Origin of the sequence: Candidatus Enterococcus testudinis (assembly GCF_002140915.1) — a bacterium.
GTDB lineage: Bacteria > Bacillota > Bacilli > Lactobacillales > Enterococcaceae > Enterococcus_D > Enterococcus_D testudinis.
In genome coordinates this window covers 1,628,814-1,681,261 of the sequence record NZ_NGKU01000001.1, presented here as the reverse complement: position 1 = coordinate 1,681,261, position 52,448 = coordinate 1,628,814, and the positions used below count along the sequence as shown (strand labels likewise).

The following is a 52,448-nucleotide window of genomic DNA, read 5'->3' as shown; positions in this document are numbered from 1 at the left end:
ACCAATAGCTATAAACTCTATGAATACATTTCTGAATATCTCAGAAATTCGACAAGTGTATGTGCAACAAAGTAATTTTGTTACTCTATCAAATATTTCATATAATGAATATGAAATAGGAGATTTGTCTATTGAACAGAAACTAATTCATTTATTTCATGAATTAGAAAAAACTGTGGATGCGCAATACATTGTTTCTGAGCGGTTTTATCCAAATCGAATGAGTGAAGAATTTGGTTATGCAAACAATGAATATGTAAATATTGTTCAAGTGAATAAAAATTTCTTGAATGAGAATCATTTGCCAATCGACTATGTGTACTCTTTTTCTGAAGATAAATTAACTGTTCATCTCCCTGACAATATTAATCAAGAAAAAGCAAAAAAATTCGTCCTTTTTTTGATTGCAGATTATCTGCATGAACTCATTTCGGATGAAATAAATTTAAATCATTTAGTGGAATTTAAACAATATCCCGAAAATAACGTTACTTTTTTTTCGGAGAATATAGATATGATGGACATTGAACAAGGTTTTATAAAAAATCCAATTATCATATGTCTGAGTAATCCGTTTTTCACTTTATCAAATAGTAGACTTCAAAATGCTGCTATTTATAATCCGTTGAGAATCGAAAATAATGATGAGAATCACTTAAAAATAAATAATGCCATTCGGAATAATGAATTAGATGGAAATAATCTGATATTTCAAAATGTATTAGATACTGGATATTCCGAAATTTTTCAAATGACTCTATCTGAGGTAAGTATTTTGTTGGTTGCCATACTCTTTTCGATTTTGGTGAGTGTATTGGCTTCATACTATATCGTACTCACTATCTTACTATCAAGACAAAAACAAGTGAGTGTGCTGAAATTGTTAGGCTACTCTTTTCATCAAATATATAAAGATGAGCTTTTTTATTTTGGATTAATTTATCTATTTGGAATGATTGAACTGCTTGTGTTAGAGAGAAGTCTTTCCTCGTTGGTCATGTATGCAGTTCTTACTTTCATCGATTTTGCCATTATCTTTTATCTAGTTATCAAGTATGAGAAAAAAAATATAGTTCATATATTAAAAGGAGCTGACTAATTTGCATTTGGAACTTAAGGATTTGAGAAAAGATTATGGATTGAAAGGAATTTTTAGAAATGTAAATATGCAAATACATGAAGGAGAAATGATTGCAATTACGGGACCTAGCGGCTGTGGAAAATCTACACTTTTAAATATTATTGGTTTGATAGAAGCTTATGATGAAGGACAATTATATTTATTTGGGGAAAAAGCACCACGTCCGAATAGCAGAGCTGCAAATCAATTTATCAGAAAACATATTTCTTATCTCTACCAGAACTATGCCCTAGTAGAATATTTAACTGTTGAAGAAAATTTAAGAATGGCCTTAAAGTATGTTGAAAAATCTAACTATGCGAAAATTGATATGATGAAGTTGACACTGGAAAGCGTGGGTTTATATGATTGTCTTAAAATGAAAATTTGTGAGTTATCGGGTGGAGAGCAACAGAGAGTTGCCATAGCAAGAGCAATTTTAAAACCTTGCGATATAATCCTAGCTGATGAGCCTACAGGTTCTTTAGATGATAAAAATCGAGATAGCATTCTTGCTATTTTGAAATGGATAAACAAGCAAGGAAAGACAATTTTAGTAGTTACGCATGATGCTGAGGTTGCTCGTAATTGTTCTAGATCAATACGCATGGGACCTATGGACCAAAAAAAGTTTGAGGAGTAGACTGATAATGTTTAGCAGAAGACTTAAGTTTCATTTGATATTCGGCATGATTTTAATCCTTATCATTGGTATTTCATATCTTACTTATAGCATTGATACTCTGAATAGATTTTATCCTTTTTTACCTGTGCAAACAGGCTATGCAATTCTCCCCCAAGATGTTACCTACAATAATGGACAAATATACAAAGTTGATACACATGAACGGCAATTTCCTGATCCGTATGTCAATATGAGAGTTGTTAATAAAGATTCAGAGGATGTACGTGTCTTGACTTTTAGTGGTGGTCAATCTCCGGAGGGAAAAAATTTTGCTGAAGTTCAATATAAACTAAATTATGTGTATGAAATTCATTTTATATACTGGGAGCAAATTCCTGAACATATTCAAAAAAAGTTGGAAAATATAAATATTGAGCAATAATAATAGATATTATTAATATTACGAAAAGACAAATCTCTACTTTGAAACTATTTAAATCACAGAACTAATTATTTAGTATAATTTTTTTAAAGTTCCTTTAGTTATTTTTATCAAAACCGAGAAAGTGCTTACTTTTTATTCGCAATCCCATGATTTTTTCGGTAGAATAGACATAAGAATTGGAGGGATTTTCAATGACAAAAATCTATCAATCAGTCAATGAACTGGTGGGACATACACCTATCGTCAAGTTGAACCATATCGTGGCAGAGGGTTCTGCCGATGTCTATGTAAAATTAGAATTTTTTAATCCAGGGGGAAGTGTCAAGGATCGAATCGCATTAGCGATGATCGAAAAAGCTGAAAAAGATGGCGCTCTTAAACCCGGAGATACGATCATTGAACCGACATCAGGAAATACGGGTATTGGCTTAGCGATGATTGGAACAGCGAAAGGCTATCGTGTTGTATTGGTGATGCCAGAAACAATGAGTATCGAACGGCGCAAAATCGTTCAAGCATATGGGGCTGAATTGGTATTGACACCAGGATCAGAAGGAATCACAGGTTCAATCAATAAAGCCAAAGAAATTGCGGCCCAAGATGGCTACTTTATGCCACTGCAATTCGACAATCCATCAAACCCGGAAATCCATGAAAAAACAACGGGGAAAGAAATTGAAGATGCCTTTGAATCGAAAGGCTTAGATGCCTTTGTAGCAGGTATTGGTACTGGCGGAACCATTACTGGTGCTGGTAGAGAATTGAAACGTGTATATCCAGAATTGAAAATATACGGTGTTGAACCAGCCGAATCAGCAATCTTGGAAGGTGGCCAACCGGGTCCCCATAAGATCCAAGGGATCGGTACAGGCTTTGTGCCAAAGGTATTGGATACCGATATTTATGAAAAAGCCATTGCTGTCTCCAGTGATGATGCAATGGAAACGGCACGTGCCGTGGGACGTCAAGAAGGTATTTTAGTCGGCATTTCTTCGGGTGCTGCGATCCATGCGGCTTTGCAAGTAGCCAAAGACTTAGGTCCAGGCAAGAAAGTCTTAGCAATCGTACCGGACAATGGTGAGCGCTATCTATCTACAGCATTGTATCAATTTGAGGACTAGATAGCAGACAAAAAGCAGGCAAATGATTGCCTGCTTTTGTTTTCCATAAGAAAAGGCCGCATGGAATGATAAATTTACGAAAAGACCTGAAAAATAAAGGAAAGCTGTTTGAATTTTTGTTATTTACATAGTATGATAGGAAAGATAAGAGAAATGGAGGAACTCCTGTGAGTACGATTTATGATGAAGCTATCAAAACGCTCAAACACGAGAATATTCGTATTACACCGCAGCGAGTCGCTATTTTAGAGTTTCTAGCCAGCCACGATGCCCATCCGACCGCTGAGGAGATTTATCGCGCGATCGAAGTACATTTCCCTGGTATTAGCGTCGCGACGGTCTATAATAATTTAAGGTTATTTACGGAAATCGGTTTCGTCAAAGAGATGAATTATGGTGATTCATCTAGTCGCTTTGATTTTACGACAGAACAGCATTATCATGCGATTTGTCAGAATTGCGGCAAAATCGCTGATTTCTATTACCCGGGATTAGAGGATGTTGAAATGGCTGCCTCTAAGTTAACGGGCTACCAAGTCAATACCCATCGTTTAGAAGTTTATGGACTATGTCCAGATTGTAAAGGAGAGAATCAATCATGAAAATTATCTCAACAGATCAAGCTCCACAAGCGATCGGCCCTTATGTACAAGGCAAAATCGCAAATGGCTTTTTATTTGCTTCGGGACAGATACCATTGGATCCTGTGACAGGAGAAGTGGTCGGCACCACAATCGAAGTCCAAACACAGCAAGTTTTGAAAAATATCCGCGGGATTTTAGAAGCCGCTGATTTGACGCCGGATGCAATCGTTAAAACCACTTGTTTCCTTAAAAATATGAATGATTTTGTGCCATTTAATAATACGTATGCAACATTGTTTGATCAAACGCTGCCGGCTCGGTCTGCGGTAGAAGTTGCCCGCTTACCGAAAGATGTTTTGGTAGAAGTTGAAATCATTGCTGCTGTCGAAGCGTAAATAAAAAAAGTGTATGGGACGGACGCTTTGGCGCAGTCCCTTTTTTGATGAACCAATCGTTGATTGATCACCAAAAGCCTATGAATAGAAAAGAGGAATTTCAGTGATTTCGTTAGAAGATTACTTAGCAAAAGGACAAACGACGATTTCTAATATGCTGCTGGATCATTATCGTCAGCTTGGTCTGTCCAATGACGAATTTCTATTATGGCTGCAATTGTTCCGTTATCATGAACAAGGGAATGATTTTCCTGACTTGCGTGATATCGCCGAAATCATGGGCAGTGACCAGAAAGAAATCTATCATTGGCTCAATCAGTTGTTGAAAAAAGATATTATCAAACTTGATGCCAAAAAAGATCCTTTCGGCAAAATGACCGATTATTATGATTTTTCCGGCATTTATGGCCGGCTTGACGCCTTGTTGAAACAACAAGCTCACAAACAAGAAGCGCAATCCAATGAAGAAAAAATACGCAATCTTTACCAACTATTCGAAGGGGAATTTGGCCGTCCGCTGTCAGCCATCGAATATCAACGGATTAGTCAGTGGTTGGAAGATGATCATTATCAACCAGAGTTGGTCCAATTGGCATTGAGAGAAGCTGTCTTGAATCAGGCCTATAGTTTGAATTATATCGATCGTATCCTGCTTTCTTGGGAACGCAAAAATATCACATCAAAGGCTCAGGTCGAAGAAGAACAAAAGCGCCGTAAAAAGCAATTCCTGCAAAAAGATTCCCTGCAGCAAGAAGAGGGACCAACACCGAAAATACCGATGCATAATTGGTTAGAAGGCGAGTAACGAGAATTAAGAAGAGGAGTGGCCAAAGGGAAAATGATCAGTAAAGAAAAAACATTACAAGCTGTAGAAACCATGTTCGAGATGTTCCCAGAAGCTCATGGCGAGTTGGTGTCAAAAAACCCTTTTGAAATGCTGATTGCTGTAATTCTCAGTGCGCAAGCCACGGATGTATCGGTCAATAAGGTAACACCGGCATTGTTTGCGGCCTATCCAACGCCTCAAGCATTAAGTGTGGCCCCAGTCGAAGAGATTATGGAGAAAATCAAGTCGATTGGCTTGTATCGCAACAAAGCCAAAAATATCAAGGCCTGTGCTGGTGAACTCTTGCTGCGTTTTGATGGGCAAGTCCCGCAAACCAGAGAAGCACTCATTTCTTTGCCTGGCGTGGGTCGCAAAACAGCGAATGTGGTGATGGGGGATGCCTTTGGTGTACCAGCGATTGCCGTTGACACCCATGTTGAAAGAGTCTCAAAAAGGTTGCGTATCTGCCGCTTAGACGCCAATGTGGTCGAAGTAGAGCAGACATTGATGAGAAAGATTCCCGATACTTTATGGGTCAAAACACATCATTCGATGATTTTCTTTGGTCGGTATCACTGCACGGCGCGGGCGCCTAAATGCGAGGTCTGTCCCTTATTATCCATGTGTCAAGATGGCAAGATACGTATGAAAGCAAAAACCAGCAAATCGTGATCGATTTGCTGGTTTTTTGTTATTCGTTGGTATTCTCGCTGCCTTCAGGCGGCGTTGGCGGTGCAGCTGATTCACTATCATCCGAAGAAACGGGTGTTTCTTCACTACTGCTTGGTGTCGTCTCAGGTGTTGAGGAAGCGGGTGCTTCTTCACTGCTTGAAGACGAAATCGATTCTTCAGAAGAGCTAGATTCAGTTGATTCAGAAGTCTCAGAAGAAGGTTCTGATATTTCTGAAGATGGGCTGCTGTAACTGCTGGTTGATGAATAGCTAGGCTGAGTATAGGTGCCAGCAAGATACAATTCATTGCCGATTCGGGTCAAACCATCCGGCATTGTCCAGTCAGTATTCTCGACTGAAGATGAGACATAACGCATCAATTCACGATAGACATCAGACGCAACATGGGTACTGCTATCTGTGATGGGTGTCATTTTATCATTGTACCCTGTCCAGACAGCCAGTGAATATGATGGCGTATATCCAGCAAATGTGATATCTGGATAGGCACCATTTGACGTATCTAACTGCGCTAACTGATCATCTGTGTAATTAGAGGTGCCCGTTTTACCAGCTTGATATAAGCCGTCGATTTGAGCGTTAGTCCCAGTTCCTTGAGAGATAACATCTTTCAGGATGTCAGTTACCATGTAGGCCGTTGTATCATCCATTGCTTTTTCGCCAGAGACTGTAAATGAGTCTTCATCTTCCGTACCATCTTGATAAACGATTTTATTGACGTATTGTGGTTCATAATAAGTCCCGCCATTGGCAAATGCCGCATAAGCAGCGGATAATTTCAAACTGGAGATCCCGTATTTGGTTCCGTCGATTTTGTCCGTGTTGCTGGAAATGGCATTCGATTGCGTGATTGCGTTGTATTCAATCCCTAACCCTTGCAGGAATTCGCTGATATTGTCCGCGCCGACTTCTTCAAATAGTTTTGCGGCTGGTACATTACGTGATTGGGTCAACGCAGTACGTAAGGAGATGTTGCCCATGTATTGGCGATCCCAGTTATAGATAGGGATGTCTGTGCCGATATAGTTGTAAGGCTCATCAAGAATCGTTCGCCCTGTAGAATTTTCTAAATATTGGAAAGCAGGACCGTAATCTGTGATTGGTTTGACAGTGGAACCAAAATCTCGCGTCACATTGACAGCCAAATTGTTTCCTAGTACGGCATCATTGTTCCGGGCGCCGATTTGAGCAGTGACTTTTCCTGTGTTGACATCGATCAATGTAGCAGCAACTTGCATCTCATCATCTGGATAATCAATGTAATCTCCAGAGTTGACGATATCATACAGTCGTTTTTGGGCATCAACATCGATATTGGTATAAATATCTAATCCATCGGTATATACATCTTTACCGGTTTTTTCTTTGACTTCGGCAATCACTTCATTGAAATAATTGTCAAAATACTTCCATTCTTGATTGTCATCGTTGATATCCTGTAATCCTTCTTGGATATCTTCTGCAACGGCGCTTTCATACTCATCTTGGGTGATTTTTTCATTATCTAACATTGCTTTTAGGACAACATCCCGACGGCTCTTGGCGTTCTCTGGATTGACATATGGATCAAATGCAGAAGGAGCATTTGGTAATCCGGCGATCAATGCGGTTTGCGCCAGATCAAGTTCATCTAAGGATTTGCCATAGAATTTTGTAGCTGCAGTCTGCATCCCATATAATCCATTGGACATGTAAACCTTATTGATGTAGTAAGTCAAAATTTCTTGTTTGGATTTCGTTTGTTCCAAACGTACCGCCATCCAAGCTTCTTGCGCTTTGCGTCGTAGTGTTTGGTCTTCAGCATTGGTAGAGAAGAAAGACAACTTGATCAATTGCTGCGTCAAGGTACTTCCTCCTTGCATTCCACCAGTCTTCGCATTGGAAAGGGCAGAGCCGACGATCCGAATCGGATCGACCCCGATATGTTGATAAAATCGTCGATCTTCAACAGAGATGATCGCATCTTCCAGCAATTGCGGGATTTCATTGGCGGTGATTTTCTCCCGTGTTTCACTGCCAAATTCAGTGATCAGCTCACCATTGGCTGCATAAAAGCGAGAAGAGACAGTTGAATCTAGTTTTGTCTGATCTAATTCCGGGGCATCTTTGGCGTACCACCAAAACAAGCCCATTCCAGATAAAATCGCTACACAACCTAAGAAAAATAAGCCCATGAAGATTTTCAGCAATATACTGCCAATGCTGGATTTTCGTTTACCTTTGTTCTTGGGCGTCTTATTTTTGCCTAACCCTTTTGAATCGTGTCGATCGGTTCTCGAACGGGATTCATTTGCCATATCAATCATTCTCCTTTATTGTTAAAAATGAATCAACTGCTTCAAGATAGGGGATCCGTGGGGCGATTTTTGGCTTGATCTCAATTCCTATATCTTCGATATAAGCGAGTGATAAAGACTTTTTACCCGTACTATCTTGTAAATACCATTTTTCGATCAGTGACCGACTGTCTAAAAAAAAGCAGCGTTGTAAACTGGAAAACCACAATAAAACGAAACAGAGTCCGTTTTGTTCAAGACAGTTTTCCATATGTTTGATTTGGTGCAGGTGGAAATTTTTAAAGGGAAATGACGTTTTGTTTTGTGTCTCTTTCGCTTCAAAATCAATATAGTGTCCACGATACACACCATTGTAGTCAGTAGTGGAGGCTTCACGGAAATACGCTTCTTTGATGACAGCTGCACTTCGTCGTGGGTAATCCACTTTAACGATTTGAATGGGTGTTGGTTTTTTATGGATGACCGCAATCTGTCGATTGAGGTAATAGAGGTTGCTTTCATTGATGGCCTCTTCAAAACGCATGCCGCGATTGGCATATGTTTTGGGCGGCAATTGTTTTTCTTGCATATTTTGTTTTTTCCCACCATCATAAACACCAGATTGACCATTTGGGTAACGAATGACCATGTTATTCACACTCCTAGGCAACATTATACCAAAAAAAAAGTTGGAAAGAAAAGAGGGGGCAACCTAAACAATGAAAACCTTATACTTTACTGGGTATCGAAGCTATGAGATCGGTGTGTTTCAAGCAAAAGACCCGAAAGTCAAAGTCATTAAGAAAGTCATAAAAGAAGCAATCGTCAGATACATTGAAGAAGGATTGACATGGATTTTGATCAGCGGCAATCTTGGCGCGGAGTTATGGTGCGGGGAATTGATGGCGGGTTTGAAGGTCGACTATCCTGAGATCAAATTTGGCATCATCTTTCCTTTTGAAGGGTTTGGCGAAAATTGGAATGAAGCCAACCAAGAAGCACTGCAGACGGCGAAGGCGTTTGCTGATTATGTAGATGCGACTAGTCATCAACCTTACAAAGATCCTAGTCAGTTGCGCAATCATACTGCTTTCTTGCTACAGCACACAGATGGCGCATTATTATTATATGATGAAGAGTTTCCTGGAAAAACCAGCTATTTTTTGAAAGATGCACAGGCATTTAGCCAACAACAACCCTACATAATCGAGCAAATAACAATGGATGATCTGCAAAATGCAACATTTGATGGGAATTGATAGTAATTTACTTTGATTTTCTGGTTTTTTTTGATAGAATGGTTTAGAAAGTGAAAACCATTTGGAATAAACAATGAGGTGTAAATAATGGCAAATTTGATTTATAGTCCGAAAGATATTCTGCAACAAGAATTTAAAACAAAAATGCGCGGATATGATCCAGTTGAAGTCGATGAATTTTTAGATAACATTATTAAGGATTACGAAAACTACAATAAAGAGATTTTGGCGTTGCAAGAAGAAAATGATCGCTTGAATGCAAAAGTGGATCAATTGTCTAAGAACCAAGCAATCGCTTCTCGTGTGCAGCAAGAGGCACCGAAGAGCCAAACTGTTACAAACTTTGATATCCTTAAACGTTTGTCAAATCTTGAAAAAGAAGTCTTTGGCAAAAAATTGGATCGTGAACCAGAAACAGCAACACGGTCAAACACGTCTTACAACAGCAATTATACAAATGCTGATCTTGAAGATGACAATGAGAAGACCCGTCAATTTTAGACAATAATGATGGTTGTGGTTTTCGGGTAATTGCGGCATAACTCGATTATGCTGAGGAAAGTCCATGCTCGCACAAGCTGAGATGCTTGTAGTGTTCGTGCCTAGCGAAACCATAAGCTAGGGTACTTGAGAAAGTAACGGCAGGAAAAATGGCTAAGGTGCAAGCTATGCCAAAGTATCCTTGAAAGTGCCACAGTGACGAAGCAAGCCGGGAAACCGTCTTGGTGGAACGCGGTAAACCCCTCGAGCGAGCAACCCAAACAACGGTAGGGGCGCTTTTTGCACGGAAATGAACGGAAGCAAGAAGGCAAGTAATTGCAGATAGATAATTACCCAATATTTTCTTCTCCCTGAGGAAGATATGGACAAAACATGGCTTATAGAAAACCACAACATATCAGGGAATCCTTCCAGCAACGGAAGGTTTTTTTATACCAAGAAGGAGCTATTTATGACTGAAAAAACATTTAACTGTATCGCAACTGCTGCCAGCGGTTTGGAAGCATTAGTAGGAAAAGAATTACGAGATCTGGGCATTGACTGTGAAGTTGAAAATGGCCGTGCACGTTTCAAAGGGACTATGGAAACGATTGCGACAGCCAACCTTTGGCTGCGGACCGCAGACCGGATCAAAATCATTGTCGGGGAATTTGATGTCTTGACCTTTGACCAGCTATTTGAATCGGTCAAAGCACTGCCATGGGAAGACTTTTTGCCTCTCGATGCGGAATTTCCAGTTGCCGGTAAATCAATCAAATCGAAATTATTCAGTGTACCAGACTGTCAAGCCATTACCAAAAAGGCAATCGTCAATCGGTTGCGGGATGTCTATCATCGACCAGCAAGTGTGCCATTAACGGAAACAGGCGCGTTCTTCCAATTAGAAGTCGCATTGCTAAAAGATCATGCAATCATTACATTAGACACCACAGGTCCAAGTTTGTTCAAGCGGGGCTATCGTCTTGAAAAGGGCGGTGCACCGCTAAAAGAAAATATGGCTGCTGCATTAGTCATGCTGACGAACTGGCACAAAGACAAACCTTTTGTCGATCCGGTCTGCGGATCAGGGACATTGTGTATTGAAGCTGCATTGATCGGTCACAATATCGCACCAGGGTTTAATCGTGAATTCGTGTGTGAATCATGGGATTGGTTCCCGGCTTCTGTCTTTGAAGAGGTACGCAAAAAAGCGGATGAAGCTGCCGACTATGATGTGGTTTTAGATATTACTGGATCAGATATCAATGGACGGATGATTGATATTGCCCAACGCAATGCCGAAGAAATCGGTCTTGGTGATTCAATCGTCTTCAAACAACAAGCTGTCAAAGACTTCAAAACTGCGAAAGAATATGGTGTGATCGTGGCCAACCCGCCATATGGCGAGCGATTGGGGGAAGAAGAATCCGTTCAACGTTTGTACAAAGAAATGGGGCAAGCCTTCCGTCCGTTGAAGACTTGGAGCAAGTATATCTTGACCAGCGATTTGACATTTGAAAGCCACTATGGTGAAAAAGCAACCAAAAAACGAAAATTATATAATGGTGCGATCCGGACTGATTTGTTCCAATATTGGGGCCAACGTCCGCCGCGCAAAAAGGAGCCAATCGAATGAATGAACAAACCTTTCTGAAAGAATTGAAAGAAATCGATCTTTTGCGCCAAGCAATGGGTATCTTAGAGTGGGACAATCAAACTGGCATGCCGGAAGCCGCTAGTGAATACCGTAGTGAAGTTGATAGTTATCTTTATGGGCTATACTTCGAGAAAAAAATCGGCGCACCAATCAAAGAAGCCATTGAATACTTTGGTACGCATCCTGAAGAATTATCTGAAGTGGGACAAGCCGCTTATACTTTGGTCAAAGAAGAGTACGAATTGCAAAAAGATGTGCCGCAATCATTGGCGATCGAGGCTTCAGCAGCAACGTCTAGAGCCCACACCGCTTGGTTAAAAGCACGGAAAGAAAAAGACTTTGGTTTATTCAAAGAAGCATTGTCTGAAAATATTCGTTTGACCAAGGAAATGATTCCTTATATGAAAAAGAATGAACTGACAGATTATGACGTTCTATTGAATCAATATGAACCGAATATGACAGTAGAGATTCTTGACAATGTCTTCTCACAAGTAAGAGACGGTATCATGGATATTCGTCGTCAACTAGCTGAAAAAGGGACCGCACCTGCAACTACGATCCTTTCTCGTAAAATGACAGAAGCGCAGCAACGAACATTCATATCAAAGGTCATTACTGACTTGGGCTATGACTTTAATCGGGGGCGTTTGGACAATACGGTGCATCCTTTTGCTACTGGTATCAATCACAATGATGTGCGTTTGACCACCCGCTGGAATGAGCACGACTTCTCTATGGGCTTGTTTGGTGTGATTCATGAAGCCGGGCATGGAATGTACGAGCAAAATATCGATGAAAAATACCAAGGTACCCCCGTCCATGAAGGTGCTTCAATGGGGATCCACGAATCACAATCCCTGTTCAATGAAATTATTATCGGCAGCAATCGGGCTTTTTGGCAAAAACAATTTCCATTTTTCCAAGCATGTGCGGAAGGCACCTTTGATGATGTCTCGTTTGATGAATTCTATGACTCATTGAAACATTCTCAAGCAAGCTTGATCCGGATCGAAGCCGATAGTTTGACCTATGTATTACACATCATTATTCGCTATGAAATCGAAAAAATGATTTTCAATGATCAAGTAGCGGTAGAAGATCTGCCACAAATCTGGAATGACAAATACGAAGAATACTTAGGTGTTCGTCCTGAGAATGACTTAGAAGGTATTTTACAAGATGTCCATTGGTCAGGTGCCAGCTTTGGTTACTTCCCATCTTATGCATTGGGGTATATGTACGCTGCGCAATTGCTTCAGGCGATGCAAAAAGATGTGGCTGTTGATGACGTTTTGGCTTCAGATGATTATTCGCCGATTCGTCTTTGGTTGACAGAACATATCCACCAATTTGGCGCATCAAAGAAACCAAATGAATTGATTTTAGATGCTACGGGTGAGTTGTTGAATCCACAGTATCTATTGGATTATTTACGCAAGATCTACTTTGCTGTTTATAAAATCAATGACTAATTGATCATACTATACATCAATTGCGAAGAACCTGAACGGTTGTGGATAGAGACTTGTCACCATCAAAGTCAATGCCCAACAGACAGGTTCTTTCTTTGAGCTGTGAATAAAGGAGCCGAATATGTCGAATATACCTGAAAAGAACCAACCTAATCTAGACAAAGTCATCGGATATGCCAAACAAGTCCTCTCAAATGATTGTACCGGTCACGGTTTTGATCATGTCAATCGTGTGGCAAAACTAAGTCAAACCATCATTGATGAAGACCATTTGACAGTTGACGCCTTTGTTGTTCAAGTCGCCGCCTATCTGCATGATACCGTCGATGATAAAGTGGTTACTGATGTGGCGCAAGCTCAGCGAGAAGTCAACGCTTGTCTTCTGACAGCTGGAGCCAGTGCCTTTCAGATCGATCATATCTTCACGATCATCGACAACCTTTCTTTTTCGAAAGAATTGCTGCAAGGGGCAGAGGTCGACACATTAGAAGGAATCATCGTGCGTGATGCGGATCGTTTAGATGCGCTTGGGGCAATCGGGATCATGCGGACGAGCTACTTTGGCGGCAGTCATCAACACCCGTTGCATCTCCCAGATCTTGCACCTAAAGACTTCACAGATCATGCGGATTATCGAAAAGGGACCACAGTCATCAATCACTTTTATGAAAAGTTGTTTTTATTACCTGGAAAAATGCATACGGCTTATGCCAGAAAAGAAGCGATGCGTCGCATGGCATTCATGGAAGCTTTTTTGAAAGAGTTTTATGCTGAATGGGATGTGTAACAACGGTAACAAATTTTAGGGTTTTTTAATCTGTAACCCGATTATTTCCATTTTTCTCGATCCTTGCCTATAATGGTATGAAAGGAGGGATGGAAATGTATTATCAACAAGCACTGCAACCCAATGAATTGTTGCCTGCACTTTCTGACTCTGGAGAATGTTTATTTGTTATTCGGGCAGAATTGCCATTGCGGCCTTATGAAGTTGCAGTTTATCGCTACGATAATCAGTACTTCTTGCTCCAAGATGAAGCGCTTTTTGCGCAAATTGATCAAATTGCCAATGAACAGTTAGGCGATGAAGAAGATATTTTGCCATTCATTGAAGAAGCGCTAGAAGACAATCATTATATTCTAGTGGAAAAAGCCTTTATACGCTTAGATTTGTCCACATTACAAAAAATGAAAGATTTGGAATACGTTGATATCTTGTTTTATGAATTTATCGATTCATGGGGTGATGAATAATGAAACGCACAGAGTATATGACGATCAAAGATCCCAAATTTACTACATTATTTCAATCATTAGGCGAAGATATATCTAATCTAGAATTGATTGATGAGGAGAACAACATTGATGTTATCGTTTTAGCAAATAGTGATTGGCAATATCTCTTGGCGCAACTAGACGATGAAGTCAAAGCGTCCTTTATTGAACAAGACGAAACATCATTTGATGGTGCTTCAGATGACATGTAACCTGTATTGAATAAACAGATTCACCAAAAAACAACTAACCTCTTTTGCCGGTTAGTTGTTGTTTTGTGTCATGCCAAGCTATCATTGTGTCAGGACTTGTTTATTTTGTTCTCAACCGTACTGTCCGAACCTTTTGATACCCCTGATAGAGATGGATCAACATCAAGATGATTCCGATCACAAAGGGAATCAACAGCAGGTAAGGTGAGTAATGAATTGTTTCTTGCACTTGATCGAATGAGGTTTTAGCCACTTCATTCCATGCGAGTTGTAAGACCTGCAGACTAAATCCCGTCATAAATCCTGCAATGATGAATAAGCCGAAACCTAAGTAAGGAATCTGGGCGGAACGTTGAAAAAGTGCAAATGCTACATATAATAGCAGCAATAAGCTAGGCACGCCGAATGAGAAGTAAGGATGTAACATAGTATTTTCGACCTCCTTTTTTCTTTATCATACGCCAAAACGGTTGTTTTGGGAAATACAGTGCCATATTTTATTTTCAAAGGAGTTTGTTATGTCAGCTTATATTGGTCCAATCAAAATCGCCTTATTGGTTTTCCCTTTTTTGGCTCTAGGGATCTCATCGATTTTCTTTGTTAGACAATACCGGAAATACGGTCGTTTCTTATGGTCAAGAGCCCTCATTTTGTATTCATTTGTTTTCTATTTGTTGTGTGCTTACTTTCTCGTGATTTTGCCACTACCTTCTATTGAAGCGGTGGCGCAAATGACGGGTCCTAGGATGGAGTGGCAGCTAGGGGCTTCTTGGATTCATTTTCTGCAACAAACAGTCTTAGATATCCATGATCCTGCCACGTATCTACCTGCACTCAAACAAGGCGTGGTCTTAGAACCGCTCTTCAATTTGTTATTGACTGTCCCATTTGGCATCTATTTGCGTTATTACTTTAACTATTCCTTCAAAAAAACGCTGCTGCTGTCATTTTGTTTGACCCTATTTTTTGAACTGACACAATTGACCGGATTGTATTTTATCTATCCTCGTTCTTATCGTCTTTTTGATGTCAATGATTTATTCGTGAACACATTAGGCGGGGTTCTTGGCTGGCTGGTTGCGCCGATCTTTACCTTCTTGCTGCCATCAAGAGAAGAAATCGATGCGGCATCTTATGCACGAGATACTCGTGTGACCATGACCCGGCGCTTTTTTGCTTGGGCTATCGACTGGCTGTGTCTATCGGTCTTCAGTTCGACGCTATTGCTAGTTTTGACGTTGATCAGGCAACAGGAAATACGGGACTTCACAGGTGACTATTGGTACTTTGCTGTAGAAGTCTTGGTGTATTTTGTTTTGATTCCTTATCTGACGGAAGGACAAACCCTTGGTAAAAAATTGGTGCGCATCAGACTGATGCAAGAAGGACGCCAACGTATCAGTATGTCTGCTTTATTTGTCCGTTACGGATTGTTTTATCTGATTTATGCCAGCATCAGCCGAATCAGCGGTATTTTTACCCCGTATCTCCAATCTGATACACAACTGCTGCTTCTGGTCAGCTTGATGATGGTTTTGCTTTTTGGTCTGTTGCAACTCGGCTTTTACCTAAATCTATTGTGGACAGCCGTCAAAAAAGAACCACGTTTCTTTTATGAGAAAAGAAGCAAAACCTATACGATAAGTACAGTCCAAGCAAAAGAAGGTTAGGAAAATAGGCTGAATTATGCTATAATTCTAAAGATGTTAAAAGAAAGAAGGTGTTTGAATGTCTTTTGAGTCATTTAAATTTCAACCATTTATTTACGAAGCACTTGCGGAAAAGCAATTCGCGACACCAACAGAAGTGCAAGCAAAATTGATCCCAGTTATTCAAAAAGGCCGCAGTGTTGTCGGACAATCACAGACAGGGAGCGGTAAAACCCACACATTTTTACTTCCTTTGATGGATAAAATCGATGCCAGCAAAGATGAAGTTCAAGTCGTTATCACGGCACCAAGTCGTGAATTAGCAGTACAAATCTATCAAGCAGCCAAACAAATCGGCGGTTTCCATGATCCTGAGATCAGAGTGTCAAACTTTGTTGGCGGTACGGATAAAAAGCGCCAATTGGCCCGTTTAGAACATCAACAACCCCATGTCGTTATTGGCACGCCTGGCCGGATTCTTGACATGATCAATGAGCAAGCCTTAGCGGTACATACTGCACAAGCCTTTGTCGTTGATGAAGCAGATATGACATTAGATATGGGATTCTTGGCGGAAGTTGATCAAATTGCCGGACGTTTGCCAGCCAAATTACAAATGCTGGTTTTCTCTGCGACGATCCCTGAGAAACTGCGCCCATTTTTGAAGAAGTATATGCAAAATCCTTTGATTGAAGAAATCAAAGCCAAAGCGGTGATTTCTGATTCAATCGAAAACTGGTTGATTTCAACCAAAGGCAAAAACAAAAACAAATTGATCCACCAAATTCTGACGACAGGTCATCCTTATTTGGCTATCGTTTTTGCGAATACCAAAAGCCGGGTGGACGATATTGCGGACTATCTGAAGGGGCAGGGCTTGAAAGTGGCCAAGATCCATGGCGATATCAGTCCGCGAGAACGCAAGCGCATCATGCGCCAAGTGCATGATTTAGAGTTCCAGTATGTGGTAGCAACAGATTTGGCTGCCCGCGGGATCGATATTGAAGGAGTTTCCCACGTCATCAATGCCGAGATTCCGGCTGATCTAGATTTCTTTATTCATCGCGTTGGACGAACTGGCCGCAACCATTTATCTGGTACGGCAATCACGTTGTATGATCCAGCAGATGAACAAGCGATTCAAGCGATTGAAGATTTGGGTGTGACCTTCCAGCCCAAAGAAGTCAAGAATGACGAAATCGTCGATACTTACGATCGAAACCGACGGACCAAACGGGAAAAATCCCGGGATGAGTTGGATCCAACCTTGATCGGTTTGGTGAAAAAGAAGAAGAAAAATATCAAACCAGGCTATAAGAAAAAGATTCAATGGGCTGTTGATAAAAAGAACAAAGAGAAACGCAAAATCGAACGACGCCAAACCACTCGAACGGCTCGTAAGAACAAGAAGAATTCGAATAGTTGATCAAATACGATTAGCCCTTGGAGAGTCAATCTCCAAGGGTTATTTTAGTTGTTTGGCCATCTTCACACAAGAAATGCCATCCTCTACAAAAGGGTCAGAAGTGATGTGGTAACCGCAAATTACATAGAAAGCGTGGGCACTGATCTCAGCTGTCAACTCGGATCGTTCGGCGCCGTCGTGCATGCTCTTTCTTCCAAATAACCCAATAAGCGCTGACCATAGCCTTGGCGGCGATAATCTGCAGAAACACAGAAACGGTCGGGTTGCAAAACACCAGCTCTTTCAAATTGATAGCGTACAGTTGCGATGGGCTGATGATTCTCTACCCAAAGATAGTAGGGACAGGTTTGGTCTAAATCATCAAATTCTAACGCAGTAGGAATCTGCTGTTCTTCAACAAATACACTTTGTCGTAATGCGTAGACTTGTGCTTGCAACCATGGGCTGCGTCCAAAATAAAGCATATCTTTTTTCCCTCCAGATTCGTGGTATACTCTAGTTATAGTAATTGTAGCAGATGAGAGGGGATATGACGTGGAGTTTTTTGACGCATTGCAATGGAACAATTGGAAGAATTTGCCGCTGGAGGTCAAGAAGCAATTGATTCAGCAGATGTTAATGTACTTTGTGAGCCCTTTGAAAGAAATCACTGATCTCCATGTGGTGAACTATGCTTATGCGGGCATCAAATGCGAGACATTTCGAATGACGATCGATGATGAAGACTTTGTATTTGTACCAGGAACATCTGAAGCTATTTTGGGCTGGGATCTTGGTGTTCAAGGGTTGCCTTTATCTAGTTGGGGACTATCGTGGCCATCATCGAATGAAACCGCTGCGGGTTTGGCTGCTGCTTACGGCTTTCAAAACGAACAAGATTGGTCTGATTATGTCAATGAATCGACGAGTCCACTACGCAAAAGGTCGATTGCCCCGATGTTGGTTCAATGCCACGCGCTGCCGGTAGGCACTACATTCGTTGGTGTCCTTGATACGGTCACTGCAGAATTTCACGGCAACGTGGAAGCCTACAACCTGTTTGCGGAAGATGTGCAAGCAAACTTTCAGATGCCGATATCTTTTGAAGAAAGTCTGGACTATGCATTGCCGGAATCGATTCTGGAAGAGAACCGCTATTTCGCGGAATTACATCCTCTGACTGGTAATTATTTGCTATATACCCATCAGCAAGTATCACAAAAGACGTTGCAAACGCAGTTGCACAAAGAAGGTTTCGTATTGCTGTCAGAAGATCAGTGGGAATATTGCTGCGGTGCAGGAACAAGACGACTTTTCCGCTGGGGGAATGAGAAAACCTGTGGAGATGGTATGACGCTGCCTGCTGAAGAATTATTGGCGCCCAATATGTTTGGTTGTACATACGGATTAGCCAATGGCTGGGAACTGACAGATGGTTTATCTCTAAAAATGGAGAAGTGGTCGACTTGCAGCCATTCATTATTAGATGCTTTGCCATACGCCACATATTATCGCTCACGCAGGATCTTACAGCCGGAAAAAATCCTTTCCTCTATAGATTATCGTTACCGCAAAGCGATTTTGATTGAAAAAGACCGCATCTAAGGATTGACTTTTCCGAGATCTTTCCTTATACTTTGAGTGATAAAGGATATCGTTGGTTTGGTGTTGCATCACAGAAAGTTTTTCAGTGCTGAGAGAAAAACATGTGCCCGGCTGAATGGCTCCCTTTTCTTGATTTTCAACAGCAATGTTGACGCGTACTCAGTGTTAGCGAGTCTAAGAGGTAATGAGTTACATCATTGCAAGCAAGGTGGTACCGCGTGTAGACGTCCTTGTTTTTGCAATGGTGTTTTTTTGTCTTTTTAGACAAGTGCGCAAGCATCAAAAAAGAGGCATCAGCAAGCAGACCACAAGCCAAACGAAGATAGCAGAAAGTAGGAGAATAAAGTGAAACAATTATCCAGTGCAGAAGTACGAAAACTGTTTTTAGATTTTTTCCAATCGAAAGGGCACTCTATCGAACCAAGTGCGTCGTTGGTACCAGTCAATGATCCCACCTTACTATGGATCAATTCTGGTGTGGCAACATTGAAAAAATATTTCGACGGTACCGTGGTACCTGAAAATCCAAGGATCACCAATGCGCAAAAATCTATACGGACCAATGACATCGAAAATGTCGGTAAAACCGCTCGTCACCATACGATGTTTGAAATGCTGGGCAATTTTTCGATCGGTGATTATTTCAAAAATGAAGCCATTCACTGGGCATGGGAATTTTTAACCTCACCAGAATGGATGGCTTTTGATCCAGAAAAACTATATGTGACGGTCTATCCGAAAGATACCGAAGCAAAGCGTATTTGGGCAGAAGAAGTTGGCTTGACACCTGAGCATATCGTTGAGATCGAAGACAACTTCTGGGATATTGGTGCCGGACCTTGTGGACCAGACTCAGAGATTTTCTATGACCGTGGCGAAGCGTTCAACGATGTTGCTGAAGATGATCCAGAAAACTATCCTGGTGGCGAAAATGAACGCTATCTAGAAATCTGGAACTTGGTATTTTCTGAATTCAACCATCAACCTGACGGCGCTTATGAACCACTGCCGCATAAAAACATTGATACGGGAATGGGGCTTGAACGGATGGTTTCGATCGTCCAAAATGCACCAACCAATTTTGAAACAGATCTATTTATGCCAATCATTGAAGCTGTTGCCCAATTAAGCGGGAAAGTTGCTTACGGCGATAGCAAAACAACAGATATCTCTTTCAAAGTGATTGCTGACCATATCCGGGCACTTTCTTTTGCTATCGGCGATGGTGCATTGCCGTCTAATGAAGGCCGAGGCTATGTCTTGCGGCGTTTGTTGCGTCGGGCAGTCATGCATGGCAAAAAACTAGGCATCGATACGGCTTTCTTATATAAATTGGTCCCAATCGTTGGTGGTATTATGGACAGTTATTATCCTGAAGTGTTGGCACAGCAAGCATTTATTGAAAAAGTTGTCCGCAGCGAAGAGGAACGTTTCCACGAAACAATCAATGAAGGGTTAGCGATCTTAAATGATGTCATCGCGACTGTTCAAGCATCTGGTGAAGATACCTTGCAAGGCGCAGATATTTTCAAATTGTATGATACCTATGGCTTCCCAGTTGAATTAACGGAAGAAGTGGCGGAAGACGAAGGCCTTAAAGTCGATCACGCTGGCTTTGAAGCGGAAATGGACGCACAACGGACCCGTGCCCGTGCTGCGCGTCAAACGGAATTATCGATGGGGGTCCAATCTGCCTTATTGACAGATATCAAAGTGGACAGTCGATTTGTCGGTTATGACATGCAAGAAGTCAAAAGTGCACTGCTGGTCTTGATCCAAGGCGAAGCATTGAAAGAAAGCGCCAGTGAAGGCGAAGCACAATTGATTTTTGCAGAAACACCATTTTATGCTGAAATGGGTGGGCAAGTTGCAGATACGGGTACGATCATTGATGAAGCAGGGCGCATCGTGGCTGAAGTCAATGATGTGAAGAAAGCGCCAAATGGTCAATTCTTGCACACAGTAACGATCCTTGCACCGATTGCAATTGATACAGCCTATTTCTTGCAAGTCGATCAACATCGCCGCAACAAGATCGTCAAAAATCATACAGCCACCCATTTATTGCACAAAGCCTTAAAAGAAGTGCTAGGCAGCCATGCCAACCAAGCAGGTTCATTGGTAGCACCTGGTCATTTGCGCTTTGACTTTAGCCACTTTGGTCAAGTGACTGGCGAAGAGTTGAGCCAGATGGAACAAATCGTCAACCAAAAAATCTGGGAAGCTTTGCCCGTAGTCACGATCGAAACAGATATCGATACGGCCAAAGGCATGGGGGCCATGGCGTTATTCGGTGAGAAATATGGTCATGATGTTCGCGTTGTGAATGTAGCAGATTGGTCGATTGAATTGTGTGGTGGAACCCACGTAACCAATACAGAAGATATCGGTATCTTCAAAATCGTTTCTGAATCAGGGATTGGGGCAGGTGTTCGTCGGATCGAAGCGGTCACCAGCGAAGAAGCCTATCGCTTGTTGCAAGAAGAAGAAACACAACTGAAAGCTGTCGCATCAATCGTCAAGTCAGCGCAAATCAAAGAAGTCGTTGCCAAAACGGAACAACTGCAAGCCCAATTGCGTGAATTACAAAAAGAAAACGAAGCATTGGCAAGCAAATTGGCCAATCAACAAGCCGGAGATGTATTCAAGGATGTTGAGGACATCAACGGTATCCGATTGATTACGGCCAAAGTCAATGTCAAAGACATGAACCAATTGCGTCAATTGGCCGATCAATGGAAACAAAAAGACTACTCTGATGTGTTGGTCTTAGCGACTGCAAATGACGGGAAAGTCAATTTATTGGCAGCCATCAATGCTGCAGCCAATGCCAAAGGTCTGAAAGCTGGTGACTTGATCAAAACGATCGCACCAATCGTAGGTGGTGGCGGTGGCGGCCGTCCAGATATGGCACAAGCAGGCGGCAAGAACCCTGAAGGCATTTCTGATGCATTGACGAAAGCCAAAGCATGGTTGTCTGAAAAATAATTGCATTTTCTATCTAAACGAAAATGCAGAAGCTATTTAAAAGATAACAGAATGATGCAGATCATTCTGTTATCTTTTTAAATGTACTTGGTTTAAAGAGGTACGATAGGATTTCCAAAAACTTTTTTCTGATTGTCGATAGGAATAGTTGTTTAATTGTTTTCTTTCGGGGTAAAATAAGAAAGATCATCATATTAAGTGGGGGGGATGGCAAATGGCAGGTTTTTGGAAAAGACATAAACAAGAAAATGATTCCTACGACCGAACATCGATTGGTTTGACTGCGGGATGGCTTGGGTTAGGATCAAATCTTGTTTTATTTATCGGCAAATTCTTGATAGGTCTCTCGGCTGGTTCCGTTTCGATCATGGCTGATGCAATCAACAGTTTGACCGATAGTGCTTCTTCACTGCTGACGTTGGTTGGCTTTCGGATCGCTGGCAAACCAGCAGACAGTGAACATCCTTATGGACATGCCCGCTTTGAAACAATCAGCGGTTTTGTGGTTTCCTTATTGATTACTTTTGTCGGTGGGCAGTTTTTGCTTTCCTCGATCAATAAAATCATGACTCCAGAAAATATTCGACTTTCACCGATACTATTTATCGTCTTGATATTGTCGATTGGTATCAAAGTCTGGCAAGGATCGATGTATCGCTCACTTGCAAAAAAAATCAACTCCGCTACGCTGCAAGCCAGTGGACAAGATAGTATCAACGATGTCGTTACGACGACGGCGGTGTTGTTGTCGGCGACTGTTGAGTGGCTGACAGGGTTGCGGATCGATGGGTATGTTGGTTTGCTGATTGCACTTTATATTTTATACAACGGCATTCAAATGATCCGGAACTTTATTAATGAGTTGTTAGGCAGCCGACCCACAGAAACAGAATTGGCAGAAATGGAAGAACGGTTAGCCAGCTATCAAACGATTTTAGGGTTTCATGACTTGCTGGTCCATAATTACGGACCGTCTAATCGGTTTGCCAGCGTGCATATAGAAGTGGATGATACATGGACGTTGAATCAAGCCCATCAAGTCATTGACCAAATCGAACATGATTTTTACAAACAGTTGCGGGTTGAATTGGTTTGTCATTTAGATCCGGTACCGATCCATGATGCCCATTATCGTCGATTGAAAAAAACAACCAAAAAGGTGGTGCGCCAAGTAGACCCACAGTTAAGAATGCACGATTTTCGTGTGACTGATCAGACCATCTACTTTGATTTGGTGATACCGAACGAGGCTGCTTACCGAGATGACGATATTCGGTACTTACTGCAGGAAAAAATGACGAAGGAAGTAGGAAACTATGTGGTGGAGATCACCTTTGACCATAGTTATCTATTGTAGGAGGAAAATATGATTAAAATGGATATGAGTATGGTTTCAACGGTGTTTGCGGCTTTGCTGTTCATCAATACCGTAGCAGCGTTTATCACTGTCTTTCGCAAACCACGTTCCATTGCGAGTGTCTTTGCATGGATGATGACGCTGGTGTTTATTCCAGGATTTGGGTTTATCTTGTACTTGTTTTGCGGTCGCGGGATCGATGGAGAAATTATTTATAAATTTAGCGAGCACCACCAAAGCCGAATCAATGAGATCAACCAAATCATTAAGGTACATAATTATTCTTTCCCTGATCATCCTTATTCAGATGACAATCATCTATTGGAACGCTATTTTAAAAACTTAGATGAGTCACCTTTGACGAAGGGGAATAAAGTCGATTTTTATACCGATGGCAAAGAAAAATTTGCAGCATTATTTGCAGACATGAAACAAGCCGAAGACAATTTGCACGTGGAGTATTACTCTTTCTTTAATGATGAGATCGGCGGACAATTTTTATCGATCTTGATCGATAAAGCCAAAGAAGGCGTTGAAGTGCGGTTGGTCTATGATCCATGGGGATCGCCGAAAGCCAATCGTAAGTTTTTCCAACCGCTGATTGATGCCGGCGGAAAGGTCGTTCCTTTTATCACATCAAAGAACTTGATCCGCAATACCCGCTTGAATTATCATTTACATCGCAAAATCGTGGTGATCGATGGACAGATTGGTTGGACCGGGGGCTTTAATGTAGGTGATCAATATTTAGGCAAAAAAGCCAAATTTGGTTATTGGCGTGACACGCATGCCCGCATTGTAGGTACCGCAAGTTTTACATTGCAGGAGATTTTTATTCGTGATTGGAATGCTTCAGTGCAAAAAGAGGAAGACCAATTAGAGTATGCGGATAATTATTTTATCTTGCCTTCAAAAGAAGACGCTGGCAACGTGGATATGCAAATCGTGGCCGATGGACCAGAATCAGAAACCCAAGTTCTTAAGGGTGGGTTCGTCAAAATGATTTTGGCAGCCAAAGAATCAATCTGGATCCAAACACCTTATTTGATTCCGGATGATAGCATGATGAACGCATTAGAAATCGCGATCCATTCCGGTGTTGATGTCCGGATCATGATCCCTTGTATGCCTGACCATCCTTTTATTTATCGTGCCACACAGCACTATGCCAATTACTTGCATCGTCGAGGCGCCAAAATCTATATTTATGACAATGGTTTCTTACATGCCAAAACGGTGATGATGGATGATACGATTTGTTCTTTTGGGACGACCAATCAAGATATCCGTAGTTATGAATTGAACTTTGAAGTCAATGCTTTCACCTATGACCATGATGTGACAAAAACATTGAAAGACTTTTTTGAAGCGGATATGGTGCAATCAACCTTGCTGACGGATGAAATTTTAGCCAAACAATCCTATTGGCTGCGATTCAAACAAAACTTCTCTCGGTTGCTGTCACCGATCCTTTGATTTCAGTGCTTTTGATAGACCTTGTCTAGCTAAATGATCGGCGCCTTTGTTTTGGCTTTCAGGTATCCACTGAATGATGGCCAATGAAAATTGGTTCAATAAAGAACGGATCGTCGTGAGATAGACCTGAAAGGCAGAATTGCTGGTATGGTCTTTGTCGATAGTTTGGGCAACCACTTTGCTATCGGTAAAGAACATACAGGTTTGCTGGTGCAGATTTCTTTCGATCAGTAAGGACAATGCCTTTTGCATGACCGCAAACTCTGCTTGATGGTTGCTAAGTTCTTCAAGCGGGAAGGATAATTGTTCGTGGATCTGCTCTCCTACCAGAACGATTCCGCCGCCGCTAGGTCCAGGATTGCCTTTGGTAGAGGCATCAAGATATATCTTTAACATATGTTCACCCTTTTTTGTTATGATTATCTTATAGTATACAAGAAATAAATGGTGTGAGGAACAGATATGAAGCGTAAATTTAATTGGCAGCCCGAAGCTGCGACGGCCATTATCTATTGGTCAGTGACATTGATCATTTTATTTTACAGTTTGATTTTGGCTTTGGAGAATACTGGCCCCTACTGGAAAAGTAATCTAGTATTGGTTTTCTTTGGGTTATTTGTGTATCTAGGTTTGCGACGCAAGGTACTGATAGAAGAGAACAAAATGACGATTCGCTATGCCCGTATTTGGAAAAAAAAGAGCATTCAATTTGCAGCAATCGATCGTATTTGCATCGAAGGACGAATGCTGAAACTTTCAGTCGGCAATGAGCAGTGGACGGCTGCTTTTCGCAAACATGATTTGATCGCACTGGCTGCATGTCTCTCCGATAAAACATCTTTACACATTATTTCTGGTATGTCAGAAAAACAACCGCCTATTGAATAATGATCAGGAACGCTCTAGAAGCTATGGCTGAAAGAGCGTTTTTGCGTACGGTGGGAAAACTCGGGCTTCACATCTGATGAAAAACAAGTATAATAGATATATAGCAAACGAATGTGTCTTTATATGCTAAATAGTTCGTGAATAGAGGGTTTAAATGAAATCAGATATTGAAATTGCACAAGAATCAACACTTAAACCGATTAATGAGATTGCGCAGACCATTGGTTTATCAGAAGACGATTTATCGTTATATGGCAAATATAAAGCCAAATTGGCATGGTCAGCGATTGAAGCACGGAAGCAAGAGAAGACCGGGAAATTGATCCTTGTCACTGCAATCAGTCCAACACCTGCAGGCGAAGGCAAATCAACAGTGACGATCGGTCTTGCAGATGCGTTGAACCGGATCGGCAAACAATCCGTCATTGCCTTAAGAGAACCTTCTTTAGGACCGGTCATGGGTGTCAAAGGCGGTGCCGCAGGTGGCGGCATGGCGCAAGTACTGCCAATGGAAGACATCAATCTGCATTTCACAGGGGATATGCACGCCATCACGGCTGCAAATAATGCCTTGTCCGCTTTGATCGACAACCATATCCATCAAGGAAATGAATTGAACATCGATCCTCGCAGAGTCACATGGAAGCGTGTGGTCGATTTGAATGATCGTGCGTTGCGACAAGTCATTGTTGGACTGGGAGGGCCTGTCCAAGGTGTGCCAAGAGAAGATGGCTTTGACATCACGGTTGCCAGTGAAATCATGGCTATTTTATGTTTAGCATCTTCTATTGATGATTTGAAAGAACGTCTGAGTCATATTCTGATTGGTTACACCTACGACCGACAACCTGTCTATGTAGCAGATCTTCAAGTCCAAGGCGCATTAGCTTTGTTGTTGAAAGATGCCTTGAAACCAAATCTTGTCCAAACGATTGAAGGAACACCCGCATTGGTCCATGGCGGCCCCTTTGCCAATATTGCTCATGGTTGTAATAGTGTCATCGCCACAGAGGCTGCCTTGCGTTTGGGAGACTATACAGTGACGGAAGCTGGGTTTGGTGCTGATTTGGGTGCTGAGAAATTCCTAGATATCAAAACACCGAATTTATCAAAAGCACCAGATGCAATCGTTGTGGTGGCAACGATCCGCGCCTTAAAAATGCACGGCGGTGTCCCTGTCAGCGGATTGGGCAGCGAGAATACAGAAGCGATCCGTGCCGGATTTAGCAATCTTGCCCGGCATGTCAGCAATTTACGAAAATATCAGATACCAGTTGTTGTGGCATTGAACGCGTTTGTACAAGATACGGAGGCGGAGCGAAATCTTGTCGAAACATTGTGCCAAGAAATAGATGTGCAAGTCGCAAGAACCAATGTCTGGGCCGAAGGTGGCGCAGGGGGCGAGGCATTAGCCAATGCTGTCGTTGCAACGATCGACAGCACACCGGCCGACTATCATCGCTTATATGACGATCAGCAATCCCTAGCAGACAAAGCTGAAACGATCGTGCGGGAAATTTATGGCGGGACGGCTGTTGAATTTTCGGCAAAAGCCAAAGGTCAGCTGGCAGCATTTGCTGAAAATGGATGGGATCAGCTGCCTTTATGTATGGCAAAGACGCAATATTCATTTAGTGATGATCCGAAGAAATTAGGGGCACCAAGTGACTTTACGGTAACGATCCGTGAATTCGTACCTAAATTAGGCGCTGGTTTTATTGTCGCCTTAACCGGTGCAGTGATGACTATGCCGGGATTACCAAAAGAGCCAGCAGCGTTGAAGATGGATGTTACAGCGGATGGACAAGCAATCGGATTGTTTTAAAATAAGCTTTAAGCGACTACCTTTCAAACAGGTAGTCGTTTTTGCTGTGAATCACTGCGATTGACTTGCGGAGCAAGGCAGAGTAGATGATGAACAGTACTAGCTGACCGTAGGGAGGGTAGTCACCGTCGGACCTTCACTTTGAAGCGCCAAAATTCATTTTTCTTGTTATAATCATAACGAGGATGACAAAAGCTATTTTATTTCTGCTGCTTTTCAAGTATACTTAAAAAATTGGAGTGTGTTCCTGATATGCAAATCGATGTGAAACGAAGAACCGGTTTTTTCGGTATGGCCAGCCCAATCCAATTGATACAGGACGGGCGACAGATAGCCAGTGTACGTCATGATGCGTCACAAACAGTTGAAATCGATCCTATACAGCCGCTGAAGGTCAAGATGATGCTGCTGCGCAGTCAACCATACATGCTGAAGGAAAGGAAAACACCTGTCACACTTGAGATTATACTCAACCCGTTGCTGAAGCGATTTTACTTCATCAGCTATGGTGTTTTTTTCTTGATTGCAGGCGTAAGCGGCTTGTTTTATGCCCAATGCTGGCTCTGGCTGCTATTGATTTCGCTGATCTTACTGTATAGTATTGGTTTGCGTTATTATCTCGTGCGAGGATTTATCATAAAGGAGGTAGACGAACATGGCGAGTGGTGCTGATTTGTTTTTAAGCAGTTTCAATCGAATCGAAAAATATGTGCGTGATGAATTAGATAACCCAAGAAATATGGGCTTTTCAGAAATGGTCCGGCGCTTGGCCAAGAATCGTGATGGTCAACTCAAGAAATTTGAAGATGATCTATTACAAATGGCGCAATTGCGGAATGCAATCGTTCATGAAAAAATCGGTGAAAACTTTGTGATTGCTGAACCGAATCAATGGGTGGTCACCCGCATCCAGACGATTGAAAAAGAATTATTGCAGCCCGAACGGGTCTTGCCAAAATTTGCTAAGAAAGTCACTGGTTTTGAAAAAGATCTGCCCCTGACAGAGTTATTGAAAACAGTCGCACAAAAACGATATTCCCAATTTCCGTTGTATGACAATGGTCATTTCCTGGGATTGATCACTTTGCGTATCTTGGGCTATTGGTTTGCCAATGAGAGTCAACAGGGTACAATCGAGTTGGCAGGCAAAACTGCAGCGGTATTATTGGCTGCCGATGGCAAAACGGCAAACTATCAGTTTGTATCACCAGAGGCAACAATCAGTGAAGTGGAAGGATTGTTTCAAAAAAATACCTTTTTGGAAGCAGTGCTGATCACCAAAAATCAAGATCCTAACGGCAATTTGCTCGGTATTATACGGCCGCGGGATATTTTTAATGAAGAAAGTGTGGAAACTATATGATAGCAGTGTTTTTTTTGTTAAGTGCCGTTGTGATCGGTTTAGATCAATGGCTGAAAATTTGGATCGTAGCCAATTACCAATTGGGTGAGACGCATTCCATGATCGACGGTATTTTTTCGTTGACGTATTTACAGAATACTGGGGCGGCATGGAGTATTTTGGAAGGGAAAATGATTTTCTTTGCCATCATCACAGTGATTGCTGTAGCAGTCGTGGTTTACTTGATGTTTCGCTACCGCAAAAGCAGCCTTTGGTTTCGCTTTGGCCTAGCTTTTGTGCTGGCTGGGGCAATCGGCAACTTTATTGATCGGATGCAGCATGGGTATGTTGTAGATATGTTCCAATTCGATTTTATCAATTTTCCGATTTTTAATATTGCAGATATGTCGCTGGTTTTTGGCGTTATTTTGATTTTTATTTATGCATTAGTCGATGACGAAGCAAAAGGGCAAGGAGCACATCATGAATAAACAGCTTGAAGTAATCATTAAAGAAGAAAAAGGCCGGGTCGATAAAGTGTTGGCCGCTCGTTTGGCTGATTTCACACGTTCACAGATCCAGCAATGGCTCAAAGAAGATGCGGTGACGCTTGATGGTGAAGCAGTGCGAGCCAATTACAAAGTCAAATCAGGAGACCATTTTGTGATCCAAATTCCAGAACCTGAAACATTGACGTTGGAGGCGGAAAATATTCCTTTGACGATCGTATATCAAGACAGCGATCTGGCAGTCATCAATAAACCCCAAGGCATGGTGGTCCATCCATCAGCAGGACATCCGAACCATACGCTGGTCAATGCATTGTTGTATCATTTGGATGACTTGTCCACGATCAATGATGTCGTGCGTCCAGGGATCGTTCATCGAATCGATAAAGATACCTCTGGACTCTTGATGGTTGCCAAAAATGATCATGCCCATGAGTCTTTGGCGAAACAATTGAAAGACAAAACCTCGTTACGTAAGTATGTGGCATTGGTCCACGGAAATATCAGCCATGAAAAGGGCACGATCACTGCACCGATCGGCCGGTCAAAAGTCAATCGGAAGATGCAAGCGGTGATTGAAGACGGCAAACCTGCGGTCACTCATTTCACTGTGTTGGAGCGTTTTGATCAATTCACGCTGGTTGAATTGCAGCTAGAAACAGGCAGAACCCATCAAATCAGAGTGCATATGCAATACATCGGGTTTCCTTTAGCTGGCGATCCGGTCTATGGACCGAAAAAAACGCTGAAAGGCAATGGACAGTTCCTCCATGCCAAATTATTGGGCTTTACCCATCCAACCACCGGTGAGAATTTGGTCTTTGAAGCACCATTGCCAGCGCTGTTTGAAGAGACGTTAAAAAAATTACGAAAAAATGATTGATTTTTCTTTTAAAGAAATGTATAGTATTCCTAACAACTAAATAGCTCCTTTAAATGTAGTCCCGTGAGGCTAAGAAGGATTGAGTAAGCAGACGACTCCCGCGTTGGAGATCGAACCCTTGCTAGATGATGACGCATACCCAAACCAAGTGTATAGACGAAGGTTTGGCTGTAATCGGAAAACATGACTCCTACCTCAAGCAGGTAGGAGTTTTTTTATGTTCAAAATTAGGAGGGAATTGTATGACAGCGAAAGAAGTAGTAGATGCAGTAACCATGAAGCGTGCCTTGACCAGAATCACATACGAAATCATTGAAAGAAACCGTGGCATTGAAGATTTGGTGTTGGTCGGAATCAAAACAAGAGGCATTTACATCGCTCAACGGATCGCAGAACGCTTGAAACAATTAGAAGGCGTGGATGTGCCAGTTGGCGAGTTAGACATTACTTTGTATCGTGATGACAAAAAGTCAGAAGATGATCCAGAGATTCATTCATCAGATATTCCAACAGCGATTGATGGCAAAGAAGTGATTTTGATCGATGATGTTTTGTTCACAGGCCGAACGATCCGTGCGGCATTAGATGCGATCATGGACATCGGCAGACCAAGAAGAATCTCATTGGCGGTATTGGTTGACCGGGGTCATCGGGAGTTACCGATCAGAGCCGATTTTGTTGGAAAAAATATTCCAACTGCTTTAAGTGAAGAAATTATCGTCGAAATGGAAGAAACCGACGGCTCAGACAGAATTATGATCAACAAAGAAAACGACTAGGAAGAAGCGTGACACAGGACATGGAGAAGCAGGAATTTCGTAACCCGGATGCAGTTTTAGACATTAAAGATCGACCGAAAGCATTGCCTTGGCTAGGCCTTAGCTTGCAACATTTATTCACGATGTTTGGGGCAACCGTTTTGGTGCCAATCTTAGTAGGGATCAACCCAAGTATTGCCTTGGTCAGTTCAGGGCTGGGGACATTGGTCTACTTGATGACGACCAAAGGCAAGATCCCAGCCTATCTTGGCAGCAGCTTTGCCTTCATCGCTGCGATGCAAATGTTGATGAAATCGGATGGTTATCCAGCCATCGCCCAAGGTGCAATCACAACAGGTCTTGTCTATGTCATCGTATCGATGATCATCAAACGTGCAGGATCGGCTTGGTTAGACAAGATTCTACCACCGATCATTGTCGGCCCTGTGATCATGGTCATTGGCTTAGGCTTAGCAGCCAATGCTGCGCAAAATGCGATGTACAACGACAGCGTTTATGACTTCAAATACATCTTGGTCGCCTTAGCGACATTAGGCTTAACGATTTTTTTCAACATGTTCTTGAGAGGGTTCTTAGGTTTGATTCCGATATTGCTGGGAATCGTTGGCGGATACTTGATTGCTTTAGTAGCTGGTATCGTCGATGTCCAACCCATCATTGATGCGGCGTGGTTCTCGCTACCAAGTTTCGAGATTCCCTTTGTCAACTACACACCGACACTGCATTTGAACGCCATTACCACTATGGCGCCGATTGCATTTGTGACCATGACTGAACATATCGGCCACTTGATGGTACTGAACAAATTGACCAAACGCAATTTCTTCGAAGAACCTGGTTTGAACCGGACTTTGATGGGGGACGGTTTCGCGCAAATCGTCGCTGGTTTCGTTGGCGGACCACCTGTCACAAGTTACGGCGAAAACATCGGTGTGTTGGCTATCACCCGGGTCCACAGTGTCTTTGTTATCGGTGGGGCAGCAGTCTTAGCTATTGTTTTAGGCTTTGTAGGCAAACTGAGTGCGTTGATCTTAAGTATCCCTGGACCAGTTATTTCAGGCATCAGCTTCTTACTTTTCGGAGTGATCGCCGCTAGCGGCTTGAAAATCTTGATCGACAACAAAATCGATTTTGACCGCAAAAAGAACTTGATCATTGCCTCAGTTATTCTAGTCGTTGGGATCGGCGGCCTCGTCTTCACTGTTGGCACATTCACATTATCAGCAATGGCACTTGCCACCGTCTTAGGCATCTTTTTGAACTTAGTATTGCCGGAAACATCTCGCAGCGAAGAAGCATAAACGAAAGACAACAGTCAATCATCATCCGTATACCGTATATGAGGAGGATTACATGCATGATTATCCAATCCGAACAAATCAGTTTAAAACATCTATTGACCGTAGAAGCATTATCTGATCGTGAGGTCATGGGACTCATCAGAAGGGGCCAAGCCTTTAAAAAAGGGGCCAAGTGGACGCCTCAGAAATCACAGTATTTTGCAACCAATCTGTTCTTTGAGAACAGTACCCGTACCCATAAGAGTTTTGATGTTGCCGAAAAGAAGATGGGTATCGAAGTCATCGAATTTGATGATTCCACCAGCTCCGTCCAAAAAGGAGAAACCCTCTACGACACGGTCTTGACGATGTCTGCAATTGGTGTGGACGTTGCGGTCATTCGTCATGGCGCAGAGCATTTCTATGACGAATTGATCCAAAGCAAGACGATCCAATGCAGTATCATCAATGGCGGTGACGGCAGTGGGCAGCATCCGAGCCAATGTTTGCTTGACTTAATGACGATTTATGAAGAATTTGGCCAGTTCACAGATTTAAAAGTAGCAATCGTTGGGGATATCACCCATTCGCGGGTGGCCAAGTCGAATATGCAACTGTTGAATCGTTTAGGCGCCCAAGTTTACTTCTCAGGACCAAAAGAATGGTATGACGAAGAGTTTGAAGTGTATGGACATTGGTTGCCTTTAGATGATTTGATCAGTACAGTCGATGTCATGATGATGCTGCGGGTGCAGCATGAACGGCATGACGGCAAAGAAAGTTTTTCTCAAGAAGCTTACTTGCAACAACATGGATTGACGGTCGAACGGGCAGCCAAAATGAAAGAAGGGGCGATCATTATGCATCCGGCGCCGGTCAACCGTGATGTGGAGTTAGCCGACGCCCTTGTGGAAAGTTTGCGCTCGCGTATCGTCACACAAATGGCAAATGGTGTGTATATGCGGATGGCGATTTTAGAAGCTGTACTCAATGGCAAAGCCTAAAAATAAGAATCGAACAATGATCAGAGGAGGAAGGAAACATGAAAACACTGATTAAGAATGGCCAGATCATCAAGAAAGGGAATCAATGTATCCCAGCAGCAATCTGGATTGAAGACGAAAAGATCAAAGGGATCGGCAGCGACTTTTCGGATATCGCATTCGACCAAGTGATCGATGCCCAAGGACAATTGATCACGCCAGGATTGGTGGATGTTCATGTTCACTTCAGAGAACCAGGATTTGAATATAAAGAAACGATTGAAACCGGTAGCCATGCAGCGGCGAGAGGCGGCTTCACAACGGTATGTGCCATGCCGAATCTCGATCCAGTACCGGATACCCCAGAAAAACTAAAGCAAGTTTATCAGAAAATTCAAACAGATGCAGTGGTCAATGTCTTGCAATACGCACCAATCACTGAAAATTTGCGCAGTGAAGTTTTGACAGACGCAGCTGCAATGAAAGAAGCAGGGGCCTTTGCCTTGACCAATGATGGCGTCGGTGTTCAGACCGCCGGGACCATGTATCTAGCGATGCAAGCTGCTGCAGAGAACGGTCTGGCATTAGTTGCTCACACCGAAGATGACTCCTTGTTGTTTGGCGGGGTGATGCACGCAGGGCAACGAGCAGAAGAACTCGGCTTACCCGGGATTTTAAGTATCACAGAAGCGTCACAGATCGCCAGAGATGTCTTACTGGCAGAAGCAACTGGCGCCCATTACCATGTCTGTCATGTCTCCACGAAAGAAAGTGTGCGGGTGATCCGCGATGCCAAAAAAGCTGGTATCCATGTGACAGCTGAAGTAGCCCCGCATCACTTATTATTGGTAGATGAAGATATTCCCGCCGATGAAGGTTTCTGGAAAATGAATCCGCCGTTGCGAGGCAAGGAAGATCGGCAAGCATTGATTGAAGGTCTTTTAGATGGCACAATCGATTGTATCGCAACAGACCATGCGCCTCATGGTTTGGAAGAAAAAAGTCAAAGTTTTTTAAAAGCACCATTCGGTATTGTTGGTTCAGAATATGCCTTCCAACTGCTATACACGCATTTTGTCAAAACCGAGCGCTTTACCTTGCAGCAATTGGTTGACTGGATGACTGCTAAACCAGCAGATGTCTTTGGACTAGATGCTGGTCGGTTGATTGTTGGTGCGCCGGCGGATCTGGCAATCTTTGATTTGGACACTGCCTATGCAGTCGATCCTAAAAACTTCCTGTCTAAAGGTGTGAATACACCGTTTGGCGGGTGGTCATTATATGGTGATACAAGTTATACATTCGTAAACGGTACGATAGTTTGGCAAAAAGGTGGGCGATAAAATGAAACGATGGTTGATTTTAGAAGACGGCACATATTTTGAAGGCGAGGGGTTTGGCGCCAACATCAACGTATATGGAGAAATCGTCTTTACAACAAGTATGACAGGTTATCAAGAAACGATCACAGACCAGAGTTTTAATGGACAGATCATTACCTTTACTTATCCAATGGTAGGTAACTACGGGGTCAATCGTGATGATTATGAATCGATTGCACCCACTTGTAAAGGGGTCGTTGTAAAAGAACATGCACGACGGGCCAGCAATTGGCGCAAACAACTGACATTAGATGAATTTTTGACCCGCAAAAACATTCCCGGTATTTCAGGAATCGATACCCGTGCCTTGACCCGGAAAATTCGGCAACACGGCACGATGAAAGCCAGTATCGTCGATGCCGGTGATCTTTTCGAACATGCCTATGACCAGCTGAAAGCGGCGGTTTTGCCTACCAACCAAGTGGCACAAGTCTCGACATCAAAACCCTATCCTAGTCCCGGTACTGGCAAAAATATCGTAGTTATCGATTATGGTTTGAAACACAGTATCTTGCGAGAGTTATCAAGAAGAAATTGCAACTTGACGATCTTGCCATACAATACAACTGCCCAAGAGATCTTGGATCTTGCACCAGATGGTGTGATGTTGACCAATGGACCAGGTGATCCAAAGAGTCTGCCGGAGGCAATCACGATGATCCAAGGGATCCAAGGAAAAGTGCCAATATTCGGTATTTGCTTAGGGCATCAACTGTTTGCCTTAGCAAACGGTGCGGATACTTACAAAATGAAATTTGGTCACCGAGGATTGAATCATCCAGTGCGAGAAATCGCCACAGGCCGTATCGATTTTACCTCACAGAATCACGGCTTTGCAGTTGCAGAAGCATCGATTGATACCGAAAAATTAATGATCACGCATGTGGAAGTCAACGATGGTACGATCGAAGGGGTCCGTCATCGCCGCTATCCGGCATTTAGTGTCCAGTATCACCCCGATGCGGCACCAGGCCCCCACGATGCTGTTCATTTATTTGATGAATTTTTAGAAATGATCGACGCTTGGAAGGAGCAGAACTAATATGCCAAAACGTACAGATATCAAAAAAATCATGGTTATCGGCTCTGGTCCCATTATCATCGGACAAGCTGCAGAATTTGATTATGCTGGCACGCAAGCCTGCTTAGCATTGAGAGAAGAAGGCTATGAAGTTGTCTTAGTCAATTCCAATCCAGCAACGATCATGACGGACAAAGAAATTGCCGATAAGGTCTATATTGAGCCAATCACATTTGAATTCGTGTCAAGAATCTTGCGCAAAGAACAACCAGATGCAATCTTGCCAACACTTGGCGGACAAACCGGATTGAATATGGCCATGGAATTAGCCAATTCAGGTATTCTTGATGAATTGAAGATTGAGCTTTTAGGAACCAAGTTATCAGCGATCGACCAAGCGGAAGACCGTGATTTGTTCAAGCAGCTGATGGAAGAATTGGCACAGCCAATCCCTGAGTCAGAGATCGTATCAACAGTCGAAGCAGCGGTGACCTTTGCCAAGAAAATCGGGTTCCCGATCATCGTGCGACCAGCCTTCACTTTAGGTGGTACTGGTGGCGGTATGTGTAATAACGAAGAGGAATTAAGACAAATCGCTGAGAACGGTTTGAAATTATCGCCAGTGACCCAATGTCTGATCGAGCGCAGTATTGCCGGTTTTAAAGAAATCGAATACGAAGTGATGCGAGATTCCGCAGACAATGCAATTGTGGTCTGCAACATGGAAAACTTTGATCCAGTCGGGATCCATACTGGCGATTCAATCGTTTTCGCACCAAGTCAAACCTTGTCTGACCATGAGTACCAAATGCTACGGGATGCCTCATTGAAAATCATTCGGGCATTGAAAATCGAAGGCGGCTGTAATGTTCAATTGGCATTAGATCCTCATAGCTTCAACTACTATGTGATCGAAGTCAACCCAAGGGTTTCACGTTCCTCTGCATTGGCAAGTAAAGCAACGGGCTATCCAATCGCCAAACTGGCAGCGAAAATCGCGGTTGGTTTGACCTTAGACGAGATGAAAAATCCAGTCACAGAAACCACCTATGCGGAATTCGAACCAGCATTAGACTATGTTGTTGCCAAAATTCCTCGTTGGCCTTTTGATAAGTTTGAAACTGGTGACCGGCGCTTAGGCACACAAATGAAAGCCACAGGCGAAGTCATGGCCATTGGCCGCAATATCGAAGAATCCTTATTAAAAGCGGTCCGTTCATTAGAAATCGGCACCAATCATATTGAAATCAAAGAATTGGCGGAGCTGTCTGACAATGATTTGATCGAAAAAGTGATCAAAGCCCAAGATGATCGCCTCTTCTATGTCATGGAAGCCATTCGTCGCGGCTATACGATCGAGGACTTACATGAAATGACGAAAATCGATCTCTTCTTCTTAGACAAGCTGCTGCATATCTTTGAAATCGAACAAGCACTGAGTGCCTCACCTGATGATCTGACTTTATTGAAGACAGCGAAGCAAAACGGCTTCACCGATCGAACGATTGCCGGGTTATGGCAGACAACAGAAGATTCAATCAGAACCACCCGTCAGGAAGCCAAAATCAATCCAGTCTATAAAATGGTCGATACGTGTGCGGCTGAATTCGAGTCAGCAACACCATACTTTTATAGTACTTATGAATTTGAAAATGAAAGCCATCGCAGTGAAAAAGAATCGGTATTGGTGTTAGGTTCAGGCCCAATCAGGATCGGTCAAGGGGTGGAGTTTGACTATGCGACTGTCCACTCAGTGAAAGCCATCCAAGCGGCTGGTTATGAAGCAATCATCATGAACAGCAATCCTGAAACCGTCTCGACGGACTTTTCAATCTCAGATAAGTTGTATTTTGAACCCTTAACACTAGAAGATGTCATGAATGTGATCGACTTAGAACAGCCAATAGGGGTCATCGTTCAATTTGGCGGACAAACAGCCATTAACTTAGCTGAACCACTAGCCAAACATGGGGTCAAGATTTTAGGGACTAGCATCGAGGATCTGGATCGTGCGGAAAATCGAGATTTGTTTGAACAGGCATTACAGGCACTGTCGATTCCGCAACCGCCGGGGGATACAGCAACGAATGAACAAGAAGCAATCGCCATTGCGGAAACGATTGGGTATCCAGTATTGGTGCGCCCAAGCTATGTCCTTGGCGGCCGCGCAATGGAAATCGTAGAAAACCAAGCAGATTTGCAAGACTATATGCGACATGCTGTCAAAGCATCTCCAGAACACCCAGTACTTGTCGACCGTTACTTGGTAGGAAAAGAATGTGAAGTGGATGCCATTTGTGACGGTGAAACTGTCTTGATTCCAGGAATTATGGAACATATCGAACGGGCCGGGGTCCATTCAGGAGACTCCATGGCCGTCTATCCACCGCAAAATCTATCAGATGAGATCATTGCAACGATCGAAGATTACACCAAACGGTTAGCGATCGGTCTGAACTGTGTCGGCGTGATGAACATCCAGTTTGTGATCCATGAGAACAAAGTCTATGTCATCGAAGTCAACCCACGGGCAAGTCGGACGGTGCCATTCTTAAGCAAAGTCACAGAGATCCCAATGGCCCAAATTGCGACAAAGGCGATTCTTGGCGAGAAAATCACAGATCTTGGCTATCATGATGGGTTATATCCGACACCAAATGAAGTCCATATCAAAGCACCGGTCTTCTCTTTTACAAAACTTTTAAAAGTCGATACCTACTTAGGCCCTGAAATGAAATCAACAGGAGAAGTGATGGGCTCAGACAAGAATTTGGCAAAAGCACTTTATAAAGCCTTTGAAGCAGCGGGTCTGCATATCCCAGAATTTGGCAGAGCACTGTTTACTGTCTCGGATGAAAGCAAGGAAGAAGCCGCTGCATTGGCTGCTAGATTCTTTGAAGTCGGCTTTACACTGCTAGCAACCAGCGGGACCGCTGACTACTTTGAAGCACAGGGCTTGCCTGTAACTAGAGTGGCCAAAATCTCTGATACAGATGCAGCTGAGCATGTTGTAGATTTGATCAGAAACGGTACGACCCAAGTTGTGGTCAACACCATGGATAAGGATCGGCAAAATACGACAGAAGATGGCTTCATTATTCGACGAGAAGCGGTGGAACATGGCGTCCCATTGTTTACGTCACTGGATACTGCCGATGCCATCTTGAAAGTGATGGAATCACGGAGTTTTTCAACAAAAGCAATATAACAGATAGGGGTTTGGCAAATGATGAAACAAGAAGACATGACGATCGTTGGACAACGGCAATTGGCACCACGGATTTTCGAAATGACACTGGCAGGCGCGTTGGTCGATCAAATGACCACGCCGGGTCAATTTCTGCATCTGAAAGTGCCGGATCAATCGTTGCTCTTACGACGGCCAATCAGTATCAATCAGGTAGATGTGGCGAAGCATGAATGCCGCATCATCTATCGGGTCGAAGGAGAGGGCACTGCTCGTTTTTCTGCCATGCAACCGGGGGATAGCCTCGATGTCATGGGGCCTTTGGGCAATGGTTTCCAGTTTCATCATTTGACACCAGGAGATACAGTATTTGTAGTTGGCGGCGGTATTGGTGTACCGCCTCTCTATGAATTATCAAAACAATTGCGGCAACAGCAAATCAATGTGATCCACTTCTTAGGATTTGCCAGTGCAGAAGTGATGTACTATGAAGATGAATTCAAACAATTAGGTGAGACACGGATCGCCACTGATGACGGCAGTTACGGTCTTCATGGCAATGTAGGCAATCTTTTAATGGCTGCGGCGCAAACGCCGGCGGCTGTCTTTGCATGCGGCAATAACGGCTTGCTGAAAACGGTCGCCCAGCTGTATGCGGATCTCGATGATGTGCAGCTATCGATGGAAGCCCGTATGGCATGCGGTATGGGGGCGTGTTATGCCTGTGTCTGTCATACCAAAGATGACGAAAATGGCGTCAAAAGCGTCAAGGTCTGTGATGAAGGACCAGTCTTTCAGGCGCGAAAGGTGGTTATTTAAAGATGGTGTTGCACGTAGAACTTCCGGGTTTGTCTTTGGCAAATCCAATCATGCCAGCCAGTGGCTGTTTCGGCTTTGGCGCAGAGTATGATCAGTATTATGATATTGGCCAATTGGGTGCGGTGATGATCAAAGCCACCACCCCTGAGCCTCGCTTTGGCAATCCGACACCACGGGTGGCAGAAACACCTAGTGGCATGCTGAATGCGATCGGTTTACAAAATCCTGGCTTGGATGCGGTCATGGGGCGCATTTTGCCGGAATTGGCTGAAAAACATCCGGCATTGCCGATCATCGCCAATGTAGCAGGATCGACTGTTGAGGACTATGTCACCGTCTGTCGGGAAATCAGTCAAGCGCCCAATGTTCAAGCAATCGAGTTGAATGTGTCTTGTCCCAATGTCAAACACGGCGGGATCACCTTCGGTACAGATCCAGCAACTGCGGGCGCCTTGACCGAAGCCGTCAAACAAGTGTCGGCGGTGCCAATCTATGTCAAGTTGTCTCCAAATGTCACCGATATCGTTCCAATCGCCAAGGCCATTGAAGCAGGCGGTGCAGATGGCTTCACGATGATCAATACATTGTTAGGGATGCGGATCGATCTCAAAACCAGAAAATCGATTCTTGCCAATCAGACCGGCGGATTATCTGGACCTGCGATCAAACCAGTAGCGATTCGGTTGATTCGACAGGTTGCCCAAGTATCCCGTCTGCCAATCATTGGCATGGGTGGGGTCATGACAGTGGATGATGTACTGGAAATGTTTCTAGCGGGTGCCCAAGCGGTGGCTGTAGGAACGGCTAATTTTTCAGATCCGTACATTTGTCCCAAACTGATTGATGCATTGCCCTTGCGGATGGCAGAACTGGGTATTTCATCACTGCAACAACTGATCAAAGAAGTCAGAGAGGAGCTTGATCAATGAGTCAACGACCGATTATTGCGTTAGATTTTCCGAACCGTCAAGCAATCGAAACATTTTTCAGTCATTTTCCAAAAGAAGAGTCTTTATTTGTCAAAGTTGGGATGGAGATCTTCTATCAAGAAGGGCCTTCGATCGTTGCTTGGTTAAAAGAACAAGGGCATGATGTCTTTCTGGACTTGAAACTGCACGATATTCCCAATACAGTGGAACGGGCGATGACCCGTCTGGCAGATTTAGGGGTTTCTTTGACCAATGTCCATGCAGCTGGCGGCGTTGAGATGATGGCGGCAGGTCTAGCTGGATTACAAAAAGGCACCCCTAGAGGTGAAAAGGTCCCTAATCTAATCGCGGTCACGCAATTGACCTCAACGAGTGAGGCCCAAATGCACCGAGACCAGCAAATTCTGACTTCCTTACAAGCAAGTGTCCTCCATTATGCCAAATGTGCGCAAACAGCCGGTTTGCAAGGTGTGGTTTGCTCGGCACATGAAGCAGAAATGATCAAAGCACAGACCAGTGAGACCTTCATTCGCTTGACACCAGGCATTCGTCCAGCCGGCAGCGCTGTGGGTGATCAAAAACGAGTGATGACACCGCAAAATGCCCGTCAAGCTGGCGCCACGATGATCGTCGTGGGCCGACCGATCACACAAGCTGCATCACCATATGAACGTTATCTTGCAATCAAAGAAGCATGGGAGGAACAATAATGCATACACAAGCCAAACAAATCGCCAAAGATTTATTAGCCATTGAGGCAATCTTTTTACGACCAAACGAGCCTTTCACTTGGGCTAGCGGTATCAAGAGCCCCATTTATTGCGACAATCGTATCACTATGAGTTATCCGCGCGTCAGACAAGCAATTGCCCAAGGATTAGCTGAAAAAATCAAAAGCGATTTTCCAGATGTGGCAGTGATCGCAGGGACTGCGACTGCCGGCATTCCCCATGCAGCATGGGTCGCTGAATTGCTGGACTTGCCAATGGTCTATATCCGCAGTCAAGCCAAAGCCCACGGCAAAGGCAATCAAATCGAAGGGCGGATCACAGCCGGTCAAAAAATGGTCGTGATCGAAGATCTTCTATCAACAGGCGGCAGTGTGCTGGAAGCCTGTGCTGCGGCTGCACGTGAAGGCGCAGATGTCCTAGGGGTCGCTGCGATTTTCACCTATGAATTGCCGCAAGTTGCCGCAAATTTCGCGGCCGCTGATTTGCCTTATGTGACATTGACCAATTATTCAACCTTGATCGAAGTTGCACTGGAGAATGGAACGATCCAACAATCAGATGTCGAAGTCTTGAAAGAATGGCGCCAATCGCCAGCAACGTGGTTAGCAGAATAAAGCAAAACGAAACGAATGGTTTACAGACATGTGTAAGCATATTCGTTTTCATTTTGTCTGATTTCTGATAGCATGGGGAGAAAGTTTTCTTAGCGTAAACTTTACAATCACGATTCGCTTGACATAGGAGGCTGTTTGTTTGAAAAGAAATATGGATGTTCCCTGGAGTTATTCAGGCGATAATGGACCCGAGCATTGGCATACACTGTGCGATTGGTACGCGGAAGGGGCTCAATTCCCGCTGCAATCACCAATTGCGTTGGTCCATGACGAAACAGAAGAACCAATCGATCAAGATTTGGCATTTCATTATAGACGCGAGCAATTTACAGAAAAAGAATTTAAAAATACGATCCACTTTGTTCCCTTTGATAAAGAAAGTTATGTGACCTTTCAAGGGGTAGATTATCATTTGACTGATATCCATTTTCACATGCCCTCAGAACATATCATCGATGACGAACAGCAAGAGCTGGAATTTCACTTGGTGCATATGAACGAAGAAGGCCAGAACTTGGTTGTCGGTATCTTGTTCCGCTTGACAGATAAACTGAATTGGATCTGTAATGCCCAAGACGACAGCATTTGGGACTTTGAAAACCATGTGCAATGGTTTGATCCAAGTATGTTCTTGCCAGAACGAACCCACCATTTTCACTACGTGGGCTCACTAACGACGCCACCCACCAAAGGACCAATCAATTGGTTCGTTTTTGATTGGGTCGGCGAAATGAGTCGCAAATTCATCCAAGAATTCCGCGAGGAAGTTTTGGAAAACAACAATCGACCTTTACAAGACCGTAAAGAACGGCCGATTTATTTCTATTGAGATTCAAAAATGGGTCCTTTTAAAACTAAATGGATACGAGAAACCAGTGCGATGAGAAAATGGCACTGGTTTTTTTGTGTGCAAGATATTATGCATTTTAAAGGATTCCTTATGAATAGACGGAAAGCTCAAATGGATATATATCTTGAGCAGGAAGAATGGCAATATTCTAGAAAAACGAGACACATTTACTATAATTATCTAGATGTGTATAAGAGACAGGTATGAAACGAATGGAGGATACACATGAAACTGTCTCTTATACACATCTAGATGTGTATAAGAGACAGATATAAGATAACTTATCTAAATATTCAAACTATATAATAAATGTATCAATGAGATATAGTATGTTTTAGTGATATTTTCAGTATGAAACGAATGGAGGATACACATGAAAAGATATTTTTCATTTGCCTTTCTCTGTCTCTGTTTACTTGTCAGTCTTATTTTTCTTCTGACAAATAAAGAGAAGCAAGAAGCGCCACAGGATAAGGAAGAGGAGTTCTTTACAGCAATCGATTCAGAAGTCAACAATGCCTTCATGACAGTAGATGAATATGTACGCAATACTTTGAAAATATATCTCAAGGACAAATCGGCTGCGTCCGTGTCTCCGTTATCCAATGAGGGTGTGTCGGGAGATGTAATCCAATCACGTATTATTTATGAGCAATTTGCTTATGGATTAGGCATAGATTTAGAAAATGATTCTTACCACAGTGAAGATGGACTAGGCTATTATGACAATTACAAGTATAAATTTCTTGCTGAAGCGGAAGGTTTTTACGCGATACCTTTGTATATTTTGATTGAAGGAGATCTATCTCAGAAAACATTTTCTTATCAAGCAACATCGGTCTATGATCAACTACCATTAGACCTGTGGGATATTTATACCGAAACACCATTCTTTGATCAAGCAAACAATCTAACCAAATGGTTGGTTGTCTTCAAGTATCCCTTTGATCACCCATTGCCACCTGAAAAAATGGAGGTGTCCTTGATTCTAGATGCTATCGTGTAGCAAACAACAATAGAAAGGATCGTTATGAAAAGACTGAAACAACATTTACTGCCAGGGGCGATTGTTACTATTAGTTTTCTGCTGCTGCTTTTGATGAGTACAATGATTCAATCACAACTGGCATTTTTTTCTACCTACCAGAATATTTATGATAAGTCCATTGCTAAAATAGAGGTTCAAGGCCTACAATTCGATGCAAAGAGAATGAAGCAAGTATTGGATGATGTTCTTGATGATACGAGTATTGTTGAGTTTTATTTACCTAGGTACAACGCAAAAGCTTCGTTGACAATGATCTATCCTCAAGAAGCAATCCCGCAATTCAATGAGTTAAAAAAAACAGCTGATGTCCCTCATTATTTGATTGCAGGGAAAGAGGCTTATCCATCAGTTGCGAAAGACATACGCAACCAGCAACTGTCTATTTATGATACGCCCTTTGACGTCACCGATATACTGCCTCAATCACCTTATGATCATCATTTGGTTCTGTTTTCTGATATGTTGTTCACAGATGCACGTGTCCAATCCAACATCACTTCGATTACCGTCCGCAGTGAAAGTTACGAAAAAGCCCAGACACAATTGTATGAGATTTTGTCCGTGATCGATGAGCGTCTTTATATTGGTCAAATGAGTGAACAGTCAAGTAGCTTAAGTCAGCAAGATATTTCGCAAATCTTAGCAGAATATCGTCAGTTATTCTTACTATTGGTCCTTGTCATCGTGCTTTGTATGGGCATCCATTACTATCAACGTTTTGATTTGTGGCGAATGGAATTTGCGGTCAGGAAAATGATCGGCGCCCATACAATTCAGTTAGTGATCGATACCTTTAAGAAGTTCTTATTTTTGAGCGCTGCTTCCTTTATTGCGGCATTAGTGATTTACTTCGGCACGATCAGTCTGTTTCCTTGGATCATGCCTTTGACATTGCTTCAACGTTGGTGGGCATTGTTCCACATTTTCGTGTTATTCGTCGGACTATTGGTTGTCTTTTTGCTCCTTTCTATCCTATATGTCAGAAAAGTCAGTGTTACGGCGATGTTTATGGAGGTGGATGAATGAGAAGAATGACTTATGTCCTGACAGAGATGGGGGTGCATCTATGGTTGAAAGGTGCGATGGTCGTCATGACCGCCCTTGTTATCATGAGCAGCATCCAGTTCTTTCAAGCCTATGAAACATACCTTGCACATACACAAGCCCTCACCAAAAACTTTGGTTCTGATTCCTCGATCCGTTTGGTAGATGTTTCAACTGACTTCATTTCTCCAAAGGATACCTTGGCTATTATCGAAGAAGGAAAAGCGCTGTTCGGGGAGGATATTTATTACTATTTGCAAGGTGGAGATTATTTTGCAGATGCTGATGCCTTTATATTCTCTGAGTCATCAATGCCTATAGAAAATCAATTTGGACAGCCATTGGTTCAACCACAGCTGATGATCATGAATCAAGCGTTGGTAGAGAAAGCCGCATTTCATCTTTCCAGTGGACATCAATTGGATGATACCGATTTTGCCGTTCAAGGAAACGGGATTCTGCTGGGTGCGGATTATCAAGAAGGCTATCAGATAGGTGATGACTTTCTATTGCAGACGTATGAGGACGTTGATGATGAAGGTTTAGTCATCACTGTGGAACGTTCATATACAGTAAAAGGCTTTTTGACCGACAATCATGCGTTACAGAATTTCTGGCAAGGCATGACGGAAGAAATCATACTAGATAAGATGATTGTGATGCCGTTAACGGAAGACATGGTTCAATCCAATAGTCCGACTCTAGCTGTACAAATGATGGGCTTTTTTTATATGTTGCCTGCTGAGGCAGAAAAGAAGCTCGATTATTTAGCCACCGCAGAAGCGGTAAAAGAAATCGGACTTTCTCACGGGTATCTATCTTTTATCAATGATCGAACTAGTTATGATTATGAGATCAATATGTATCGTTCTTTGTATCGTAACCAACTGCTTTTGTTACTGTTGCTGCTTGTTTTTGCAACTGTACAAACAGGGATGATCGTTCATTTTAGTTATAAAAAACGTCTATCAGCCTATGATGCATATTTCTCAATAGGTTCAACAAAAACAGAGATTTTTATGATACTCATTACAGGTTATTTGCTGCTATTTGTTGTGGCTTGGGCACTGCTGTCTATTCTGGCTCAAACATTTCTAAATGAAGAATGGTTGTTGCGCCAGATAGTCGTTGGTACACTAAGTTATTTCGCAATCTATTTATTGATTGTCTTGATCGTCTTGTACTTTCATTGTTTCCCACGAAAGAAGACTGGAGGGATAAGTCTTGGGGAAGGAGGAAATCAGCATGATTGATTTAACGAATGTAAAGAAAACTTATCAAACGGGAGAGGCGGTATGTACAGCTCTTGATTTACCACACTTTCATTGTGATCAAGGAGAATTGATCGCCATTATCGGTGAATCTGGCAGTGGAAAAACGACCTTATTAAGAATATTAGGCTTATTGGACCAGTTTGATAAAGGCAGTTATCAAATCAAACACCTGAAAGCAGAAGACCTGAATAACAAACAACAAGCACAACTAAGAAATCAGACGATTGGGTTTGTTTTACAGCATTTTGGTCTGATTCATGATTACACTGTCAAAGAAAATATTTTGATGCCAACAAAATACTTACCACGAAAGATCAGAAAAGCAAAAGCCCTAAAACTACAGGCACTGTGTTTGTCTTTGAATATTCAAGATCAACTGAAGAAATACCCCAATCAGCTTTCTCGTGGTCAGCAACAGCGTGTAGCCATTGCACGCGCGTTGATCAATGAACCTGACATTCTTTTAGCAGATGAACCTACCGGTAATCTAGACTCTTTGAATAGCCAGATAGTCTTAGATATCTTATTAGCAGAACACCGAAAGGGCAAAACCGTGATAATCGTCACCCATGAACAGTCGATTGCAGATGCTTGTGATCGTCAAGTATTGATGCGGGATGGGAAGTTAAGTGAAGAGGGAATGCCTTGAAGTCGCGCATGTATTGGTCAGGAATCAGTATCGGTCTGGTTTGTCTATATCTCGTTTTCAGCATTTATTGTATCAGTTTCTCTATGCAGAACAGCTACATTGGGATTCGAGGGCGGCTTCAAGAAAATGATTGGCTCGTGCAACGCATTTATAGTGGTGGTTTAGCGGAAGCGGTAGATGTCCGAGTAGGAGATAAAATCCTCCTGATTGATTCACTTCCTGCAGCTCAACACCAACCATTGTCAAATTGGCTAGTAGCAGAACAATTGGAAGCAATGACGATAGAAAGAAATGGCCGTCTGCTGCAAGTCGTTTTTCCAATGAATGGATCTCTGGACAGCGGGTTTGTTTCTTTGTTTCTGTTAAGTCTTGGACTGATGCTATTTCTGGTCATTTTTTATCGCCGACAGATCTACACAGGAACTTCTGAATTGTTTTATTTTTGCATCGCAACAGCGGCATTTGTTTTGTTGGCGGTTTACCCTTCGAGTCTTGGGGATGCTCTTTCACGACTCGTTGTGATCGCGGGACTTTCTTTGTTTCCTATATATGGACAATCCTATATAAGCCAAGGGCAAACAGCTGCAAATCAACATCGCCTCATGCGAGGGCTATGGTTGATTGCGCTGCTGCATGTTCTTTTTGGTGTAAGCGTATGTATTTTCGCAATGCCAAATGTCATCAATGAATATCTATCTGTTGGTTTTATTATGGTGTTGTTAGGAATCATGGGCATGCAATGTACTTTTTTCATGCGGCAAAAACAGAAGAGACGGTCGTCTGCCGTTCAAATGACAAAAATCAATATTCCATTAGTTACCATTGTTTGTCTGGCGCCATTGTTCTTTTTCTATGGTTATCCGAAGCTATCTACAGCACCTTATGCGGTTTTATTATTGTTCTTACTGTTGCCACTCTTTTGTATTTTTCACTATTTGACGGTTCAGCGTGTCTTAAAATTTCGTTATCGATTGAGTAGGGAGATGATTCTTATGCTTTTGACAGCAATCATTTCCTTGATTGTTTTTGCAAGTATGGAATTGGTTGCTTTTGTTCCAGCTGCAATCGTCAAGTTATATATCGTCATTTTGATTTATACATTACTGCCGATTTTTGATGAGCTTATGTTTTTAGCAAACGGCAGAAAACAAGAGAACCATTCTTTTGATATTTTTTTAGCCGTTGAACTGGAACGAGAAACGATTGCTACCTTTATCCATGATCAAGTGATTCAAGATATGATTCATCTGATCCGAAGTACCGAAGCAAATCAGGCAATCACTACAAAAGAAATTCAATTTCATTTGGAAGAAACAATCTATGATTTGCGAGAACTGTGTTCAGATATTTATCCGCTGCTTTTGAAAGAGGTGGGTTTGGCACAAACAGTAAAGGAAATCATCCTTCAATTTGAACAACGATTTCCGGTTTCGATTCATTTCGCATTCGATGAACGTCTTGTATCAGAATCGGCAGCGGTGAATATTTTTATTTTACGTTCAATCAAAGAGTTGATCAATAATAGTATTTTACATGGGCAGGCAACGGAAATCACGATAACCAATTATCGGGAGGAACAAAATATGGTCATCGAAGTGATTGATAATGGCGTATTTGATGGGAAAATTGAGACCAATCATCTTCATTTTGGCTTGCATGTGATCAGAGAGAAAATTACATTATTGGCTGGGGAGTTGGAGATGAAATCAGAACCGACAACGATTCGTTTGAAAATACCGCAAGCACTTCTGAAAGGAGACTTTCCATGAACACAACCATCGCCTTGTTAGATGATCATCAAATGGTGCTGGAAGGCATACACCAAACTTTGCAATCAGAAAGGTCATTTGATGTCCTTGCTGCTTTTACCGATCCAGAGGAATGTGTGTCATTCATAAAAATGAATGCAGTCGATGTCGTCATAATGGATATGAGGCTAAAAAAATGCCACGCCTTCGATTTGGTGCCCGTTATACAAGAGATCTCCAATCCACCTAAAATCATCTTGATTTCTGGATTTTATGAACCGCTTTTACACAAACGGGCATTGTCTTTGAGGGTGCAAGCGTTTATGCGAAAAGAAGCTTCTCATGAAGAATTGATCAATACAATCAAGAGTGTCAAAGATGGGAATCGAATTGTTCCGGATACTTTATTGCAGAAAAACGATGAATTTTTGACCCAGACAGAATTAAACGTATTGCATTTTGTGGCCAAAGAGTATACCAATGAAAATATTGCCCAAGCACTTTTTATCAGTCGCCGTACTGTTGAAAGTCATGTGTCGTCTATCTGCAATAAATTGCAAGTTCAGACACGGATCGGGGCAGTTAGAGAAGGAATCAAATTGAATTTGATCAAATGAGGAACCCCGCACAAAAACATTCGGATGTTACGGATGTTTTTTTCTTTGTGGTTTTTTATGCTTAGAACAACACAAATTATCATATCGAAGGAGCGGACAAATGATTGAATTGAAAAACATCACCAAATTGTACGGAGAAGGGGGCCGGAAAGTGATCGCTTTGAACAACGTAAATGTTAAGATCGAAGCAGGTGCATTTACAGTGATTCTTGGCCCTTCTGGATCAGGAAAAAGCACCTTATTGAATTTGTTAGGGGGCATGGACAGAGCAAGCCAAGGAACAATGTCGATCAATGGGACAGATGTCACTGATTATGATGACCATGCATTATCGATCTATCGACGAGATGTTGTGGGCTTTGTCTTTCAATTTTATAATTTGATTCCTAGTTTGACAGCGTTAGAGAACGTCGGAATTGCAGGTCAATTACACCATCATGGGCACAATGCCACAGTTTACTTAGAAGAGGTTGGCTTAACACATCGCAAAAACAACTTTCCAGCCCAACTCTCAGGGGGAGAAATGCAGCGTGTATCGATTGCCCGTGCCCTAGCAAAAGAACCAAAGCTGTTGCTTTGTGATGAACCAATGGGTGCTTTAGATTCAAAAACAGGTGATAAGATCCTTCTTTTGTTGAAAGCTGCAGCCAAAAAGTCGAAAACTGCTGTAGTTATGGTCACACATAATGCAGAGTTTGCTGCGTTTGCCGATAAAGTGATTCGGTTACATGATGGAAAAATCGTGTCAATCGATGAAAAAGAGAAGAGGGTTTGAGATGAAGTATTTGCTGATTAAGTTATTTCGTGACCTGAAGCGAAATTGGACGCAGTTTTTTTCAGTGTTCTTCATGGCATTTCTTAGTGTTCTGGTTTTTGTTGGTTTGCAAGGTGTTTGGGGAGGTTTAGATAAGACATTACAGTCATTTATCTCTGAACAAGGATTAGCAGATGCATGGTTGTATAGCACTGGTTTTACGGAAGCGGACGTTGTTGAGATCAAAGGGGTAGCTGGGGTAACGGATGTATCTGAAATGTACAGCATTGATGTGCAAGATACTACCGATGGAGGGAAAGAAAAAAACATCGCGATTCGGAGCTTTGAAGCAGATGCGCATACATCTCCTTATCTGGTAGAGGGTGAAATGCTCCACTCTGAATCAGGATTTATCTGGTTGAATCAAGCGTATGGAGAAGCCAATCAGCTTGGTGTGAACGATGTGATTCAAGTCACCCTATCAGAAAATGAAGTAGACTTGACGATTGCTGGCTTCATTTTATCCTCAGATAGGATATATTTTACGGGTACACAAGAGTTTATTGCACCGAATGCGCTGCAATATGGATATGGTCTGGTATCTACGGAAACAATCGAACATCAGCTGGGATATAAGGGATTGCCAAATGTCCTAGAGATACAAGGTGTCAGTCATTCTCTTCGCATTGAAAGCGAAAAGATTTTAGGTGAACGGCACATCGCTTACTATGACCATGACACGCTAAATGAAGTCTCCGAAGCGTTTGACCGAGTGGATCAGATTCGTAATCTCTCCTTTATGTTTTCTTTTATCTTTATACTATTGGCCATTTTGGCCATGTATACGACAATCAAGCGCTTGATTGATACACAATCAAAGGAAATTGCGGTTTTGCAGGCACTGGGGTTTTCTAATCGTCAAGTTGGCGCACATTATGCGAGCTATGGGTTTCTGATTGGTGGATTTGGGGTGCTCTGCGGAATCTGTATTTCTCCACTATTATCAAATTTTGTTTTGGATACGCAAAAAGCAATGTTGGCTATGCCTAATTGGCGAGTTTCGTATAATTATCTATCCTTGCTTGTTTGTCTGTTGGTCCTGTTGATTTGTACACTGGCTGCTTTTCTGGCCTCTCGTAAAGCCCATAGTGGATTGCCTGCTGATTTCCTTAAAGGTGGGAATGAAAAACGAATAAGAAAAACAGTTTTAGAAAAATCAGAAAAAATATGGGAGAAAGTAAGCTATGAAAGCCGTTGGGGCATCCGAGATGCATCAATGAATAAGACGCGTATTTTAATGGGGATCATTGGTGTAGCTGGCGGGATGATGCTGATCATGGCAGGATTGGGTATGCCAGAGTCTATTCAGACATTGGTAGACAAAGCTTATCAAGAAGATTTCACCTACGATTATCGTTTGAATACCAACCAAATGGATCTCTTAGAAGAATCGTTCGAAGGACAAGCTGTTCAAATCTTACCTGCACGCTATTCTCCTGATGATGGTCACAACCGATTATTAATGATCATTGATGAGGGAGACTTTATTCATATGCAAACCCATGAAGGAGAACAAATCAACCATGGAGGAATTTATTTAACGGAGGGATTTGCTACACGTGCAAATCTTGAAAAAGGGAATATGATTGATGTTTATCCAGCTTTTCATGATCAAGCCTTTTCATTTGAAATTAAGGGGATCATTACGAGTGAAACCAATCAAGGAGCCTATTTATTATCAGAAACTTGGGAAGAGGCAGGCGGAGTATTTACACCGCACACGTTACTTGTTGATGACCAAGTGACATTGTCAGACATTGAATCCACAGAAATGGTGACTTCTAGTATCGCTATTTCTGATCAGAAACAAAATGCGTATGACTTTGTGGCTAGTCTAGATGGTATATTCAGTATGATCATTGCTTTTGCCGTGGTGCTAGTCATTGTTGTTTTATACAATTTAGGGACATTGAATTTTGTCGAGCGTACTAGAGATTATACGACCCTCAGTGTGCTAGGTTTTAGTAAGAAAGAACTCAGACGTATCACGATGATTGAGAACGTTGTTACTACTAGTATTGGTTGGTTGATTGGTATCCCAGCAGGCGCATGGTTTCTAGGACAATATGTGCAAACTTTTTCAACGATACAGATTGATTATACACCTTATTTAAGTGTGAGAAATGTTGCAATTGCTTCGATTATTGTTTGGGTTTGTTCTTTAAGTACCACATTTTTTGTTAGTCAAAGAATAAAAAAATTAAACTTTGTTGAATCACTAAAAAATATTGATTAATTTGAACGGTAATTTTTTGTATTGGAGTTATTTGAAAACTAAGAATGAATTTAATATGCTAACAACATCTGATA

At 42.4% G+C, this 52,448-nt stretch carries 52 protein-coding genes and 1 other RNA gene; 47 read left to right on the top strand and 6 right to left on the bottom strand.

What is annotated here, in order from left to right:
• From A5886_RS07990 to nth, 8 genes are all read left to right on the top strand, one after another.
• Window positions 1–1,099 (top strand): bacteriocin-associated integral membrane family protein (locus tag A5886_RS07990; RefSeq protein WP_218776636.1); only part of this gene is annotated, 1,099 nt, incomplete at its 5' end.
• Between the two features lies 1 nt (window position 1,100).
• Window positions 1,101–1,763, top strand: coding sequence for an ABC transporter ATP-binding protein (locus A5886_RS07985; protein WP_256926180.1), 663 nt, complete (start codon window positions 1,101–1,103; stop codon window positions 1,761–1,763).
• 7 nt (window positions 1,764–1,770) lie between these two features.
• Window positions 1,771–2,187 carry a hypothetical protein gene (locus tag A5886_RS07980; RefSeq protein WP_086274465.1) on the top strand — a complete coding sequence of 139 codons (417 nt, stop codon included), beginning with the start codon at window positions 1,771–1,773 and terminating at the stop codon, window positions 2,185–2,187.
• Window positions 2,188–2,381: 194 nt separating this feature from the next.
• Window positions 2,382–3,311 (top strand): cysteine synthase A, encoded by a 930-nt coding sequence (gene cysK, locus A5886_RS07975; RefSeq protein WP_086274464.1) that lies wholly within the window; start codon window positions 2,382–2,384, stop codon window positions 3,309–3,311.
• Between the two features lie 167 nt (window positions 3,312–3,478).
• Window positions 3,479–3,913, top strand: a complete 435-nt coding sequence (locus tag A5886_RS07970; RefSeq protein WP_086274463.1) for a Fur family transcriptional regulator — start codon at window positions 3,479–3,481, stop codon at window positions 3,911–3,913.
• The gene (locus A5886_RS07965) at window positions 3,910–4,290 is read left to right on the top strand and encodes a RidA family protein (protein ID WP_086274462.1); all 381 of its coding nucleotides are present in this window, start codon (window positions 3,910–3,912) and stop codon (window positions 4,288–4,290) included. The genes A5886_RS07970 and A5886_RS07965 overlap by 4 nt, the downstream gene beginning before the upstream one ends.
• A 103-nt stretch (window positions 4,291–4,393) precedes the next feature.
• Window positions 4,394–5,095: a DnaD domain protein gene (locus A5886_RS07960; RefSeq protein ID WP_086274461.1), complete on the top strand. Its 702-nt coding sequence runs from the start codon at window positions 4,394–4,396 to the stop codon at window positions 5,093–5,095.
• A gap of 33 nt (window positions 5,096–5,128) precedes the next feature.
• The gene (nth, locus tag A5886_RS07955) at window positions 5,129–5,788 is read left to right on the top strand and encodes an endonuclease III (protein WP_086274460.1); all 660 of its coding nucleotides are present in this window, start codon (window positions 5,129–5,131) and stop codon (window positions 5,786–5,788) included.
• 19 nt (window positions 5,789–5,807) lie between these two features.
• Here nth and A5886_RS07950 read toward each other — a convergent pair whose 3' ends face one another.
• Window positions 5,808–8,105, bottom strand: a complete 2,298-nt coding sequence (locus A5886_RS07950) for a PBP1A family penicillin-binding protein (protein ID WP_179190006.1) — start codon at window positions 8,103–8,105, stop codon at window positions 5,808–5,810.
• Between the two features lies 1 nt (window position 8,106).
• Entirely contained in the window at window positions 8,107–8,733 is a 627-nt protein-coding gene (gene recU, locus A5886_RS07945; RefSeq protein ID WP_086274458.1) for a Holliday junction resolvase RecU, read from the bottom strand.
• A 70-nt stretch (window positions 8,734–8,803) separates the two neighbouring features.
• On the opposite strand from recU, the gene A5886_RS07940 reads away from it, so the two are divergent.
• From A5886_RS07940 to A5886_RS07905, 8 genes are all read left to right on the top strand, one after another.
• Window positions 8,804–9,343, top strand: a complete 540-nt coding sequence (locus A5886_RS07940) for an SLOG family protein (RefSeq protein ID WP_086274457.1) — start codon at window positions 8,804–8,806, stop codon at window positions 9,341–9,343.
• 87 nt (window positions 9,344–9,430) lie between these two features.
• Window positions 9,431–9,844 carry a cell division regulator GpsB gene (gpsB, locus tag A5886_RS07935; protein ID WP_086274456.1) on the top strand — a complete coding sequence of 138 codons (414 nt, stop codon included), beginning with the start codon at window positions 9,431–9,433 and terminating at the stop codon, window positions 9,842–9,844.
• A gap of 18 nt (window positions 9,845–9,862) precedes the next feature.
• Window positions 9,863–10,229, top strand: an RNA gene (gene rnpB / locus A5886_RS07930) — RNase P RNA component class B.
• Window positions 10,230–10,295: 66 nt separating this feature from the next.
• Window positions 10,296–11,459: a THUMP domain-containing class I SAM-dependent RNA methyltransferase gene (locus A5886_RS07925; protein ID WP_086274455.1), complete on the top strand. Its 1,164-nt coding sequence runs from the start codon at window positions 10,296–10,298 to the stop codon at window positions 11,457–11,459.
• On the top strand, window positions 11,456–12,955 hold the full coding sequence (locus A5886_RS07920; protein WP_086274454.1) for a carboxypeptidase M32: 1,500 nt from the start codon (window positions 11,456–11,458) through the stop codon (window positions 12,953–12,955). The genes A5886_RS07925 and A5886_RS07920 overlap by 4 nt, the downstream gene beginning before the upstream one ends.
• Window positions 12,956–13,076: 121 nt before the next feature.
• Entirely contained in the window at window positions 13,077–13,742 is a 666-nt protein-coding gene (locus tag A5886_RS07915) for an HD domain-containing protein (RefSeq protein ID WP_086274453.1), read from the top strand.
• An 89-nt stretch (window positions 13,743–13,831) separates the two neighbouring features.
• On the top strand, window positions 13,832–14,209 hold the full coding sequence (locus A5886_RS07910) for a hypothetical protein (protein ID WP_086274452.1): 378 nt from the start codon (window positions 13,832–13,834) through the stop codon (window positions 14,207–14,209).
• Window positions 14,209–14,442, top strand: a complete 234-nt coding sequence (locus A5886_RS07905) for a hypothetical protein (RefSeq protein WP_086274451.1) — start codon at window positions 14,209–14,211, stop codon at window positions 14,440–14,442. Before A5886_RS07910 ends, A5886_RS07905 begins: the two co-directional genes overlap by 1 nt.
• Window positions 14,443–14,542: 100 nt before the next feature.
• Here A5886_RS07905 and A5886_RS07900 read toward each other — a convergent pair whose 3' ends face one another.
• The gene (locus A5886_RS07900) at window positions 14,543–14,869 is read right to left on the bottom strand and encodes a hypothetical protein (RefSeq protein ID WP_086274450.1); all 327 of its coding nucleotides are present in this window, start codon (window positions 14,867–14,869) and stop codon (window positions 14,543–14,545) included.
• Window positions 14,870–14,960: 91 nt separating this feature from the next.
• Between A5886_RS07900 and A5886_RS07895 the strand changes: the two genes are divergently transcribed.
• Together A5886_RS07895 and A5886_RS07890 are read left to right on the top strand one after the other, a co-directional pair.
• The gene (locus A5886_RS07895; protein WP_086274449.1) at window positions 14,961–16,112 is read left to right on the top strand and encodes a VanZ family protein; all 1,152 of its coding nucleotides are present in this window, start codon (window positions 14,961–14,963) and stop codon (window positions 16,110–16,112) included.
• A gap of 58 nt (window positions 16,113–16,170) precedes the next feature.
• On the top strand, window positions 16,171–17,517 hold the full coding sequence (locus A5886_RS07890) for a DEAD/DEAH box helicase (protein WP_086274448.1): 1,347 nt from the start codon (window positions 16,171–16,173) through the stop codon (window positions 17,515–17,517).
• Between the two features lie 39 nt (window positions 17,518–17,556).
• On the opposite strand, the gene A5886_RS16225 is transcribed toward A5886_RS07890, so the two are convergent.
• Both A5886_RS16225 and A5886_RS07885 read right to left on the bottom strand, forming a co-directional pair.
• Window positions 17,557–17,700: a GNAT family N-acetyltransferase gene (locus tag A5886_RS16225; RefSeq protein ID WP_256926177.1), complete on the bottom strand. Its 144-nt coding sequence runs from the start codon at window positions 17,698–17,700 to the stop codon at window positions 17,557–17,559.
• On the bottom strand, window positions 17,670–17,981 hold the full coding sequence (locus A5886_RS07885; RefSeq protein ID WP_256926176.1) for a GNAT family N-acetyltransferase: 312 nt from the start codon (window positions 17,979–17,981) through the stop codon (window positions 17,670–17,672). Before A5886_RS07885 ends, A5886_RS16225 begins: the two co-directional genes overlap by 31 nt.
• A gap of 70 nt (window positions 17,982–18,051) precedes the next feature.
• Here A5886_RS07885 and A5886_RS07880 point away from each other — a divergent pair, with 70 nt between their 5' ends.
• The 4 genes from A5886_RS07880 to cls all read left to right on the top strand — a co-directional run bounded on the left by A5886_RS07880 (window position 18,052) and on the right by cls (window position 24,922).
• Complete coding sequence (locus tag A5886_RS07880; protein ID WP_086274447.1) at window positions 18,052–19,101, top strand: DUF7278 family profilin-like fold-containing protein; 1,050 nt, start codon at window positions 18,052–18,054, stop codon at window positions 19,099–19,101.
• Window positions 19,102–19,446: 345 nt separating this feature from the next.
• Window positions 19,447–22,089, top strand: a complete 2,643-nt coding sequence (alaS, locus tag A5886_RS07875) for an alanine--tRNA ligase (protein WP_086274446.1) — start codon at window positions 19,447–19,449, stop codon at window positions 22,087–22,089.
• A 214-nt stretch (window positions 22,090–22,303) separates the two neighbouring features.
• Entirely contained in the window at window positions 22,304–23,446 is a 1,143-nt protein-coding gene (locus A5886_RS07870; RefSeq protein WP_086274445.1) for a cation diffusion facilitator family transporter, read from the top strand.
• Window positions 23,447–23,455: 9 nt separating this feature from the next.
• Window positions 23,456–24,922, top strand: coding sequence for a cardiolipin synthase (cls, locus tag A5886_RS07865; RefSeq protein WP_086274444.1), 1,467 nt, complete (start codon window positions 23,456–23,458; stop codon window positions 24,920–24,922).
• Here cls and A5886_RS07860 read toward each other — a convergent pair.
• The gene (locus A5886_RS07860) at window positions 24,908–25,318 is read right to left on the bottom strand and encodes a ribonuclease HI family protein (protein ID WP_086274443.1); all 411 of its coding nucleotides are present in this window, start codon (window positions 25,316–25,318) and stop codon (window positions 24,908–24,910) included. The two genes, cls and A5886_RS07860, sit on opposite strands and share 15 nt — an antisense overlap.
• Window positions 25,319–25,384: 66 nt before the next feature.
• Here A5886_RS07860 and A5886_RS07855 point away from each other — a divergent pair, with 66 nt between their 5' ends.
• The 25 genes from A5886_RS07855 to A5886_RS07730 all read left to right on the top strand — a co-directional run bounded on the left by A5886_RS07855 (window position 25,385) and on the right by A5886_RS07730 (window position 52,374).
• Entirely contained in the window at window positions 25,385–25,810 is a 426-nt protein-coding gene (locus tag A5886_RS07855) for an EbsA family protein (RefSeq protein WP_086274442.1), read from the top strand.
• Between the two features lie 154 nt (window positions 25,811–25,964).
• Window positions 25,965–27,635, top strand: coding sequence for a formate--tetrahydrofolate ligase (locus A5886_RS07850; RefSeq protein WP_086274441.1), 1,671 nt, complete (start codon window positions 25,965–25,967; stop codon window positions 27,633–27,635).
• Between the two features lie 252 nt (window positions 27,636–27,887).
• The gene (locus A5886_RS07845) at window positions 27,888–28,307 is read left to right on the top strand and encodes a hypothetical protein (protein ID WP_086274440.1); all 420 of its coding nucleotides are present in this window, start codon (window positions 27,888–27,890) and stop codon (window positions 28,305–28,307) included.
• Window positions 28,291–28,998, top strand: a complete 708-nt coding sequence (locus tag A5886_RS07840; RefSeq protein ID WP_086274439.1) for a CBS domain-containing protein — start codon at window positions 28,291–28,293, stop codon at window positions 28,996–28,998. Before A5886_RS07845 ends, A5886_RS07840 begins: the two co-directional genes overlap by 17 nt.
• A complete protein-coding gene (lspA, locus tag A5886_RS07835; RefSeq protein ID WP_086274438.1) occupies window positions 28,995–29,468 on the top strand; it encodes a signal peptidase II in 474 nt (157 codons plus the stop codon). Before A5886_RS07840 ends, lspA begins: the two co-directional genes overlap by 4 nt.
• Window positions 29,461–30,369: an RluA family pseudouridine synthase gene (locus A5886_RS07830; protein ID WP_086274437.1), complete on the top strand. Its 909-nt coding sequence runs from the start codon at window positions 29,461–29,463 to the stop codon at window positions 30,367–30,369. Before lspA ends, A5886_RS07830 begins: the two co-directional genes overlap by 8 nt.
• A 242-nt stretch (window positions 30,370–30,611) precedes the next feature.
• Window positions 30,612–31,148 (top strand): bifunctional pyr operon transcriptional regulator/uracil phosphoribosyltransferase PyrR, encoded by a 537-nt coding sequence (gene pyrR, locus A5886_RS07825; RefSeq protein WP_086274436.1) that lies wholly within the window; start codon window positions 30,612–30,614, stop codon window positions 31,146–31,148.
• Window positions 31,149–31,168: 20 nt separating this feature from the next.
• Window positions 31,169–32,449 (top strand): solute carrier family 23 protein, encoded by a 1,281-nt coding sequence (locus A5886_RS07820; protein ID WP_086274435.1) that lies wholly within the window; start codon window positions 31,169–31,171, stop codon window positions 32,447–32,449.
• A 56-nt stretch (window positions 32,450–32,505) separates the two neighbouring features.
• Entirely contained in the window at window positions 32,506–33,432 is a 927-nt protein-coding gene (locus tag A5886_RS07815) for an aspartate carbamoyltransferase catalytic subunit (protein WP_086274434.1), read from the top strand.
• 38 nt (window positions 33,433–33,470) lie between these two features.
• Window positions 33,471–34,754, top strand: a complete 1,284-nt coding sequence (gene pyrC / locus A5886_RS07810) for a dihydroorotase (protein ID WP_086274433.1) — start codon at window positions 33,471–33,473, stop codon at window positions 34,752–34,754.
• Window position 34,755: 1 nt separating this feature from the next.
• Window positions 34,756–35,835 carry a carbamoyl phosphate synthase small subunit gene (locus A5886_RS07805; protein ID WP_086274432.1) on the top strand — a complete coding sequence of 360 codons (1,080 nt, stop codon included), beginning with the start codon at window positions 34,756–34,758 and terminating at the stop codon, window positions 35,833–35,835.
• Window position 35,836: 1 nt separating this feature from the next.
• Window positions 35,837–39,022 carry a carbamoyl-phosphate synthase large subunit gene (carB, locus tag A5886_RS07800; RefSeq protein ID WP_086274431.1) on the top strand — a complete coding sequence of 1,062 codons (3,186 nt, stop codon included), beginning with the start codon at window positions 35,837–35,839 and terminating at the stop codon, window positions 39,020–39,022.
• 21 nt (window positions 39,023–39,043) lie between these two features.
• Window positions 39,044–39,820 carry a dihydroorotate dehydrogenase electron transfer subunit gene (locus A5886_RS07795; protein WP_086276019.1) on the top strand — a complete coding sequence of 259 codons (777 nt, stop codon included), beginning with the start codon at window positions 39,044–39,046 and terminating at the stop codon, window positions 39,818–39,820.
• Between the two features lie 2 nt (window positions 39,821–39,822).
• On the top strand, window positions 39,823–40,749 hold the full coding sequence (locus A5886_RS07790) for a dihydroorotate dehydrogenase (protein ID WP_086274430.1): 927 nt from the start codon (window positions 39,823–39,825) through the stop codon (window positions 40,747–40,749).
• A complete protein-coding gene (pyrF, locus tag A5886_RS07785) occupies window positions 40,746–41,459 on the top strand; it encodes an orotidine-5'-phosphate decarboxylase (protein ID WP_086274429.1) in 714 nt (237 codons plus the stop codon). The genes A5886_RS07790 and pyrF overlap by 4 nt, the downstream gene beginning before the upstream one ends.
• Window positions 41,459–42,094 carry an orotate phosphoribosyltransferase gene (gene pyrE / locus A5886_RS07780; RefSeq protein WP_086274428.1) on the top strand — a complete coding sequence of 212 codons (636 nt, stop codon included), beginning with the start codon at window positions 41,459–41,461 and terminating at the stop codon, window positions 42,092–42,094. The genes pyrF and pyrE overlap by 1 nt, the downstream gene beginning before the upstream one ends.
• 151 nt (window positions 42,095–42,245) lie before the next feature.
• Window positions 42,246–42,923, top strand: a complete 678-nt coding sequence (locus A5886_RS07775; RefSeq protein WP_086276018.1) for a carbonic anhydrase family protein — start codon at window positions 42,246–42,248, stop codon at window positions 42,921–42,923.
• A gap of 394 nt (window positions 42,924–43,317) precedes the next feature.
• Window positions 43,318–43,950, top strand: a complete 633-nt coding sequence (locus A5886_RS07765; protein WP_086274426.1) for a hypothetical protein — start codon at window positions 43,318–43,320, stop codon at window positions 43,948–43,950.
• A 24-nt stretch (window positions 43,951–43,974) separates the two neighbouring features.
• Window positions 43,975–45,018, top strand: a complete 1,044-nt coding sequence (locus tag A5886_RS07760) for a hypothetical protein (RefSeq protein WP_086274425.1) — start codon at window positions 43,975–43,977, stop codon at window positions 45,016–45,018.
• Window positions 45,015–46,289, top strand: a complete 1,275-nt coding sequence (locus tag A5886_RS07755) for a hypothetical protein (RefSeq protein ID WP_086274424.1) — start codon at window positions 45,015–45,017, stop codon at window positions 46,287–46,289. The genes A5886_RS07760 and A5886_RS07755 overlap by 4 nt, the downstream gene beginning before the upstream one ends.
• The gene (locus A5886_RS07750) at window positions 46,282–46,959 is read left to right on the top strand and encodes an ABC transporter ATP-binding protein (RefSeq protein WP_086274423.1); all 678 of its coding nucleotides are present in this window, start codon (window positions 46,282–46,284) and stop codon (window positions 46,957–46,959) included. Before A5886_RS07755 ends, A5886_RS07750 begins: the two co-directional genes overlap by 8 nt.
• Window positions 46,956–48,728: a sensor histidine kinase gene (locus A5886_RS07745; protein WP_086274422.1), complete on the top strand. Its 1,773-nt coding sequence runs from the start codon at window positions 46,956–46,958 to the stop codon at window positions 48,726–48,728. The genes A5886_RS07750 and A5886_RS07745 overlap by 4 nt, the downstream gene beginning before the upstream one ends.
• Window positions 48,725–49,324, top strand: a complete 600-nt coding sequence (locus A5886_RS07740; RefSeq protein WP_086274421.1) for a response regulator transcription factor — start codon at window positions 48,725–48,727, stop codon at window positions 49,322–49,324. Before A5886_RS07745 ends, A5886_RS07740 begins: the two co-directional genes overlap by 4 nt.
• Before the next feature lie 100 nt (window positions 49,325–49,424).
• The gene (locus A5886_RS07735) at window positions 49,425–50,099 is read left to right on the top strand and encodes an ABC transporter ATP-binding protein (RefSeq protein WP_086274420.1); all 675 of its coding nucleotides are present in this window, start codon (window positions 49,425–49,427) and stop codon (window positions 50,097–50,099) included.
• A 1-nt stretch (window position 50,100) separates the two neighbouring features.
• Entirely contained in the window at window positions 50,101–52,374 is a 2,274-nt protein-coding gene (locus A5886_RS07730) for an ABC transporter permease (RefSeq protein ID WP_086274419.1), read from the top strand.
• Window positions 52,375–52,448: the final 74 nt, after the last annotated feature.

Bases quoted from the DNA above. Each gene is read 5' to 3' on its own strand.
- A5886_RS07980 (WP_086274465.1), top strand. From the start codon at position 1,771: ATGTTTAGCAGAAGACTTAAGTTTCATTTGATATTCGGCATGATTTTA.
- cysK (WP_086274464.1), top strand. From the start codon at position 2,382: ATGACAAAAATCTATCAATCAGTCAATGAACTGGTGGGACATACACCT.
- A5886_RS07965 (WP_086274462.1), top strand. From the start codon at position 3,910: ATGAAAATTATCTCAACAGATCAAGCTCCACAAGCGATCGGCCCTTAT.
- nth (WP_086274460.1), top strand. From the start codon at position 5,129: ATGATCAGTAAAGAAAAAACATTACAAGCTGTAGAAACCATGTTCGAG.
- A5886_RS07950 (WP_179190006.1), bottom strand. From the start codon at position 8,105: ATGGCAAATGAATCCCGTTCGAGAACCGATCGACACGATTCAAAAGGG.
- recU (WP_086274458.1), bottom strand. From the start codon at position 8,733: ATGGTCATTCGTTACCCAAATGGTCAATCTGGTGTTTATGATGGTGGG.
- A5886_RS07940 (WP_086274457.1), top strand. From the start codon at position 8,804: ATGAAAACCTTATACTTTACTGGGTATCGAAGCTATGAGATCGGTGTG.
- gpsB (WP_086274456.1), top strand. From the start codon at position 9,431: ATGGCAAATTTGATTTATAGTCCGAAAGATATTCTGCAACAAGAATTT.
- A5886_RS07925 (WP_086274455.1), top strand. From the start codon at position 10,296: ATGACTGAAAAAACATTTAACTGTATCGCAACTGCTGCCAGCGGTTTG.
- A5886_RS07920 (WP_086274454.1), top strand. From the start codon at position 11,456: ATGAATGAACAAACCTTTCTGAAAGAATTGAAAGAAATCGATCTTTTG.
- A5886_RS07915 (WP_086274453.1), top strand. From the start codon at position 13,077: ATGTCGAATATACCTGAAAAGAACCAACCTAATCTAGACAAAGTCATC.
- A5886_RS07910 (WP_086274452.1), top strand. From the start codon at position 13,832: ATGGAAATGTATTATCAACAAGCACTGCAACCCAATGAATTGTTGCCT.
- A5886_RS07905 (WP_086274451.1), top strand. From the start codon at position 14,209: ATGAAACGCACAGAGTATATGACGATCAAAGATCCCAAATTTACTACA.
- A5886_RS07900 (WP_086274450.1), bottom strand. From the start codon at position 14,869: ATGTTACATCCTTACTTCTCATTCGGCGTGCCTAGCTTATTGCTGCTA.
- A5886_RS07895 (WP_086274449.1), top strand. From the start codon at position 14,961: ATGTCAGCTTATATTGGTCCAATCAAAATCGCCTTATTGGTTTTCCCT.
- A5886_RS07890 (WP_086274448.1), top strand. From the start codon at position 16,171: ATGTCTTTTGAGTCATTTAAATTTCAACCATTTATTTACGAAGCACTT.
- A5886_RS16225 (WP_256926177.1), bottom strand. From the start codon at position 17,700: ATGCACGACGGCGCCGAACGATCCGAGTTGACAGCTGAGATCAGTGCC.
- A5886_RS07885 (WP_256926176.1), bottom strand. From the start codon at position 17,981: ATGCTTTATTTTGGACGCAGCCCATGGTTGCAAGCACAAGTCTACGCA.
- A5886_RS07870 (WP_086274445.1), top strand. From the start codon at position 22,304: ATGGCAGGTTTTTGGAAAAGACATAAACAAGAAAATGATTCCTACGAC.
- cls (WP_086274444.1), top strand. From the start codon at position 23,456: ATGATTAAAATGGATATGAGTATGGTTTCAACGGTGTTTGCGGCTTTG.
- A5886_RS07860 (WP_086274443.1), bottom strand. From the start codon at position 25,318: ATGTTAAAGATATATCTTGATGCCTCTACCAAAGGCAATCCTGGACCT.
- A5886_RS07855 (WP_086274442.1), top strand. From the start codon at position 25,385: ATGAAGCGTAAATTTAATTGGCAGCCCGAAGCTGCGACGGCCATTATC.
- A5886_RS07850 (WP_086274441.1), top strand. From the start codon at position 25,965: ATGAAATCAGATATTGAAATTGCACAAGAATCAACACTTAAACCGATT.
- A5886_RS07845 (WP_086274440.1), top strand. From the start codon at position 27,888: ATGCAAATCGATGTGAAACGAAGAACCGGTTTTTTCGGTATGGCCAGC.
- A5886_RS07840 (WP_086274439.1), top strand. From the start codon at position 28,291: ATGGCGAGTGGTGCTGATTTGTTTTTAAGCAGTTTCAATCGAATCGAA.
- lspA (WP_086274438.1), top strand. From the start codon at position 28,995: ATGATAGCAGTGTTTTTTTTGTTAAGTGCCGTTGTGATCGGTTTAGAT.
- A5886_RS07830 (WP_086274437.1), top strand. From the start codon at position 29,461: ATGAATAAACAGCTTGAAGTAATCATTAAAGAAGAAAAAGGCCGGGTC.
- pyrR (WP_086274436.1), top strand. From the start codon at position 30,612: ATGACAGCGAAAGAAGTAGTAGATGCAGTAACCATGAAGCGTGCCTTG.
- A5886_RS07820 (WP_086274435.1), top strand. From the start codon at position 31,169: ATGGAGAAGCAGGAATTTCGTAACCCGGATGCAGTTTTAGACATTAAA.
- A5886_RS07815 (WP_086274434.1), top strand. From the start codon at position 32,506: ATGATTATCCAATCCGAACAAATCAGTTTAAAACATCTATTGACCGTA.
- pyrC (WP_086274433.1), top strand. From the start codon at position 33,471: ATGAAAACACTGATTAAGAATGGCCAGATCATCAAGAAAGGGAATCAA.
- A5886_RS07805 (WP_086274432.1), top strand. From the start codon at position 34,756: ATGAAACGATGGTTGATTTTAGAAGACGGCACATATTTTGAAGGCGAG.
- carB (WP_086274431.1), top strand. From the start codon at position 35,837: ATGCCAAAACGTACAGATATCAAAAAAATCATGGTTATCGGCTCTGGT.
- A5886_RS07795 (WP_086276019.1), top strand. From the start codon at position 39,044: ATGAAACAAGAAGACATGACGATCGTTGGACAACGGCAATTGGCACCA.
- A5886_RS07790 (WP_086274430.1), top strand. From the start codon at position 39,823: ATGGTGTTGCACGTAGAACTTCCGGGTTTGTCTTTGGCAAATCCAATC.
- pyrF (WP_086274429.1), top strand. From the start codon at position 40,746: ATGAGTCAACGACCGATTATTGCGTTAGATTTTCCGAACCGTCAAGCA.
- pyrE (WP_086274428.1), top strand. From the start codon at position 41,459: ATGCATACACAAGCCAAACAAATCGCCAAAGATTTATTAGCCATTGAG.
- A5886_RS07775 (WP_086276018.1), top strand. From the start codon at position 42,246: ATGGATGTTCCCTGGAGTTATTCAGGCGATAATGGACCCGAGCATTGG.
- A5886_RS07765 (WP_086274426.1), top strand. From the start codon at position 43,318: ATGAAAAGATATTTTTCATTTGCCTTTCTCTGTCTCTGTTTACTTGTC.
- A5886_RS07760 (WP_086274425.1), top strand. From the start codon at position 43,975: ATGAAAAGACTGAAACAACATTTACTGCCAGGGGCGATTGTTACTATT.
- A5886_RS07755 (WP_086274424.1), top strand. From the start codon at position 45,015: ATGAGAAGAATGACTTATGTCCTGACAGAGATGGGGGTGCATCTATGG.
- A5886_RS07750 (WP_086274423.1), top strand. From the start codon at position 46,282: ATGATTGATTTAACGAATGTAAAGAAAACTTATCAAACGGGAGAGGCG.
- A5886_RS07740 (WP_086274421.1), top strand. From the start codon at position 48,725: ATGAACACAACCATCGCCTTGTTAGATGATCATCAAATGGTGCTGGAA.
- A5886_RS07735 (WP_086274420.1), top strand. From the start codon at position 49,425: ATGATTGAATTGAAAAACATCACCAAATTGTACGGAGAAGGGGGCCGG.
- A5886_RS07730 (WP_086274419.1), top strand. From the start codon at position 50,101: ATGAAGTATTTGCTGATTAAGTTATTTCGTGACCTGAAGCGAAATTGG.